The organism is Pseudomonas sp. NFACC39-1 (assembly GCF_900110355.1).
Classification (GTDB): Bacteria; Pseudomonadota; Gammaproteobacteria; order Pseudomonadales; family Pseudomonadaceae; genus Aquipseudomonas; species Aquipseudomonas tehranensis.
Window position 1 is genome coordinate 191524 of record NZ_FODL01000009.1, and the last position, 55318, is coordinate 246841.

At 60.8% G+C, this 55318-nt stretch carries 56 protein-coding genes (2 of these 56 running past the window's edge); 18 read left to right on the top strand and 38 right to left on the bottom strand.

Features of this window, described 5'->3' with window-relative positions; translation table 11 throughout:
* On the bottom strand, positions 1 to 750 hold the 5' portion of the coding sequence (locus BMY45_RS20085; RefSeq protein WP_092400581.1) for a carbon-nitrogen hydrolase family protein. 381 nt of this gene lie to the left of the window's left edge; only the first 750 of its 1131 coding nucleotides appear in the window; it begins with the start codon at positions 748 to 750; its stop codon lies off the left edge, out of view.
* A gap of 208 nt (positions 751 to 958) precedes the next feature.
* On the opposite strand from BMY45_RS20085, the gene BMY45_RS20090 reads away from it, so the two are divergent.
* Positions 959 to 2998 (top strand): oxidoreductase, encoded by a 2040-nt coding sequence (locus tag BMY45_RS20090; protein WP_092400583.1) that lies wholly within the window; start codon positions 959 to 961, stop codon positions 2996 to 2998.
* A 199-nt stretch (positions 2999 to 3197) separates the two neighbouring features.
* Positions 3198 to 4106 (top strand): 1-aminocyclopropane-1-carboxylate deaminase/D-cysteine desulfhydrase, encoded by a 909-nt coding sequence (locus BMY45_RS20095; protein WP_092400585.1) that lies wholly within the window; start codon positions 3198 to 3200, stop codon positions 4104 to 4106.
* 6 nt (positions 4107 to 4112) lie between these two features.
* On the opposite strand, the gene BMY45_RS20100 is transcribed toward BMY45_RS20095, so the two are convergent.
* Both BMY45_RS20100 and BMY45_RS20105 read right to left on the bottom strand, forming a co-directional pair.
* Positions 4113 to 4661 (bottom strand): cytochrome b, encoded by a 549-nt coding sequence (locus BMY45_RS20100; protein WP_092400587.1) that lies wholly within the window; start codon positions 4659 to 4661, stop codon positions 4113 to 4115.
* Positions 4662 to 4767: 106 nt separating this feature from the next.
* The gene (locus BMY45_RS20105; protein WP_092400589.1) at positions 4768 to 6174 is read right to left on the bottom strand and encodes a type VI secretion system Vgr family protein; all 1407 of its coding nucleotides are present in this window, start codon (positions 6172 to 6174) and stop codon (positions 4768 to 4770) included.
* Between the two features lie 220 nt (positions 6175 to 6394).
* Here BMY45_RS20105 and BMY45_RS20110 point away from each other — a divergent pair, with 220 nt between their 5' ends.
* Entirely contained in the window at positions 6395 to 7099 is a 705-nt protein-coding gene (locus BMY45_RS20110; protein ID WP_092400591.1) for a YebC/PmpR family DNA-binding transcriptional regulator, read from the top strand.
* A 99-nt stretch (positions 7100 to 7198) separates the two neighbouring features.
* Here the strand turns inward: BMY45_RS20110 and BMY45_RS20115 are convergent, their stop codons facing one another.
* The 8 genes from BMY45_RS20115 to BMY45_RS20150 form a co-directional block, all read right to left on the bottom strand.
* The gene (locus BMY45_RS20115; protein WP_092400593.1) at positions 7199 to 8551 is read right to left on the bottom strand and encodes a leucine-rich repeat-containing protein kinase family protein; all 1353 of its coding nucleotides are present in this window, start codon (positions 8549 to 8551) and stop codon (positions 7199 to 7201) included.
* Positions 8552 to 8744: 193 nt separating this feature from the next.
* On the bottom strand, positions 8745 to 9806 hold the full coding sequence (locus BMY45_RS20120; protein ID WP_092400595.1) for an ABC transporter substrate-binding protein: 1062 nt from the start codon (positions 9804 to 9806) through the stop codon (positions 8745 to 8747).
* Between the two features lie 18 nt (positions 9807 to 9824).
* Complete coding sequence (locus BMY45_RS20125; RefSeq protein ID WP_092400597.1) at positions 9825 to 10940, bottom strand: NAD(P)/FAD-dependent oxidoreductase; 1116 nt, start codon at positions 10938 to 10940, stop codon at positions 9825 to 9827.
* Entirely contained in the window at positions 10937 to 12292 is a 1356-nt protein-coding gene (locus tag BMY45_RS20130; RefSeq protein ID WP_092400599.1) for an FAD/NAD(P)-dependent oxidoreductase, read from the bottom strand. The genes BMY45_RS20125 and BMY45_RS20130 overlap by 4 nt, the downstream gene beginning before the upstream one ends.
* A gap of 154 nt (positions 12293 to 12446) precedes the next feature.
* Positions 12447 to 12737, bottom strand: coding sequence for a (2Fe-2S)-binding protein (locus BMY45_RS20135; RefSeq protein WP_092400601.1), 291 nt, complete (start codon positions 12735 to 12737; stop codon positions 12447 to 12449).
* Positions 12738 to 12744: 7 nt separating this feature from the next.
* A complete protein-coding gene (locus BMY45_RS20140; RefSeq protein WP_092400603.1) occupies positions 12745 to 13539 on the bottom strand; it encodes an ABC transporter permease in 795 nt (264 codons plus the stop codon).
* A 6-nt stretch (positions 13540 to 13545) separates the two neighbouring features.
* Positions 13546 to 14415 carry an ABC transporter permease gene (locus BMY45_RS20145; RefSeq protein WP_092400605.1) on the bottom strand — a complete coding sequence of 290 codons (870 nt, stop codon included), beginning with the start codon at positions 14413 to 14415 and terminating at the stop codon, positions 13546 to 13548.
* Entirely contained in the window at positions 14412 to 15437 is a 1026-nt protein-coding gene (locus BMY45_RS20150; protein ID WP_092400607.1) for an ABC transporter ATP-binding protein, read from the bottom strand. The genes BMY45_RS20145 and BMY45_RS20150 overlap by 4 nt, the downstream gene beginning before the upstream one ends.
* A 245-nt stretch (positions 15438 to 15682) precedes the next feature.
* Between BMY45_RS20150 and BMY45_RS20155 the strand changes: the two genes are divergently transcribed.
* Positions 15683 to 16519 (top strand): IclR family transcriptional regulator, encoded by an 837-nt coding sequence (locus BMY45_RS20155; protein WP_092400609.1) that lies wholly within the window; start codon positions 15683 to 15685, stop codon positions 16517 to 16519.
* 127 nt (positions 16520 to 16646) lie between these two features.
* Here BMY45_RS20155 and BMY45_RS20160 read toward each other — a convergent pair whose 3' ends face one another.
* Together BMY45_RS20160 and BMY45_RS20165 are read right to left on the bottom strand one after the other, a co-directional pair.
* Positions 16647 to 17399, bottom strand: coding sequence for an anti-sigma factor family protein (locus BMY45_RS20160; protein ID WP_092400611.1), 753 nt, complete (start codon positions 17397 to 17399; stop codon positions 16647 to 16649).
* Positions 17396 to 17902 carry a sigma-70 family RNA polymerase sigma factor gene (locus BMY45_RS20165; RefSeq protein WP_092400613.1) on the bottom strand — a complete coding sequence of 169 codons (507 nt, stop codon included), beginning with the start codon at positions 17900 to 17902 and terminating at the stop codon, positions 17396 to 17398. The genes BMY45_RS20160 and BMY45_RS20165 overlap by 4 nt, the downstream gene beginning before the upstream one ends.
* Before the next feature lie 163 nt (positions 17903 to 18065).
* On the opposite strand from BMY45_RS20165, the gene BMY45_RS20170 reads away from it, so the two are divergent.
* Together BMY45_RS20170 and BMY45_RS20175 are read left to right on the top strand one after the other, a co-directional pair.
* Positions 18066 to 19148 carry a catalase family peroxidase gene (locus BMY45_RS20170; protein WP_092400615.1) on the top strand — a complete coding sequence of 361 codons (1083 nt, stop codon included), beginning with the start codon at positions 18066 to 18068 and terminating at the stop codon, positions 19146 to 19148.
* Positions 19145 to 19681 (top strand): cytochrome b, encoded by a 537-nt coding sequence (locus BMY45_RS20175; RefSeq protein WP_092400617.1) that lies wholly within the window; start codon positions 19145 to 19147, stop codon positions 19679 to 19681. Before BMY45_RS20170 ends, BMY45_RS20175 begins: the two co-directional genes overlap by 4 nt.
* Before the next feature lie 66 nt (positions 19682 to 19747).
* Here BMY45_RS20175 and BMY45_RS20180 read toward each other — a convergent pair whose 3' ends face one another.
* On the bottom strand, positions 19748 to 20899 hold the full coding sequence (locus BMY45_RS20180; RefSeq protein WP_092400619.1) for a M14 family metallopeptidase: 1152 nt from the start codon (positions 20897 to 20899) through the stop codon (positions 19748 to 19750).
* A gap of 492 nt (positions 20900 to 21391) precedes the next feature.
* Positions 21392 to 21733 (bottom strand): DUF6124 family protein, encoded by a 342-nt coding sequence (locus BMY45_RS20185; protein ID WP_092400621.1) that lies wholly within the window; start codon positions 21731 to 21733, stop codon positions 21392 to 21394.
* Between the two features lie 129 nt (positions 21734 to 21862).
* Here BMY45_RS20185 and BMY45_RS20190 point away from each other — a divergent pair, with 129 nt between their 5' ends.
* Entirely contained in the window at positions 21863 to 22510 is a 648-nt protein-coding gene (locus BMY45_RS20190) for a LexA family protein (RefSeq protein WP_092400623.1), read from the top strand.
* A 30-nt stretch (positions 22511 to 22540) separates the two neighbouring features.
* On the opposite strand, the gene BMY45_RS20195 is transcribed toward BMY45_RS20190, so the two are convergent.
* The 4 genes from BMY45_RS20195 to BMY45_RS20210 are packed head-to-tail and all read right to left on the bottom strand — an operon-like array spanning position 22541 to position 28102.
* Positions 22541 to 24490, bottom strand: coding sequence for an acetyl/propionyl/methylcrotonyl-CoA carboxylase subunit alpha (locus tag BMY45_RS20195; protein ID WP_092400625.1), 1950 nt, complete (start codon positions 24488 to 24490; stop codon positions 22541 to 22543).
* Positions 24490 to 25305 (bottom strand): gamma-carboxygeranoyl-CoA hydratase, encoded by an 816-nt coding sequence (locus tag BMY45_RS20200; RefSeq protein ID WP_092400627.1) that lies wholly within the window; start codon positions 25303 to 25305, stop codon positions 24490 to 24492. Before BMY45_RS20200 ends, BMY45_RS20195 begins: the two co-directional genes overlap by 1 nt.
* 13 nt (positions 25306 to 25318) lie before the next feature.
* Positions 25319 to 26926, bottom strand: coding sequence for a carboxyl transferase domain-containing protein (locus BMY45_RS20205; protein WP_092400629.1), 1608 nt, complete (start codon positions 26924 to 26926; stop codon positions 25319 to 25321).
* A 12-nt stretch (positions 26927 to 26938) separates the two neighbouring features.
* Positions 26939 to 28102: an isovaleryl-CoA dehydrogenase gene (locus BMY45_RS20210; RefSeq protein WP_047228468.1), complete on the bottom strand. Its 1164-nt coding sequence runs from the start codon at positions 28100 to 28102 to the stop codon at positions 26939 to 26941.
* A gap of 188 nt (positions 28103 to 28290) precedes the next feature.
* Here BMY45_RS20210 and BMY45_RS20215 point away from each other — a divergent pair, with 188 nt between their 5' ends.
* Positions 28291 to 29988 (top strand): AMP-binding protein, encoded by a 1698-nt coding sequence (locus BMY45_RS20215; RefSeq protein WP_092400630.1) that lies wholly within the window; start codon positions 28291 to 28293, stop codon positions 29986 to 29988.
* Between the two features lie 652 nt (positions 29989 to 30640).
* Here BMY45_RS20215 and BMY45_RS20225 read toward each other — a convergent pair.
* From BMY45_RS20225 to BMY45_RS20235, 3 genes are all read right to left on the bottom strand, one after another.
* The gene (locus tag BMY45_RS20225; RefSeq protein ID WP_092400634.1) at positions 30641 to 31540 is read right to left on the bottom strand and encodes a hydroxymethylglutaryl-CoA lyase; all 900 of its coding nucleotides are present in this window, start codon (positions 31538 to 31540) and stop codon (positions 30641 to 30643) included.
* 138 nt (positions 31541 to 31678) lie between these two features.
* On the bottom strand, positions 31679 to 32080 hold the full coding sequence (locus tag BMY45_RS20230) for a MerR family transcriptional regulator (protein WP_092400636.1): 402 nt from the start codon (positions 32078 to 32080) through the stop codon (positions 31679 to 31681).
* Positions 32081 to 32287: 207 nt separating this feature from the next.
* Positions 32288 to 33220 carry a LysR family transcriptional regulator gene (locus BMY45_RS20235; RefSeq protein WP_092400638.1) on the bottom strand — a complete coding sequence of 311 codons (933 nt, stop codon included), beginning with the start codon at positions 33218 to 33220 and terminating at the stop codon, positions 32288 to 32290.
* 190 nt (positions 33221 to 33410) lie between these two features.
* Between BMY45_RS20235 and BMY45_RS20240 the strand changes: the two genes are divergently transcribed.
* Positions 33411 to 34640 (top strand): acyl-CoA dehydrogenase, encoded by a 1230-nt coding sequence (locus BMY45_RS20240; RefSeq protein WP_047228463.1) that lies wholly within the window; start codon positions 33411 to 33413, stop codon positions 34638 to 34640.
* Between the two features lie 232 nt (positions 34641 to 34872).
* On the opposite strand, the gene BMY45_RS20245 is transcribed toward BMY45_RS20240, so the two are convergent.
* The 11 genes from BMY45_RS20245 to BMY45_RS20295 form a co-directional block, all read right to left on the bottom strand.
* Positions 34873 to 35742, bottom strand: coding sequence for an isocitrate lyase/PEP mutase family protein (locus BMY45_RS20245; protein WP_047228462.1), 870 nt, complete (start codon positions 35740 to 35742; stop codon positions 34873 to 34875).
* Between the two features lie 181 nt (positions 35743 to 35923).
* Positions 35924 to 36106 (bottom strand): hypothetical protein, encoded by a 183-nt coding sequence (locus tag BMY45_RS20250; RefSeq protein WP_092400640.1) that lies wholly within the window; start codon positions 36104 to 36106, stop codon positions 35924 to 35926.
* 18 nt (positions 36107 to 36124) lie between these two features.
* The gene (locus BMY45_RS20255) at positions 36125 to 36784 is read right to left on the bottom strand and encodes a transposase (RefSeq protein WP_092400642.1); all 660 of its coding nucleotides are present in this window, start codon (positions 36782 to 36784) and stop codon (positions 36125 to 36127) included.
* Positions 36781 to 37554: a hypothetical protein gene (locus BMY45_RS20260; protein ID WP_256573674.1), complete on the bottom strand. Its 774-nt coding sequence runs from the start codon at positions 37552 to 37554 to the stop codon at positions 36781 to 36783. Before BMY45_RS20260 ends, BMY45_RS20255 begins: the two co-directional genes overlap by 4 nt.
* Positions 37555 to 37839: 285 nt before the next feature.
* Complete coding sequence (gene astA / locus BMY45_RS20265) at positions 37840 to 38874, bottom strand: arginine N-succinyltransferase (protein ID WP_092400644.1); 1035 nt, start codon at positions 38872 to 38874, stop codon at positions 37840 to 37842.
* 61 nt (positions 38875 to 38935) lie between these two features.
* Positions 38936 to 39952: an arginine N-succinyltransferase gene (locus BMY45_RS20270; protein ID WP_092400646.1), complete on the bottom strand. Its 1017-nt coding sequence runs from the start codon at positions 39950 to 39952 to the stop codon at positions 38936 to 38938.
* A 111-nt stretch (positions 39953 to 40063) separates the two neighbouring features.
* Complete coding sequence (locus BMY45_RS20275; RefSeq protein WP_092400648.1) at positions 40064 to 41413, bottom strand: APC family permease; 1350 nt, start codon at positions 41411 to 41413, stop codon at positions 40064 to 40066.
* Positions 41414 to 41489: 76 nt separating this feature from the next.
* Positions 41490 to 42242, bottom strand: coding sequence for an N-formylglutamate amidohydrolase (locus BMY45_RS20280; RefSeq protein WP_092400650.1), 753 nt, complete (start codon positions 42240 to 42242; stop codon positions 41490 to 41492).
* Positions 42226 to 43578, bottom strand: a complete 1353-nt coding sequence (locus tag BMY45_RS20285) for a type I glutamate--ammonia ligase (protein ID WP_092400652.1) — start codon at positions 43576 to 43578, stop codon at positions 42226 to 42228. The genes BMY45_RS20280 and BMY45_RS20285 overlap by 17 nt, the downstream gene beginning before the upstream one ends.
* Positions 43575 to 44219: a cysteine hydrolase family protein gene (locus tag BMY45_RS20290; protein WP_092400654.1), complete on the bottom strand. Its 645-nt coding sequence runs from the start codon at positions 44217 to 44219 to the stop codon at positions 43575 to 43577. Before BMY45_RS20290 ends, BMY45_RS20285 begins: the two co-directional genes overlap by 4 nt.
* A gap of 2 nt (positions 44220 to 44221) precedes the next feature.
* A complete protein-coding gene (locus BMY45_RS20295; RefSeq protein ID WP_047228455.1) occupies positions 44222 to 45076 on the bottom strand; it encodes a MurR/RpiR family transcriptional regulator in 855 nt (284 codons plus the stop codon).
* 299 nt (positions 45077 to 45375) lie between these two features.
* On the opposite strand from BMY45_RS20295, the gene BMY45_RS20300 reads away from it, so the two are divergent.
* The gene (locus tag BMY45_RS20300; protein ID WP_092400656.1) at positions 45376 to 45954 is read left to right on the top strand and encodes a histidine phosphatase family protein; all 579 of its coding nucleotides are present in this window, start codon (positions 45376 to 45378) and stop codon (positions 45952 to 45954) included.
* The gene (gene cobF / locus BMY45_RS20305; RefSeq protein ID WP_092400658.1) at positions 45951 to 46706 is read left to right on the top strand and encodes a precorrin-6A synthase (deacetylating); all 756 of its coding nucleotides are present in this window, start codon (positions 45951 to 45953) and stop codon (positions 46704 to 46706) included. Before BMY45_RS20300 ends, cobF begins: the two co-directional genes overlap by 4 nt.
* Positions 46707 to 46739: 33 nt before the next feature.
* On the opposite strand, the gene ftrA is transcribed toward cobF, so the two are convergent.
* Positions 46740 to 47714, bottom strand: coding sequence for a transcriptional regulator FtrA (ftrA, locus tag BMY45_RS20310; RefSeq protein ID WP_092400660.1), 975 nt, complete (start codon positions 47712 to 47714; stop codon positions 46740 to 46742).
* A gap of 103 nt (positions 47715 to 47817) precedes the next feature.
* On the opposite strand from ftrA, the gene BMY45_RS20315 reads away from it, so the two are divergent.
* The 4 genes from BMY45_RS20315 (at position 47818) to BMY45_RS20330 (ending at position 51217) form a co-directional block, all read left to right on the top strand.
* Positions 47818 to 48252 carry a rhodanese-like domain-containing protein gene (locus BMY45_RS20315; RefSeq protein ID WP_092400662.1) on the top strand — a complete coding sequence of 145 codons (435 nt, stop codon included), beginning with the start codon at positions 47818 to 47820 and terminating at the stop codon, positions 48250 to 48252.
* Positions 48253 to 48439: 187 nt separating this feature from the next.
* A complete protein-coding gene (locus tag BMY45_RS20320) occupies positions 48440 to 49219 on the top strand; it encodes an ABC transporter substrate-binding protein (RefSeq protein WP_092400664.1) in 780 nt (259 codons plus the stop codon).
* A gap of 104 nt (positions 49220 to 49323) precedes the next feature.
* On the top strand, positions 49324 to 50436 hold the full coding sequence (locus BMY45_RS20325; RefSeq protein WP_092400666.1) for a succinylglutamate desuccinylase/aspartoacylase family protein: 1113 nt from the start codon (positions 49324 to 49326) through the stop codon (positions 50434 to 50436).
* 64 nt (positions 50437 to 50500) lie between these two features.
* The gene (locus tag BMY45_RS20330; RefSeq protein WP_092400668.1) at positions 50501 to 51217 is read left to right on the top strand and encodes an alpha/beta hydrolase; all 717 of its coding nucleotides are present in this window, start codon (positions 50501 to 50503) and stop codon (positions 51215 to 51217) included.
* Between the two features lie 143 nt (positions 51218 to 51360).
* Here BMY45_RS20330 and BMY45_RS20335 read toward each other — a convergent pair whose 3' ends face one another.
* The 3 genes from BMY45_RS20335 to BMY45_RS20345 form a co-directional block, all read right to left on the bottom strand.
* Positions 51361 to 51948, bottom strand: coding sequence for a DcrB/PsbP domain-containing protein (locus BMY45_RS20335; RefSeq protein ID WP_092400670.1), 588 nt, complete (start codon positions 51946 to 51948; stop codon positions 51361 to 51363).
* A gap of 70 nt (positions 51949 to 52018) precedes the next feature.
* Entirely contained in the window at positions 52019 to 52804 is a 786-nt protein-coding gene (locus BMY45_RS20340; protein WP_092400672.1) for a hypothetical protein, read from the bottom strand.
* A gap of 53 nt (positions 52805 to 52857) precedes the next feature.
* Positions 52858 to 53790, bottom strand: a complete 933-nt coding sequence (locus BMY45_RS20345) for a LysR family transcriptional regulator (protein ID WP_092400674.1) — start codon at positions 53788 to 53790, stop codon at positions 52858 to 52860.
* A gap of 111 nt (positions 53791 to 53901) precedes the next feature.
* On the opposite strand from BMY45_RS20345, the gene BMY45_RS20350 reads away from it, so the two are divergent.
* Positions 53902 to 54396 carry a DMT family transporter gene (locus BMY45_RS20350; protein ID WP_047228444.1) on the top strand — a complete coding sequence of 165 codons (495 nt, stop codon included), beginning with the start codon at positions 53902 to 53904 and terminating at the stop codon, positions 54394 to 54396.
* A gap of 2 nt (positions 54397 to 54398) precedes the next feature.
* Positions 54399 to 54851 carry a DMT family transporter gene (locus BMY45_RS20355; protein ID WP_092400676.1) on the top strand — a complete coding sequence of 151 codons (453 nt, stop codon included), beginning with the start codon at positions 54399 to 54401 and terminating at the stop codon, positions 54849 to 54851.
* A 6-nt stretch (positions 54852 to 54857) separates the two neighbouring features.
* Here the strand turns inward: BMY45_RS20355 and BMY45_RS20360 are convergent, their stop codons facing one another.
* On the bottom strand, positions 54858 to 55142 hold the full coding sequence (locus tag BMY45_RS20360; RefSeq protein WP_092400678.1) for a hypothetical protein: 285 nt from the start codon (positions 55140 to 55142) through the stop codon (positions 54858 to 54860).
* Between the two features lie 139 nt (positions 55143 to 55281).
* Between BMY45_RS20360 and selD the strand changes: the two genes are divergently transcribed.
* A protein-coding gene (selD, locus tag BMY45_RS20365; protein WP_092400681.1) for a selenide, water dikinase SelD crosses the window boundary here: on the top strand, positions 55282 to 55318 show its 5' end (the start). The gene runs 998 nt beyond the window's last position; only the first 37 of its 1035 coding nucleotides appear in the window; it begins with the start codon at positions 55282 to 55284; the stop codon falls past the right edge of the window.

Below are 55318 nucleotides of genomic sequence, written 5' to 3' on the forward strand. Positions count from 1 at the left end.
GCGACCGGCCGGGGTGTCGACGACACCGACTGTGTCGGGATGGTCTGGCCCCAGCACGCCTTGTTGTTCGAACAAGGGATGCTGTTGGCGCTGTGGCTGGCCCAGCGGCCGACCGTCGCGGCCGAACACCACGCTACTGTTGTACAACGGGCCCCGGCCAACTTTCAGTTGGCCATCGCTGACGCTGGGCTCGGGCAGCACGATGGAGCCGGCCACCAGCGTCACGCCGAACTCCTTGGCGAGCCCTCCGAACAGTGCCTGGTAGTCACGGGCCATGGTGTCGGCTTTCATGCGCAGGTAAGCATCGTCCAGCCGGTTGTCACCTTTTGCGCCGACCAGCGCCCGGATGAACGCCAGCGGGTTGCTGACCGCCAGCCAGTTCATCGCTTCCTTCAACGTCGCGGCCTGATACAACTCGTCTTTTTCACCGACGATCATCAGCCAGGTGCCAATGTGCTCGGGCAACACCACCACGGTTTTGTCATTGAGCAAGCCTTGGTCACGAGCGGTTTGCAGATAGGCCGCCAGTTTGCGGTGCAGGCGTTTGGGGCTCTGGTAGTCGGTGGGGAACAGTTCGGGCTGGATGCCCAGCAAGTTGCCTTGATCGGCGGGTGTGCCCTGGTTCACCGCCAGGTTGATGCGAAGGTCTGACAGGTAATGACCCGCCGGACGATCCACCGTCCACAGTGCGTAGGTGATCAGGGCGGCAATCAAGGCCAGTGACAACAGCAGGTACAGAAGTTTGCGCATGGGGAACAGTCAGCGGCCGTGTGCGGATTCGCTGACTAGGGTAGGGCCCACGATGGGGTGTTGCCAAGGGGCGTTGCGCATTTGGATCATTAAGTTGTCAGTTACGGCCATTGAGCACGCAGCTTCCGGCTCTTAGGCTGTTTGGCATGACCGATGGAAGCCACAGAGCCTCCACATTTTTCCGTGATCGCCCGTTGTGGAGTTATCGATGACCGCCCCTCATTACCCGCACCTGCTGGCCCCGCTGGACTTGGGTTTTACCACGTTGCGAAACCGCACCCTGATGGGGTCAATGCACACGGGCCTTGAAGAAAAACCCGGTGGTTTCGAGCGCATGGCGGCGTATTTTGCCGAGCGCGCGCGTGGCGGCGTGGGGCTGATGGTCACCGGCGGAATCGGGCCGAACGACGAGGGCGGCGTGTACTCCGGCGCGGCCAAGCTGACCACCGAGGAAGAAGCCCTCAAGCACCAGATTGTTACTCGTGCCGTGCATGAGGCCGGTGGCAAGATCTGCATGCAGATTCTTCACGCCGGGCGCTATGCCTACAGCCCCAAGCAGGTAGCGCCGAGCGCGATCCAGGCACCGATCAACCCGTTCAAGCCCAAGGAGCTGGACGAGGAGGGGATCGAGAAACAGATCAGCGATTTCGTCACCTGTTCGGTGCTGGCCCAGAAAGCCGAGTATGACGGTGTCGAGATCATGGGCTCTGAAGGTTATTTCATTAACCAGTTCCTGGCGGCCCATACCAACCACCGCACCGATCGCTGGGGCGGCAGCTATGAAAACCGCATGCGCCTGCCGGTGGAAATCGTGCGTCGGGTGCGTGAGGCGGTCGGTCCCAATTTCATCATTATCTTTCGCTTGTCGATGCTCGACCTGGTGGAAGGTGGCAGCAGCTGGGATGAAATCGTTCAGTTGGCCAAAGCCATCGAGCAGGCCGGGGCGACGATCATCAACACCGGTATTGGCTGGCATGAGGCGCGGATTCCTACCATCGCCACCAAGGTTCCTCGGGCGGCGTTCAGCAAGGTCACAGCCAAACTGCGCGGCTCAGTGAGTATTCCGCTGATCACCACCAACCGCATCAACACCCCGGAAGTGGCCGAGCAGATCCTGGCCGAAGGCGACGCCGATATGGTGTCCATGGCGCGACCGTTCCTGGCCGATCCGGAGTTCGTCAACAAGGCTGCCGCCGGGCGCGCGGATGAAATCAACACCTGCATCGGCTGTAACCAGGCCTGTCTGGACCATACCTTTGGCGGCAAGCTCACCAGTTGCCTGGTGAACCCACGGGCGTGCCATGAAACCGAACTCAATTACTTGCCGGTCACCCAGGTGAAAAAAATCGCCGTGGTCGGCGCCGGTCCGGCCGGTTTGTCCGCTGCTACCGTGGCGGCCGAACGGGGGCATCAGGTGACGCTGTTCGATTCGGCCAGCGAAATTGGCGGCCAGTTCAACATCGCCAAGCGGGTGCCGGGCAAGGAGGAGTTCTTCGAAACCCTGCGTTATTTCAAACGCAAGTTGCAGACCAGCCATGTCGAGCTGTGTCTCAACACGCGGGTGGATGTGGCGCAATTGGTCGCGGGCGGTTTTGACGAGATCATCCTGGCCACCGGTATTGCGCCGCGGGTGCCGGCGATTCCTGGGGTGGAGCATGCCAAGGTCCTCAGCTACCTGGATGTGATTCTGGAGCGCAAGCCAGTGGGCCGCAGCGTCGCGGTGATCGGGGCCGGCGGTATCGGCTTCGACGTGTCGGAGTTCCTGGTCCACCAAGGGGTTGCCACCAGCCAGGACCGTGAAGCGTTCTGGAAAGAATGGGGGATCGATACCCTGCTCCAGGCGCGCGGCGGTGTGGCGGGTATCAAAGCCGAGCCCCATGCCCCGGCGCGACAAGTGTTCCTGTTGCAGCGCAAGAAGTCCAAGGTGGGCGACGGCCTGGGCAAGACCACTGGCTGGATTCACCGCACGGGCTTGAAGAACAAGCAGGTGCAGATGCTCAACAGCGTCGAATATCTGAAAATCGATGACCAAGGCTTGCACATTCGCATCGGTGAAACCGGCGAGCCGCAGGTGCTGGCCGTGGACAACATCGTGATCTGCGCCGGCCAGGATCCGTTGCGCGAGCTGCAGCAAGGTCTGGAGGATGCCGGGCAAACCGTCCACCTCATTGGCGGTGCCGACGTAGCGGCAGAGCTGGATGCCAAGCGGGCGATCAATCAGGGTTCGCGATTGGCGGCGCAGTTGTAAGGCACAAGATTGAAGCCACAATCCCCCTGTGGGAGCGGGCTTGCTCGCGATAGCGGTTAGTCAGTTGCATGAGCGTTTACTGACCCATCGCCATCGCGAGCAGGCTCGCTCCCACAAGGGGTTGCAATGAGCACAGACGCTGAGGTCATCCGCACCTTAGCTGTTAAGCTTGCGGCTCGTCCCGACTCGGCCTGCTGCAATGTTGCTTTCTTGCCTCGACTGGCGCCCCCAACCCCGCCTGGAACGCCTTCATCTGGGCTGGCTCGCCCGTGCCGGAGTTGAAGTGGCGGTGCTGCGTTTGGATCAGATTGACCCCCTGATCAGCGGCAACAAGTGGTTCAAGCTGGTTCACCATGTGCGCGCTGCCCATGAGACCGGTGCCCAGGGGATCATGAGCCTGGGCGGTGTCTATTCCAACCATCTGCATGCGCTGGCAGCGGCTGGCAAGCGCTTCGGGTTCCCAACGGTCGGGCTGCTGCGCGGCCATCCCCAGGACACGCCGACGGTCCTTGACCTCAAAGCGTTCGGCATGGATCTGCACTGGCTGGGTTATGGCGGATACCGAGGGCGGCACGCTGCGGATTTCTGGCAACCCTGGCACGCGCAATACCCGCACCTGCATCCGGTGCCCGAGGGCGGTTCAGGATTGTCCGGCGCGCAGGGTTGCATGGATTGGGTGGCCGGGGCCCGTGAACAATTGGCGGCGCTGCGTTGGGTGGATTATGACGGCTGGTGGTTGGCCTGCGGTACCGGGACCTCCCTGGCGGGGCTGGTGTTGGCTGAAGCGGGGGAGCGCCCGGTCTACGGCGTGTTGGCTGTGCCTCCGAATCACGGCGTGGCGCAACAGGTCGAAAGCATCGTGGGGCAAGCAGGTCTTTGCAACCCGCGTTATGAGTTGTTCGACGGCAGCCGTGGTGGCTTCGCCCGGATCGACGCCGAACTCGTCGCCTTCATCCACGCCACTGACGCTATCGAACTGGAGCCGCTGTATACCGGCAAGGCGTTGATGCTGCTCAAGGCCCGGGTCGAGGCCGGACAGTTTGCCCGCGGCACCCGCTTGATTTTCGTTCACACCGGCGGCTTGCAAGGCCGCCGAGGGTTTGAATAACCAGCGTCAACCGCGTTTGGGCATCATCCGCAGCAGGGTGTTATCGCGCACGATGTAGTGATGGTACAGCCCCGCCAGGGCATGCAGGCCAATCAGCCAGTAGCCAATGGTGCCCCCCAACTCATGCCAGCCCTCCAGTTGTTTGGCAAAGTCTTTGTCTTGATCGATCAGCAGCGGCAAGTCGAAACCATAGAACATCACCTGATGCCCTTCGGCACTGGTGATCAGCCACCCCAGCAATGGCATGGCGATCATGAACAGGTACAACGCCCAGTGCATCAGGTGGGCAATGAAGGTCTGCCAGGCAGGCGAGGCTGGAAAGATGGCTGGAGCCTTCCCCATGCTGCGGGCGAACAGGCGTAGCCAGACCAGCACAAACACGGTCAGGCCGAGCATGAAGTGAGCTTCTTTGATCAGCGTCCGGCCATCACTGCCCTTGGGGAATATCCCTCGCAGTTCGATGCAGGCATAAACCACGGCCAGTAGAATCAGCATCAGCCAATGCAGGGCCACCGTGACGGTACTGTAGCGGTTTTCCGAGCTTTTCCAGGGCATGCAGGTATCTCCAGTCATCAGGTAGAGCACCGTCTTGAGCGGCGTTGCGCGCTTACTGTAAGCCCGTTTTGTTGGCGTCGCTTGAGCCAGATCATTTTCGCCAGTATCAGGGTGTCAGGTCTGGGGGATTCAGGAGCCAGTCCAATAGCAGCCTGGTGTCTCGTTGGCCCTGCACCGGTTTCGCCTGCGTAGCCGGCTGCGCACCGCCAACATCGCCTACCCCCAGGCACAGCACCGGTCGGTCGGGGTCACCATCGAGAAAGCTCACCAGCACTACGCTGCCGGTCCTCAGGGCGGGGCCGGCGTTCGGCGTCAGGCGTGACACCGGCAACGTGATGCCTTCGTTATCCGGGGTCCACAGGCTGACAGTGACACGGCCGCGTTGATCGGGGCTTGTCGGCTGATCGCCAGGGTCGAGTACGTATGCCAGGTGATAGCCGGGGATGCAGGGTCTTGGATGCTTGAGGGCCGGCCTGAATACGGTGGACCATGGGATGGCCGAAAACCGGTTGCGGTAATCGCGGGTCGCCGGTGTGGGCGACAGGTTGGTTTCAAGGATGGAAAATTGCCGCCCGCGATGCTGGATATCGGTGATCAGCCACTGGTCGTTGAAGGTGGACTCCGGGTGTTCACTGATCTGCACGATATGGCCGCTGCGCAGGAAGGGTTGGTGGCTATGGCCTTGGATCTCCCGCTGTCGACAGCGCAGCCGCTCAAGTCTGCGGCGGCCGGCCTGGTAACGATGAGCCAACGTCGGATTGCTGCGTATCGTCTCGTGATTTTCACCTTCGAAGGCGTGATTGGCCGCGCTGTCCCCGGCTTGGCTTGTGTCGCGATCACTGAAGCCGACCGGCAGGCCATGGGTCATCGTACAGTGTCGCTGGTACACCTGCCTGATGGTTGGTTGCTGGCCGGGATCGGGGCGCAGGTTCAGTTCGACCGGACGGGCGGGAAAACTTTTCGGGTCTTCGGCGAACACCAGGACATGGCCATGAACGGTGTGTTCGAAGTGGTAATGAATGCCTTCTTCTTCACACAACCGGTGCAGCAACTCCAGGTCGCTCTCCTCGTACTGGATACAGAACGGGCGGCACGGGTACTGTCCATGGGGCAGTTCAAAGCGGTAGCTGTGGGCCGGCAGAGCATTGTCTTCCAGCAGTCGATGCAGGATCTGCACAGCGCTGAGTCGGTAGAAAACCCGTCGCCGTGGACCCTGTTCCAGGTGCTGGAGGTACGGCACCAGCGTCAAGCGATAGCCGATGCGGTGTGGGGCATGGCTCGTCACGCCGACGCTGTGCACAACGCCATGCACGCCGGATTCGCCATCGAGTCGCAGGAAGGCGGGCTGGTCCAGCAACGTGTCGGGATTGATCGGCGGCGACAGCCCGATCAATTCAAGGTCGAAACGGTAGGGCTGGTTGAGCGCTTCGCGACCGTTAAACCTCAGGACTTGCAGGCGCAAATCGCTTTGCGTGAGGGTCAGGCTGAAAGGACTTTCCGATTCGTTGCGCATCGCGGTTCTTACTGGCTGGGGAGATAAGTTCACGAGAGTACGAAACCGTAGGAGGAAAGGGGGGGCCAAATCGCCATTTCAGAAACTCCCTACAGCACGTCGGGGAAATGTTGATTCATCGGCGGTGATTTTTTGGTCGATCAGCCGGTTTAGGCCGTATAAACTTGCGCCACAGCGCCGGCCAGCAGATGTCTCGGCGCGACAGACAAGAGAGTGAGTAATGGGCGCACAGTGGAAGGTTAAACACAAAGAAGCGGCTGCCAACGCCAAGGGCAAGATCTTCGGCAAGCTGGTGAAGGAAATCACCATTGCCGCGCGCAACGGCGCTGACACTGCCACCAATGCGCATCTGCGACTGGTGGTCGAGCAGGCGAAAAAGGCCTCGATGCCCCGCGAGACCCTGGAGCGCGCGATCAAGAAAGGCTCCGGCCAGCTCGGCGAAACCGTGCAATACCATCGTGTGACCTACGAAGGCTTCGCACCGCATCAGGTGCCGCTGATCGTCGAATGCGTGACCGATAACATCAACCGCACCGTCGCCGAGATTCGCGTTGCGTTTCGCAAGGGCCAATTGGGTGCCTCGGGTTCGGTTGCGTGGGACTTCAACCATGTCGGTATGATCGAGGCCTCTCCGGACAGCCCGGACGCCGATCCGGAAATGGCCGCTATCGAAGCCGGTGCCCAGGATTTCGAACCGGGCGAAGACGGCGCGACGCTGTTCCTCACGGATCCCTCCGACCTCGATGCGGTGCAGAAGGCGCTGCCGGAGCAAGGTTTCACCGTACTGTCCGCCAAGCTCGGCTACCAGCCGAAAAACCCGGTCAGCGGCCTGACGGACGAGCAGATGGCCGAAGTCGAGGCGTTCCTTGAGGGCCTGGACAATCACGACGACGTGCAGGACATGTTTGTCGGGTTGGCCGGTTAAGCATCACAAGACCTTGTGGCGAGGGAGCTTGCTCCCGCTCGGCGGCGAAGCCGTCGTGAACCGGGCGATGCGGTTTTACTGATAGACCGTGGTGCCTGTTTAGGGCTGCTGTGCAGCCCAGCGGGAGCAAGCTCCCTCGCCACAGTCGCGCAGTAAGCCTTCAATCTCCTCAAACCCCGGCCGCCCCAGCACTTGCGGCTGACAGCAGCGCGCCTGCAGCTCCTGCAACGTTGCCAGTCCCTCAGCACTGAGCCCCGGTTCGATCCGCGCCAGCAACTCCCCCAATAGAATCCCGAACGCCCGCACTTCGATGCGTTGTAACGCACGGGTTTGCACCGTGTCGGCAGTGGCGTGGAAAGACGCCGCGCCAAAGTCGCCCAACAGGCAGTCGCCCTGGTCATTGCACAGAATATTGTGCCCGTACAAATCGCCGTGGGTGATGCCCTGGCGATGCAGGTGCGCCGCCACCGAGGCGATGCCCAGGGCGATGCGCAACGCCACGGGAGCGCTTAGATGCAGTGCGTCGGCATACACGTCGCGGGTGCAGGACGCCAGGCTCGGCAGCCCCGCCAGGTTGCGGTAGCTGGGCTCGATCAGCTCCATCACCAGCCCGGCCTGTTGCTCGGGGTGTCCGTTGATCTGGCCCAGCACGTCGATCAGGTTCGGATGACGACCTGCGGTAATGCAGGCGTGCATTTCATGCAAGGGTGAACCGTCGCTGGTCATCTGGCCTTTGTACAGCTTGAGCGCGACGTTCCGCGCTAGCTGGCCCGGGGGCTGCCACAGCGCCTGATGAATCACCCCCGAAGCGCCTTCGCCTAATTGTTGGTGCACGTAAAGTTGCGACCAGTCGATGGCCGTCGTCCCAGCCAGGATGTTGGCATTGGCCTGGGTTTCCAGCGGGTTGCCGGCATAGGCCAGCCAGCTCAGGCTTGGCAATTCCAGCAACCATTGCGGCAGTTCGGTCAATTGGTTGGCGGCGATGCGCAGCAGTTCAAGACGATGGCACTGCCCCAGGCTCGTGGGCAACTGCTGCAACCGGTTGCCGGCGAGCATGAGCTTTTGCAAGAACGGGCGTTGGCCGAGCTCTTGCGGTAGCTGACTGATGCGGTTGTCCGTTAGGATCAGCCAGCGCAATAGTGGCGGCAGGGCAGCGCCGGGCACACGTTCGATGCAGTTGGCCTTGAAACCGACCATGGTCAATGCCGCGCAGCGGCCCAGGCATTCGGGCAATTTAATGAAGTGGTTGTCCGAGCAGAACAACACCCGCAGGTGGGTCAGCCGATGCAGATCATCGGGCAGCGCAGTCAACTGGTTGCCGCTGAGATTGAGGACTTCGAGCGAGTCGGCCAGGTCGAAGATTTCCCGGGGGAACTGCGTCAGGCCGCAGGACAGATCCAGCCGTTTGATGCCCGATAGCTGGCCGGCGCGCAGTTGAGCGAGGGTGTGCATGAGAGGTTCGCTGCTGATCAAGGGGCGGGCGTAGCGCCCGAGGCCAGACAGTTAACCAATAATCAGCCCAACACAAAACCCTTTGGCGAGGGATTTATCTGTGGGAGCAAGGCTTGCCCGCGATGCAGGCACCTCGCTTTCTCGCAGACCGCGTTGCTTTCATCGCGGGCAAGCCTTGCTCCCACAAACGTGTCTAGCGTTCGACGCTGCGGTTCCAGCGCGCGTTCCAGGCCGGGCGTTGCTCGTTGACCTGGTCCCAATCCACCGCAATGGCCGTTTCCAGGTACTGCTTCATCGCCTCTACCTGGCCGCGGGTTTTGTCAGTGGTGGGTGTGGTGGGGTTGGACGGGATCTGGTCGCCTTCTTCCAGGGCAATGGCCTGGGCTTGGGGCGTGAGCAGGAAGGCGGCGAGCTTTTGCGCCAGTTCAGGCTGGGTGTTCTGGGCAATGGCGCACTCAGCGACGTTAAGCACCACCGCGCCTTCCTTGGGTTGCGCGTACTCGACCGGCATACCCTTGAGTTTGAGCGCGGTCACTTGGGTAGGCGTCAACGGGAATAGCGCGGCTTCGTCGGTTTGCAGCATTTCGGAGATCTTCGCGGAGCTCGGGATATATTCCAGCACGTTGCGTCCGACGGTGTTTGGCCAGGCCTTGAAGCCCGGTTCGACGTCGGCTTCGCTGCCGCCCTGGATCCGGTTGAACATCAGGAAACCGTGCAGGCCGAAGGTCGAGGAAGCCAGGGACTGGAATACCAGTTTGTCCTTGAAGCGCGGATCGGCCATGTCCATCCAGGAGGTGGGCGCGCTCCAGCCATTTTCCTTGAACAACCGTGTGTTGTAGGCCAGTCCCGTGACACCGAGGCTGACGGCCACGGCTTGATCCTTGATGCGGCCCTTGGTCGGAATCTGCGCCAGGGGCGGGCTGTCTTCGAGCTTGTCGCACAGCCCCATGGCGATGGCGCGGTACATGATGCCGTCATCGAGGAACATCACGTGCATTTGCGGGTTGCCTTTACTGGCCTGGACTTTCGCCAGGATGTCGGCGGAGGTGCCGGGCACGATCACCACTTTGACGTTGTTGGCTTTTTCGAAGGCCGGCAAGACTTTGTCGGCATAAAGCCGCTCCATGGTCCCACCGTTCATGCCCAGATAAAGCGTCGTCTCGGCCAGCGCCTGGCTGACCGGGAGCAGGGCGCCCAGGCAGGAGAAACCCAACGAGCAGAAACCGAACAATGCACTGCGTTTGACGTTATTCATTGGCGCGACCTTCCTCTATCAAGCAACGGAGATGGAGTGAAACCGGGTGATTGAAAACGCATCCAGCGACGTTTTTGACGCGCCGCAGCAGATGATTTCGGTGAGCGCCTGGCCCACCGCGGGACCGATCTGAAAACCTGCGCCGGCAAAGCCGAACGCATGCAACAGGCCGGGTTGGGTGCTGCTGTGGCCGATCACCGGTTGGCGATCGGGCAGGTAACCTTCGGTGCCGCTCCAGGTGCGAATCGCCTGGGCACCCTCCAAAAAAGGGTAGAGCTCGACGGCTTGGCGCAGGATGTCGATCACTGCGTTCTGGCCGGGTCGGGCGCGGGCATCGTCCAGGGCGAAACCCTGGCCGCCCCCCAGTACGCAATTGCCACGGGCGACCTGACGGGCGTAGATACCGCCGCCCTCCACGCCGGTGCTGGCATTCATCACCAAAGGTAAAGGCTCAGTGACCAGCATCGCTGGATGTCCGGCGTGCATGGGCACCGCTTCGCCGAATTGCCCGGCAAAATGACTCGCCCAGGCGCCCGCGCAGTTCAGCAGCCAGGGAGCCTGAAGCACCAGCCCCGTTTCGGTACGCACACCAAAGCGCTGGCCGTCATGTTCCACATGACTGACTGCGCATTGTTCCAAGACCTGTGCGCCATGCCTGCGGGCCGCTTGGGCAAATGCCGGGGACACCAGTCGCGGGTTGGCGTGGCCGTCGTCCGGGCAGAGGGATGCTCCGACTGCAACTGCACCGACCCATGGGAAGCGGGCGCGCAACTGGTCACGGTCCAGCAGTTGCAGATCAAGGCCGAAGCCCTGGCTGTTGGCGGCATAGTCGTGCAGGGCCCGCAAGTCGTCGGGGCTGCGGGCCAATTTCAAGTGACCGCTGCGCTGGTACTCCCCGTCGATGCCGATCAACTGCGGCAACTGGCTCCAGATTTCATGGGCCCGTTGCGACAGCGGCAGTTGTGACAACGGTCGACCCTGGCGCCGCACGCCGCCGTAGTTCACGCCGCTGGAGTGCGAACCGCAGAAGTCTCGCTCCAGCAATGCCACCCGGCGTCCGGCTTTGCTCAGGAACAGCGCGGCCGAGGCCCCGACGATACCGCCGCCAATGATCACGACGTCCACTTCGATCAAGGCTCGATCTCCAGGCCAAAGGGGAGGGGTTTGACCGGTGCCTGTGCCCGCATCCGGCCGATTTCGCCGACCGGACGCCCGCTCTCGCTGGCAATGATTTCCGCCGCTGCCGCGCCGCACATTCTGCCTTGGCAACGCCCCATGCCGACCCGGCAATGGGCCTTGACCCGGTTGATTTCCCAATGGCCTTCGCCCACTACCTGGCGGATCTCGCCGGCGCTGACCTCTTCGCAGCGGCAGATCATCAGGTCGTCAGCGGCGTGGGCGGCCCAATCCGTGGGAAAGACAAAGGCGCGCTCCAAGCCCTGTCGGAAACGGCCGATGCGCTCCAGGGATTGTTCCAGTTGGGCGCAACGCTGCGGGTCGACGAGGTAGCCGAGGTCTTCGAGCAAGGCCAGGGCTGCACGTTCGCCGGCTATCTCCGCAGCGTCGGCACCCTTGATTCCAGCGCCGTCGCCTGCCAGGTAGACCCCTGGCACGCTGCTGCGACCGGCAGGGTCGCGCTGTGGCAGCCAGCCACGGTTCAGGTGACTCCAGGAAAATTCGCAGCCCAGCAGGTCAGCCAGTTGGGTTTCGCTGCGCAAGCCATGGGCGAAGGCCACCGCGTCGCAATTGAGGGCTTGCTCGCCTTTGGCGTTGCGCCATTTCAGGGACTGGACGCGCCTTTCTCCGTCGATACGCGACAGGCTTGCACCTTGATGCACAGCAATGCCGTGGCTGGTCAGCCAGGCGCGATAGTAGAGCCCCTTGGCCAGTGTGACCGGTTGAGCCAGCAGGCCGGGCAGGGCGCGGGCCTGGGCGCTCAAGGGCGAGCTATCGAGTACCGCGAGCACCTTGGCGCCGGCTCTGGCGTATTGATAAGCCACCAGATAAAGCAACGGGCCGCTGCCGGCGAACACCACCCGTTCGCCGATGGCACAACCCTGGAACTTCAGGGCGATCTGCGCCGCGCCCAGGCTGTACACACCTGGCAGGGTCCATCCCGGAGCGGGAAGGATTCGGTCAGTGGCGCCCGTTGCGACGATCACGCTGGCGTACTCCACGCGCGCGACACGGCCCTCATGCAAAGTATCCAGCAGGCCGGCCTCGGCGTTCCACACCAGTGTATCGGGGCGGTAATCGAGCTGTTCGCGCAGGTCATCGAAGGTTTGGTGCAGGGCGCTGGCTTTGTGCGCCTCAAAGCCATACAGCTTGGCCGGCGAGCGTTTGAAATTGGCCGGTTGTCGCCGATAGATCTGTCCGCCACCGCGTGCGGCTTCGTCCAGAAGAATGGGGTATACGCCGTGGGCGACCAGAGTCTGGGCGGCGCGGATACCCGCCGGGCCGGCCCCGATGATGGCTACCGGTTTCATAGCCACCTCGCAGGCGATGCGGTGGGATTGATGGTGCTATCGCCGGCGTCATCGCGAGCAGGCTCGCTCCCACAGGGGCGCGATGGTGATGCTTGCTGCACATCCCTTGTGGGAGCGAGCCTGCTCGCGATGAGGCCATCCCAGCCGGCAATGTTCATAGCTGACGCCCCGGTTCACGGATGACTTGCTGGCCGGCTTCAAGTAGTGTCGAGCAGGCGCGCACGCGGCGGCCGTCGCCCAGGCGGACCCAGCAATCCTGGCAGGCGCCCATCAGGCAGAAACCGGCCCGGGGCTCGGCGCTGAAGTCGCTGCCGCGCAAATGGTCGCTGCAGGTCAGCACAGCGGTGAGCAGCGTATCGCCCAGCAGACCGATGGCCGGTTTGCCGTCGAGGGTAAAGTCCAGTGCCGGGCGGTCGCCCTCGGCCAGTCGTGTCAGCAGAGCCATGGCGCCCTCATTGTTTGCCCACCAGAACCCGATCCAGGCCATAGACCCGGTCGAGCAGAATCATGGTCAGCGCCGTAAGCGCGATGACCAGCGCCGAAACCGCCGCCATCATCGGGTCGATGGATTCGGTGGCGTAGACATACATGCGCACCGGCAGGGTTTGCGTGGCCGGTGACGTGACGAAGATCGACAAGGTGACCTCGTCGAAACTGTTGATGAACGCCAGCAACCAACCCCCGGCTACCCCGGGCAGAATCATCGGCAAGGTGATTTGCCGAAACAGTGTGAAGCGCCCGGCCCCTAGCGATTGCGCGGCCTGCTCGGCGCTGCGGTCCAGACCGATGGCCGAGGCCAGCACCAGACGCAGCACATACGGAGTAATCACCAGCACGTGGGCGAAGATCAGCCAGGTGAAGCTGCCGTTCACGCCCATCAGCGCAAACAGCCGCAGCAACGCCACACCCAGCACCAGGTGCGGAATGATGATCGGCGACAGGAACAGAGCATTGAAAAAATCCCGGCCAGGGAATTCGAGCCGAGTGATCGCCAGCGCTGCCGGCACCGCGATCAGCGTCGCCAACGACGCCGCGCTGAACGCCAGGATCAGGCTGTTGTAGAACGCATCGATAAAGTCGGCGCGTTCGAACACCGCACGGAACCAGCGCAGGGAAAACGCCGTGGTGGGCAGGCTCAGGGTGTTTTCCGGGGTGAAGGCAACCAGACACACCACCACCAGCGGCGCCATCATGAACACCACCACCAGGGCATGAAACAACAGGGCGAATGGACCGTTCCTGGACATGACGAGTTACCCCAATGACTTCTTGTAGCGGCCTTCGATCATCCGGTTCCACGACAGCATGATCAGCAGGTTGAGCAGCAGCAACGCGACGGCAATCGCCGCGCCCATCGGCCAGTTCAGCTCCGACAGGTACTGGTCGTAGATCAGCGTGGCGACCATTTTCAGGCGGCGCCCGCCGAGCAGGCCGGGAATGGCGAAGGAGCTGGCGGCGAGGCCGAACACGATGAGGGTGCCGGACAATACGCCGGGCATGATCTGCGGCAGCACGACCTTGCGCATCACTGTGAACTGGCTGGCGCCCAGGGACAGCGCGGCCTGTTCGGCGGCTGGGTCAAGTTTTTGCAGCGAGGTCCAGACCGGGATGATCATGAACGGCAGCATCACATGCACCAGGGCGATGACCACGGCAAACGGCGTATAGAGCAGCTTCATCGGTGAACCACCGAAGGCTTGCAACGTCTGGTTGACCAGCCCGTCGGCACCCAGCAGCAGACTCCAGCCGAAGGCCCGCACCACCACCGAAATCAGCAGCGGCGTGAGAATCAGAATGAGGAAAATCGAGCGCCAAGGCGCGCCCATGCGGCTGAGGATATAGGCCTCGGGCACACCGATCAGCACGCACAAAATAGTGGTGAGTGCGCTGATCCAGAATGTGCGCAAAAAGATCTCGTAATAGTACGGGTCGCTCAGCAGGCTCGCGTAGTGGTCGAGGGTGTAGGCGTGCGCGTCGATGCCGGTGCCGTAGTCGAAGACGTTGAACGACAGCACCAACGTCAGCCCCAAGGGAATGACCAGCAGGCCCAGGTACCAGGCCAGGGCGGGGGCTGACATCAGGTAGCCTTGCCTTCCCCGGCGCATTGCATCGATCAGTTTCATGCCGGCACCTCGTCCACGCTCAGCACCCGCAGCAGCGCCGGATCCCAGTCAAGACCCACCGCCGTGCCTTCGGTCAGCGGCGCGCAGCCGTCGTTGCGGCGCACCACGCTGAGTTCGCCCAGGTTGGTCGAAACACCGTACAGCCATTGGCTGCCGAGAAAGAAGCGGCTGACGATGACGCCTTGCAACCGACCCGAGCCGGCTTGGCACAGATCGATTTTCTCTGGACGCAGGCTCAAGACCAGTGGGCCGTGGCCCTGGCGGCAAGCTTGAACGTTGCCCTGGCTGTCGCGCTCGCCGGGCAGCAGGTTGGCTTTGCCGACGAAGCCCGAAATGAATTCGGTGCGCGGGTGTTCGTAGAGGGTGTACGGCGCGTCGATCTGAGTGATTCGCCCGGCCTGCATCACCACGACCCGGTCACTGATGGACAGTGCTTCGGATTGGTCGTGGGTCACCATCAATGTAGTGATGCCGACTTCTCGCTGAATGCGGCGGATTTCGTACTGCATCTCCTCGCGCAGGTTGGCGTCGAGATTGGACAGCGGTTCGTCGAGCAGCAGCACTGGCGGCTCGATCACCAGCGCCCGGGCCAGTGCCACACGCTGGCGCTGGCCGCCCGAGAGTTCCCGCGGGTAGCGCTCGGCGTGCTGGTCCAGACGCACCAGTTTGAGCACCCGATTCACCCGTTGTTGCAGCTCGGCGCCGGGCACTTTTCGCATGCGCAGGCCGAAAGCGACGTTGTCCTTGACGGTCATGTGGGGGAACAGCGCGTAGCTTTGGAACACGACGCCCAGGCCCCGACTGGCGGGCTTGGCGTGGGTGATATCGCGACCGTCAAGCAGGATGCGCCCACTGCTGACTTCGACGAAGCCGGCGATCATTTGCAAGGTGGTGGTTTTGCCGCAGCCTGAGGGGCCCAGCAGCGAGACGAATTCGCCTTTTTCCACCGAGAGATGGGTGTCCACCACGGCATCGATGTCGCCGTAGCGTTTGCCAAGTCCTTCAAGTTGCACAAAAGCCATGATTGCGCTCCACCTGAGATTGTTATGCGTCGCCACAAGGCGCGCTTTTTTGTATGGGCAGATACGAAAAGATGCTGCGGGGTGCGTTGGCGCTCGGCGTTAAGTCGGCTGCCGCTGTTGTTCGAATCGCCCCTGTATGGACGCAGAGTAGGACGAAGAATAGGATGGGCTCAATGGACTATTTCACTGAAGCGACGACTATTTTCAGTTTCCTTCGGTGAGTAAATTAGCTACCGAGAAATCTAATGTCAGATTCCATTGATCGGAATAACGAAAAAAATGAAGTTGGGGTCGGCGCGGTCTCCCGACTGTTTGCCGTGTTGCGCAGCCTGGGGGAAACCATCGAGGGCGGGGAGCGGGTTACGCAATTGGCTCAGCGCATCGGCCTGTCTCAACCCACCACGCACCGCATGCTGCGCAGTCTGATGGACGAAGGCATGGTCGAGCAGGACGCGCGCAGCAAACGCTATCGCCTGAGCCTGGACTTTTTTGCCTTGGCCGCGCGCGCCGGGAATACCGGCAACCTGCGTGAGCTGACGCGGCCCGCCATGCTACGGCTGTCGGCGTCCCTGGGCGATTCGTTATTTCTGCTGGCGCGCAGTGGTTTCGATGCGATCTGCCTGGACCGCAGCGAAGGTCCTTTCCCGATCCGCACATTCACCGGCGACATCGGCGGTCGCGTGGCGTTGGGCGTGGGGCAGGGCAGCCTGGCGATCCTGGCGTTCCTGCCGGAAGAAGAGCGCGACACGGTGATCCAGTACAACCTGCCACGGCTCAAGGATTTTCATTTGTACGATGAAGTCTTCCTGCGCACGGAAGTGGAGAGCGTACGCGCGCTGGGCTACGCCGGACGCAATACTGGCGTGTTGCAAGGCATGGCCGGGGTGGCCGTGCCGATCCTGGACCGGGAGGGCCGCGCCGTGGCGGCGTTGAGCGTGGCGACCGTGAGTGATCGACTGGGGCCCGACCGCCTGCCGACCGTGGTGGAGATGCTCAAGCGCGAGGCGGCGCTGATCGGACCGCGAATCAACCCGTTCGACCCGCTGCTGCGCAGACCTTCGCAGGTGTTTGGGCAGGGTTAAATTTCACGACATCTCCAGCCCCTGTGGGAGCGGGCTTGCTCGCGAAGGCGCTGGCACATTCAACATCAATGTCGTTTGACACACCGCCTTCGCGAGCAAGCCCGCTCCCACAGGGGATCTGCGGTGCTCAGAAATTCAGGGTCTGCTTGAGCTTTTGCGCCGCTGGCGTATCACTGGGTATGACCATCGCATAGTTGTATCCCGGCCCGGACCAATACTCGGCTTGCAACTCGCCGTCACGACGGCTGCCGCGCGGTAGCAGGAAGTTTTTCGGGCCCGGAGGACGCACATAGAAGCTGATCTTCTGGCCGCTCGGGTCCTGATAAACCACCATCGCCGCCGCCCCTTGCTCGGTGCTCAGCAATCGCCCGCTGACCGGCTTGAATCCTGCCCCTGACAGATCTGGCAGGCGGTCGGCCCGGGTGAAGTAACGGTCGAGCCAGCCTTGCATGGTGCTCTCGTCGCTGCCTTGATAATCGGCCGGCAGGATGCCTTGTTGGGCAAACAGTCGATACGCCTGCAAGGCGTCGGTCATCGGCAGCATAGCGCTGACGAGCGTCATCTCCCGGGCCTTCCAGCCGCTCAAACCGCCGACACTGACGGCCAGCAGCAACACTGCCGCGCTGGCCAGATGACGATGGAACCGATGTTTCAGGCGTTGGCGGATCGCTATTGGGTCGAGGTCCGGATTGGGCGCGTGTTGCAGGCCTGCGTTCAGGGCCGCGCGCAAGTGTTGTGCGTCCTGTTGCCAGGCCTGGACTCGGGCGGCGACTTCCGGGTGATGGGCCAGGTAGTTTTCCATCAGACGCTGGTCGGCTTCGCTCAGTTGATGATCGACGAAGGCGTGCAGGTCGTTGTCGCTGGGGGGCATGCTGATCATTTGAGTATCCGCAGGGCAGGGCGGGTGATTTCGCCGTCGCTGAGTTGGCGCAGGGCCTGGCGGGCGCGGGATATGCGTGACATTACGGTGCCGGTCGGTACGTCGAGGATGTCGGCCACTTGCTGGTAGCTCAAGCCTTCCACTGACACCCACAGCAATAGCGCGCGTTGTTCGGTCGACAGTTGATCGAACGCCTCGAGGGACGTTTGGGCGATCACGCTGCGCTCGGCCGAAGGGTGAGCGTCGTCGCGGCCGGTAAAAAATTCCAGCATGCGGGCATAGCGCCGGGAACGACGATGGCTATCGAGAAACTGTCGATAAAGAATCGAAAACAGCCAGGCCCGAAGATCGCCGTCGGCCCGCTTGTCGTTCCATTTTGACAATGCCCGCTCCAGGCATGCTTGCACCAGGTCGTCAGCGTTGCTGGGGTTGCGCGTCAACGACACGGCAAACCGCCGTAGTCGGGGAATGAGCGTGCGCAACTGTTCGTCGAGTTCGTTCATGGCTGTGCTTCTTTGGCAGTCACTGCGCCGGGAGTGGAAAGACGACTCGCGCACGAGATTATTCCAGCCTGGAAAAAATAAATACGAAGCGTGGGAATAAAACCCTCAGGCTTTCGTCTGACGGGTCCTTTGTAGAAATGGCCTTGGGCCTTGGAGCTTCGTCATGGTTGACCCTTCCTCTGAACCGAGCCGGCCGCCGTTAGGTGCCACCAGCCTGGCGCTGCGCCTGACCGGCATCGCCGTGATTGTCGCCGCGTTGGCCGGGACATTTGCCTACGTCAATGGAACCCTTGACCCACAACGCCTGACGCCGAATGCGTTGGTCAATGTGCTGGAAAAGAACAACGGCGTGCACCCCGGCTTTCGTCGTAATCACTCCAAAGGGGTTTGCGTTGCGGGCTATTTCCAAAGCAGCGGTGAAGCTCGCCCCTATTCCAGTGCCCAAGTCTTCATGGAGCCGCGCACGCCGGTCGTCGGGCGCTTTGCCTTGCCCAGCGGCAACCCCTACGCGCCGGACAACAGCGTGCCGATCCGCAGTCTGGCGCTGCGCTTCACCCAGGCCAACGGGCAGCAGTGGCGTACCGGCATGAACAGCATGCCGGTGTTTCCGGTGGGCACGCCCGAAGCGTTCTATCAGTTGCAACAGGCCCAATCGCCGGATCCGGCCACGGGTAAACCCAACCCTGCGGCCGTACCCGCCTTCTTTGCCGCGCACCCGGAAGCCAAACCGTTCCTGCAATGGATCAAGACCGCGAAGCCATCGGCCAGCTATGCCACCGAAACCTACAACGGCATCAATGCGTTCTATCTGGTCAATCCTGCGGGACAGCGCCAGGCGGTGCGGTGGGGCGTAGTGCCAGTGGCCGTGGATGGCACGCAAGTGACGCCACCCCAGGGCGCCGACTTTCTGGAACAGGATCTGGTGAAGCGCCTGGCTGCGGGGCCGTTGCGCTGGCAGCTGAATATCACTTTGGCCAATCCGGGCGATCCGGTGAATGACGCCAGCAAAGCCTGGCCCGAAGATCGAAAGGTGCTCAACGCCGGTACGCTGGTGCTGGAGCGCACTCAGTCGCAGGACGACGGCGAATGCCGCGACATCAACTATGACCCGCTGATTTTGCCCAACGGCATCGAAGGTTCAGAAGACCCGCTTTTGGCGGCGCGCTCTGCCGCGTATGCCAGCTCGTACTTGCGGCGCACCAGCGAAGTCAGTCAATTGCCCGCCAACCAGGAGTCCCGCCCATGAGCACCCCTCGACACTTCGCACCGCTGGCGCGACTGCTGCACTGGTTGATGGCATTGATGGTCATTGCCATGCTCTTTATCGGCGCGGGCATGGTGGCCTCGGTGTCCGAGCGCCATGAATGGCTGCTTCAGTTGCACAAGCCCTTGGGCATCGCGATTTTGCTGCTGGTGATCGTGCGCCTGGTGGTGCGCTTTACGACGCGCCAACCGCCCTTGCCGGCCGATCTGCCAGGCTGGCAGGCGTTGGCGGCCAAGGCCTCCCATGCTCTGCTGTATGCCTTGATGTTGATTTTGCCATTGTTGGGCTGGGGCATGATTTCAGCGGCGGGAGACCCGGTGATGCTCAGTAGCTCCCTGCAATTGCCTTCCATCGTACCGGCGGATGCCCAGACTTTCGCACTGTTGCGCAAGGCTCACGGCTACCTGGCTTATCTATTGTTCCTGACCGTGCTGGTGCATCTGGCGGCGGCACTGTTTCATGGTTGGGTGCGTCGGGATGAGGTGTTGGACAGTATGTTGCGTGGCAAAGGCTGATGATTGTGGGAGCAAAGCTCCCACCCAGGGTATCCACCTTGGACAAGGGTTGATCAGGTCGTTGGATTAACGCAATTCGTCAACCATGGTCTCAATGGTGCTCAATACATCTTTGCCCAGTTGCATCGAACGCTTGCCGGACCAGCCGGTGCGCGGATCCGGGTGGTCGTCATGATCCTTGAACGGCATCTCTAGGGTCAGGGACAGGCAATCGTATTTTTGGCCGACTGCGTTACAGGCCAGGGTCATGTTGGCCAGGCCCGGTGCGTCGCGGGTATAGCCGTGAGCGGTCTGAAAGTCTTTGGTCTGGTGCTTGAGATCGCTGCGAAAGCGCTCTTCAAGTTCGGCAATGCGTGGCGTGTAGCCGGGGTTGCCTTCGCAACCGGCGGTGAAGACGTGAGGGATTTCTTCGTCGCCGTGAACGTCCAGGAACAAATCTACGCCGTATTTTTCCATTTGCTGCTGGACGAAAAATACCTCAGGACTGATTTCCGGACTGGCGTTCTGCCACGCGCGGTTGAGATCCTGACCCATGGCATTGGTACGCAGATGGCCGTGGAAGGCACCGTCAGGATTCATGTTGGGCACCAGATACAGATCGGCCTTGGCGAGCAGTCGGTTCAAGCGCGTGTCGTCCTGATGTTGCAGGCGTTCGATCACGCCCTCCATGAACCACTCGGCCATGTGTTCGCCGGGATGCTGCTGGGCGATGATCCAGACCTTGCGTCGACCTTCGGCACCGCTGCCCTTGCGCAGTAGTTGAATGTCGCGGCCTTCCACGCTTTTGCCAATGGCCAGCAGTTCGGTCCCGGCCTTGTGCAGTGCCTGCTCGATCAACCAGTCGTGGCGACCGCGGCTGTAGGGTTCGAAGTAGGCAAACCAGGCATGAGACTGTTCGGCTTCCAAGTGAAAGCGCAGGGCGTCGCCTTCGAACTGTGTGGGAATACGGAACCAGTTGACGTGATCATAAGAGGCGACGGCCTGGTAACCCGTCCATGCCTTGTTGTAGGACGATTGACTGGCATTGAGCAAACGAAAGGAATATTCCTGGCCGACATGCAAGCCACTGGCCTTGAAGTGGAACCACTGGAAGTGGGCGCTACGGGTGTCGGGTCTGATCTTCAGCAGTGATTGCAAAGGATTGCTGATGTCGACGATCTCGATGTTGCCGCTGTCGAAATTGGCGCTGATATCAAAGGAAGATTTAGCCACGGTCACGGTTCCTGTGATGGATTTTATGACCGTTACTTTACACGCAAGGAGGAGGATGTCGGGGACGATTTGCGTGACAGAAAAGAGGGGGCGTCCTCCCTGGACGCTATTGGAGCTTAGTGAGTCCGCGATTGATTCTCAAGTGCTGCCTGTCGATAGTTTTCGTCGGTACGGCGTGGAGTGCTTGAAAAGGGATATTCATTTGCTATCATCGCCGCCATTGAATGAGCGACACCCAAAAGACTTCATTAGCCTGAAGCCATAAGCCGAAAAATCGGCAAAAAAAGACCCGGCAAAAAGCCGGGTCAAAAACCGTGATTAGCCTGATGAGGAGATATTCCAGAAGTCCGACCTAAGGTCTTCTGGCCTATCGACTGATCTCGCGACCAGCTGATGCAATAATAATCATTATCATTTGCAAGTCAAATGTTTTTATCCTGCCTATTGGAAAATATTTTCCTGGTCCCGCATTCGCGGTGCCATTCCCAAGTGTTACGCCTAACGAGTAGGGTAGCCATCCAGTGACCGGTCAAGCATCACCTTGACCAGATCAATCATATGCACCACTGAAAAAGCCAGGTCGCGGCTCGACCCTTGTAGTCGGCTGGCGGATTCCTGGGCGGTGGCGGCCGCACAGCGCAGCAGGTCGCAAGCATGGACCAAGGCCTCTTCTGCGCTGATGTTGCGGTTCACGTCGAAGAAGCGATGTTCTGCAGGCGCTTCTGACATACCCGGTTTCAAGTAGTAGTCCAGAGCGCGTTGGGCCGCCGGGCAGTCCTGCAGCGAGGTGAATGTACTGTCGAAAGGGCGAGTGGGCTCATCGTTGTTGAGTCTGTCCATGGTGTCTAGATTCTCCGTGTAGGGGCTGAAATCCTGAATCCAGAATAGTACCTATCGTAATTGTGACGATAATTTAAATACTACATTTTGTGTTTTGATGGTCGGAGCCAGCCAAGTATCGTGCCGCACATGGATAAATGGATAGAGTTGGTCAAGGCCAAGATGAAGGAGCTGCGCATCACGCAAGTGGTGCTCGCAGAACGTTTGGGGATGTCCCAGGGCGGCGTCGGCCATTGGCTGACCAAGCGCCGGCAACCCAGTGTCGACGACATGAACCGGGTCCTGCGGGAGCTGGGGCTGGAGTTTCTTGAAGTGGCAATGGTGATCCGCGAGCCGGACACCTCCACCGAGGAAGGCATGGCCCTGGCGCAGAAGTACAATCCGTACTTCCGCTACCCGGTAAGTGATTGGAGCGAGGTAGGCGAGATTCGCGAAGGCGATCTGCCGTCCTGCAGCCAGGCGCGCTATGAGCTGACGGACTATCACGCTCAGGGGGACGCATTCTGGCTGGTGGTGGTGGGAGATGCGATGACGTCACCCAGCGGGTTGAGCATTCCCGAGGGAATGTCGATCCTGGTGGACCCGGCCATTGACGCTGTGCCCGGCAAACTGGTGGTTGCCCAGTTGCCTGACAGCAGTGACGCCACCTTTCGCAAATTGATCGAAGAGAGCGGGCAGCGTTACCTGGTCCCGCTCAATCCCACCTACCCGAAAACCCTGTACACCGAGCAATGCCGCATCATCGGTGTGGTCGTGCAGGCCACCATCAGGTTCTGACTGGATCGGCCCGTGGGAGCGGGCCGATACTTATTCTTCGAACGCCACCAACGCGCAGCCCTCGCTGACCATTTCGCCTTCCTGGCAATACAGGGCCTTGATCACACCGGCCTGGGGCGCGCGAATGCTGTGCTCCATTTTCATCGCCTCCAATACCACCAGTTGCGCCCCGGCTTCCACCGTCTGGCCGGCACTCACCAGCACCCGAACAATACTGCCGTTCATGGGGGCGGTCAGGCCGCCTTGGTGGCTGTGGCTGGCTTCGGCGGCGGCCAGCGGGTCGTACACGTCGACTCGGTGCAGGTCACCTTCCCATTGCAGATACAGACTGTCGCCCTGGCGAATGGCGCGATGCTTGCGACGCAGGCCATCGTGCTCGATCACCAGTTGCTCACCCAGGAATTCTGTACGACCGGCCGTGACGTCCAGGGTCAACGCTCGATCCTGGCCCTCACAGCTAAGGTGCACAGTGGTCTGTCTTGGCAGCCCCAGACGCAGTCCTGCGGTGTTGGCCCAAGGTGAGTTGGCGTCATCGGGCCGTGCACGCGGCGTCAGGCTCAAGGCGAAGCCATGGGCCGCCGCGCGCCAGAAGTCGTCATCCAATTCGCCGGGCTCTGGCAATAGTTGCGTCTGGTAACGTGGGATAAATCCAGTGTCCAACTCCGCCGCCGCAAAGGCGGGGTGGGCCACGATGCGTCGTAGAAATCCGATGTTGGTTTTCAGCCCGCCGATGGCAAACTCGTCGAGCATGCTCAAAAGCCGCAACCGCGCCTGTTCACGATCCTCGCCCCAGGCAATCAGCTTGCCGAGCATCGGGTCGTAGAACGGTGAAATCTCATCGCCTTCCTCCACCCCGCTGTCGACCCGACGACCCGGTGCCGCACTCGATTCGCGATACAACGCCAGGCGCCCGGTAGCCGGCAGGAAGTCGTTGGCCGGGTCCTCGGCATACAGGCGCACTTCGATAGCGTGGCCCCGCAGTGGCACTTGCTCCTGGGTCATTGGAAGCCGCTCGCCACGTGCCACGCGAATCTGCCATGCCACCAGATCAAGGCCGGTTATGGCTTCGGTCACCGGGTGTTCGACTTGCAGGCGCGTGTTCATCTCCATGAAGAAGAACTCACCGCGCGCATCCAGCAGAAATTCCACGGTACCGGCACCGACATAGCCGATGGCTTGAGCCGAACGCACGGCGGCTTCGCCCATGGCCCGCCGCAGTTCCGGGCTCAGGCCCGGCGCGGGTGCTTCTTCGACGACCTTCTGATGCCGCCGCTGGATCGAGCAATCACGTTCATTGAGGTACAGACAGTTGCCGTGCTGATCGGCAAAAATCTGGATTTCCACGTGCCGTGGCTTGAGCAGGTATTTTTCCACCAGCATCCGCGAATCGCCAAACGACGATTGTGCTTCACGCTGGGCTGAAGCCAGGGCTTCGGCCAGTTGGCTGACGTCCTCGACCACTTTCATGCCCTTGCCACCGCCACCGGCAGTGGCCTTGAGCAGTACCGGATAGCCGATGCGTTCGCAGGCGTCGCGGAAGGTCTCCAGGTCCTGGGCTTCGCCGTGATAACCGGGCACCAGGGGTACGCCGGCGGTTTCCATCAGGGCTTTGGCGGCGGACTTGCTGCCCATGGCATCGATGGCCGAGGCGGGCGGGCCGAGGAAGATCAGGCCGGCGTTTTCGATGGCGCGGGCGAACCCGGCATTTTCCGAAAGAAAACCATACCCGGGATGGATAGCCTGGGCGCCGCTGGTCTTGGCCGCGTCGATCAGTTTGTCGATTTGCAAATAGCTGTCAGCGGCCTTGCTACCGCCCAGGTCTACACGGATATCGGCTTCACGGCTGTGACGGGCATCGCGATCGGTGGCGCTGTGGACGGCCACTGTGGTCAGCCCCATGGCCTTGGCGGTGCGCATCACGCGGCAAGCGATTTCACCACGGTTAGCCACCAGCAAGGTGGTGAGGATGGGGGCGCTCATCAACGCGGCTCCTTGTTGTTCGATTCGGCTTGCCAACTGGGCGAGCGCTTTTGCAGGAACGCTCGTAAACCTTCCTGGCCTTGCGCACTGACGCGGATGCGGGCGATGGCGTTTTCGGTGTAGCGCCGCAATGCCGGTGTCAGGGCGCCGTTGCCGACTTCACGCAACAATTCCTTGCTGGCGCGCATGGCCGCCGGACTGTTGAGCAACAGGTTGTCGACCCATTGTTCGACCTGCTGCTCCAGGGTTTCGGCCGGGTAACTTTCCGACAGCAACCCGATCTCTTTCGCCCGCTGTCCGTCGAAGCGTTCGGCGGTCAGGGCGTAACGCCGCGCGGCCCGCTCTCCGATGGCTTGCACCACGAAGGGGCTGATCACCGCCGGCGCCAGGCCGATGCGTACTTCCGACAGACAGAACTGCGCTTGATCGGCGCCAATGGCCATGTCGCAGGCGCTGATCAGCCCCAGCGCGCCGCCAAACGCCGCGCCCTGGACCACCGCCACGGTAGGAATTTTCAACTTGGCGAGGTTGTACATCAGCTCCGCCAGTTCCCGGGCGTCGTCCAGGTTGGTGTGGTAATCGAGTTCGGCTGACTGCTGCATCCAGGCCAGGTCGGCACCGGCGCTGAAGTGTTTACCGCGACCACGGATCAGCAGAAAACGCAGATTCGGATCACTGCTGACATGGTCCAGGGCAAGGATCAGCTCGCGGATCATTTCGGCGTTGAACGCGTTGTTTTTCTGTTCACGGCTGAGCCACAAGGTGGCAAAGCCGCGGGGGTCGCTGAGCAGTTCGAGGGTGTTGAAGTTATCCATGTGCATTCCCCGTTTACATCCGGAACACGCCGAAGCGGCTCGGTTCGATGGGCGCGTTCAACGACGCGGACAAGGCCAGGCCCAGTACATCGCGGGTCTGGGCGGGGTCGATGACGCCGTCGTCCCACAGCCTCGCGCTGGAATAGTAGGGGTGGCCCTGCTCTTCGTACTGATCGAGAATCGGTTGTTTGATTTCAGCTTCCTGGGCGGCGCTGAACGGATGGCCACTACGTTCGGCCTGTTCGCGCTTGACCTGCACCAATACGCCGGCGGCCTGTTCGGCACCCATCACGCCAATCCGCGCATTCGGCCACATCCACAGGAACCGTGGGTCGTAGGCGCGGCCGCACATGCCATAGTTGCCGGCCCCAAAGCTACCGCCGATGATGACCGTGAATTTCGGCACCTTGGCGCAGGCCACCGCCGTCACCAGCTTCGCGCCGTGCTTGGCGATGCCGCCGGCTTCGTATTTCTGCCCGACCATGAAACCCGTGATGTTTTGCAGGAACAGCAGCGGGATACCCCGCTGAGAGGCCAGCTCGATGAAGTGTGCGCCTTTCTGTGCGGCTTCGGCGAAGAGGATGCCGTTGTTGGCGAGAATCGCGATCGGGTAGCCGTGCAAGTGAGCAAAACCGCATACCAGCGTCGTCCCGAACAGCGCCTTGAACTCATCGAACACCGAACCGTCCACCAGCCGCGCAATCACTTCGCGCACGTCAAACGGCTGCTTGGCGTCCGCCGAAACCACGCCGTACAGCTCGTCGCTTGAATACAGCGGGGCGATGGGGGCGCGTTGCTGCACTTCGCCGAGCTTGCGCCAGTTGAGGTTGGCGACGCTGCGCCGAGCAATGGCCAGGGCGTGTTCATCGTTGTCGGCGTAGTGGTCGGCGACGCCCGAGATCTTGCAGTGCACATCGGCACCGCCCAGGTCTTCAGCACTGACCACCTCTCCGGTGGCAGCTTTTACCAACGGTGGTCCGGCGAGAAAGATCGTCGCCTGCTGGCGGACCATGATCGCTTCGTCGGCCATCGCCGGCACGTAGGCGCCACCGGCGGTGCAGGAACCCATGACCACGGCAATCTGTGGAATGCCCATGGCGCTCATGTTCGCCTGATTGAAGAAGATTCGCCCGAAGTGTTCACGGTCGGGAAACACTTCGTCCTGGCGCGGCAGGTTGGCACCGCCCGAATCCACCAGATAAATGCACGGCAGGCGATTTTGCTGGGCGATGGTCTGGGCTCGCAGATGTTTCTTCACCGTCAGCGGGTAGTAGGAACCGCCTTTTACCGTCGCGTCGTTGGCGACAATCATGCACTCGACGCCTTCCACCCGGCCGATCCCGGCAATCACGCCCGCGGCCGGCACGTCTTCGCCATACACCTCGTAAGCTGCCAGTTGGCTGATCTCGAGAAACGGCGAACCCGGATCGAGCAAGCGATTGATGCGCTCACGGGGCAGCAGTTTGCCCCGCGAGGTGTGGCGTTCCTGCGCCTTGGGGCCACCACCTTGTTGAACCTGAGCGAGCAGGGTGTGCAAAGCGTCGACCTGTTTGAGCATCGCCTCGCGGTTGGCAATAAATTCCGCTGAGCGCGGATTGAGCTGGGTATGCAGCGTGGCCATGGACAGCTCCGTTTAGCGGGTTTCGTTGAACAGTTCACGACCGATCAACATCCGACGAATCTCACTGGTGCCGGCACCGATTTCGTACAGCTTGGCGTCACGCAGCAGGCGACCGGCCGGGAATTCATTGATGTAGCCGTTACCCCCCAGAATCTGGATCGCGTCGAGGGCCATCTGCGTGGCGCGTTCGGCGCTGTAGAGGATGACCCCGGCGGCGTCCTTGCGGGTGGTTTCGCCGCGCTCGCAGGCTTGGGCCACGGCATAGAGATAGGCGCGGCTGGCGTTGAGTTGGGTGTACATGTCCGCGACTTTGCCCTGGATCAACTGGAATTCGCCGATGCTCTGGCCGAACTGCTTGCGGTCGTGGATGTACGGCACGATCAGGTCCATGCAGGCCTGCATGATCCCGGTAGGGCCGCCCGACAGCACGACACGCTCGTAATCGAGGCCGCTCATCAACACTTTCACGCCGCCGTTGAGCACCCCGAGGATGTTTTCTTCCGGGACTTCGACGTCATCGAAAAACAACTCGCAGGTGTTGGAGCCGCGCATGCCGAGCTTGTCGAATTTGTTGCTGCGACTGAAGCCCTTCCAGTCGCGCTCGACGATGAAGGCGGTAATGCCGTGGGGGCCTTTTTCCAGGTCGGTCTTGGCGTAGATCACGTAGGTGTTGGCGTCGGGACCGTTGGTGATCCAGGTCTTGCTGCCGTTGAGCACGTAGTGATCGCCGCGCTTGTCGGCCCGCAGCTTCATCGACACCACGTCAGAGCCGGCGTTGGGTTCGCTCATGGCCAGCGCGCCGATGTGTTCGCCGCTGATCAGCTTGGGCAGGTACTTGGTTTTCTGTTCGTGATTGCCGTTGCGGTTGATCTGGTTGACGCAGAGGTTGGAGTGGGCGCCGTAGGAGAGCGCGACCGAGGCCGAGCCGCGGCTGATTTCTTCCATTGTCACCACGTGGGCCAGATAGCCCAGACCCGCGCCGCCATATTCTTCCGGGACGGTGATGCCCAGCAGGCCCATGTCGCCGAATTTGCGCCACATGTCGGCAGGGAACAGGTTGTCGATGTCTATCTGGGCGGCCCGTGGCGCTAGCTCAGCTTTGACGAAGGCCTGCACCTGATCACGAAGCATGTCGATGGTTTCGCCGAGGGCAAAGTTCAGGGATGGGTAGCTCATGGGACACCTTTTGGCTTTTTTGTCGGGTGTGGAGAGGGGGGGATTGGTTCTCACCTTTACGTTAACGTAAGCCTGTGACGAATGACTGTCAATCACCCTTTACGTTAACGTCAACTTGCGCCACAGTAAGTGCGCTTGAGTCAGCAGGTTCACCGATACACCCACTAATAAAGACAAGAGGGGTCATCATGGATCAACCCGGTTCGCAATCGCAGCTCAGCTACACCCGCGGCTCTCAGGACAAGACTCTACTGGCGCACACCATCGGCGAGGCCTTCGATCAGACTGTGGCCCGGTATCCCGATGGCGAGGCGTTGGTGGTTCGCCACCAATCGTTGCGTTATACCTGGCGGCAACTGGCCGAAGCCGTCGACTTGCACGCCCGAGCCCTATTGGCGCTGGGCTTGAAAGCCGGCGACCGTCTTGGCGTGTGGGCCCCCAACTGTGCTCAGTGGTGCATCAGCCAGTTCGCCAGCGCGAAGATCGGTGTCATTCTGGTCAACATCAACCCGGCGTATCGCAGTTCCGAACTCGAATACGTGCTCAAGCAGTCGGGTTGCCAATGGCTGGTCTGCGCCGCAGCGTTCAAAACCTCGGATTATCACGCCATGGTGCAAGCGCTTGCGCCTGAGCTGGCGCAGCAGTCGATAGGTCAGTTACACAGCGCGGGTCTGCCGGAGCTACGCGGGGTCATCAGTCTGGATGCTCAACCCCCCTCAGGTTTTTTGCCCTGGTCGCAACTGGCAGCCCTTGGCGCTGCGGTTTCGCCTGAGCAACTGGTCGAGCGCCAAGCCAGCCTGCATCATGATGACCCGGTGAATATCCAGTACACCTCCGGCACCACTGGGTTTCCCAAGGGCGCAACCCTCAGCCATCACAACATCCTCAACAATGGGTACATGGTCGGCGAAAGCCTGGGACTGACGGCGAGCGACCGGCTGGTGATCCCGGTACCGCTCTACCATTGTTTTGGCATGGTCATGGGCAATCTGGGCTGCATGACCCACGGCAGCACCATGATCTACCCCAACGACGCCTTCGATCCGTTGCTGACCCTGCGTACCGTGGCCGAAGAAAAAGCCACGGCGCTGTATGGCGTGCCCACCATGTTCATCGCCATGCTGGACCAGCCGCAACGAGGCGATTTTGATTTGTCCAGCCTGCGCACCGGGATCATGGCCGGGGCCACTTGCCCCATTGAGGTGATGCGCCGGGTCATCAGCGAGATGCACATGGCCCAAGTGCAAATTGCCTACGGCATGACGGAAACCAGCCCGGTGTCGTTGCAGACCGGTCCTTCAGACGAGCTGGAGTTGCGCGTGACCACCGTTGGCCGTACCCAGCCGCAGTTGGAAAGCAAGATCGTCGACGAGGCCGGCAATATCGTTCCCCGTGGCACCATCGGCGAGTTGTGTACCCGTGGCTACAGCGTGATGCTCGGTTACTGGAACAACCCCAAGGGCACCGCCGACGCCATCGATCGGGACGGTTGGATGCACACCGGCGACCTGGCGAGCATGGACGAACAGGGTTACGTCTGCATCGTCGGGCGCAACAAGGACATGATCATCCGTGGTGGTGAGAACATTTACCCGCGTGAGCTGGAAGAATTCTTCTTCACTCACCCCGCTGTTGCTGATGTGCAAGTGATCGGCATTCCGTGCTCGCGCTACGGTGAAGAAATCGTCGCCTGGATCAAGTTCCATCCCGGCCACAGCGCCACCGAGCAAGCGTTGCAGGCCTGGTGCAAAGAGCGCATTGCTCACTTCAAGACGCCACGTCATTTCAAGTTCGTCGAGGAGTTCCCGATGACCGTGACCGGCAAGATCCAGAAGTTTCGCATGCGCGAAATCAGCATTGAAGAACTGCGTGATAAAGAAGGCTGAACAAGATCCCCTGTGGGAACGGGCTTGCTCGCGAAGACGGCGGCATAGTCAACATTTATGTCGCTTGGCACACCGCTTTCGCGAGCAAGCCCGTTCCCACAAGAAAATAGCAAACGCCAGACAGCACAAAGGGGAGCCGAAGCTCCCCTTTAATTTTGTCGTCACGTGCTCTTTTTTTATTATTGAGGGGCGGCCTGTTGTTGTTTTTAGTAGCCGTGACCCTTTACCGCTGTTTTGGTGATCCCCATCCGGGATCAAGAGCAAACGTATTTTTTTGAGCGCTGATCTGCTTTTTCGCTTTGCGATCCAACCGATTCGGGGGCTACCTGAAGGTAGTTTTATTGTTCTCTGCCCGGTTGCGGGTTGCTCCTGAAAGCACCCTGAAAAGCCCATCTTCTCCAAAAAAATCTGTTAGCTGCGCCTCTGTCGTGTTGTTTTTGTTATGTCAGAGTCGTTTCGTCTTGTTTTTATTGGGTTTGTCGCTTTTTTTATTCTTGTTATGCCAGAGATATAGCAGGTGCCGTGCCAACTTTTAAAAAATGAACAAAATCAATGAGTTATGAATTCTGGTAGAAAAAGCTGTCAGACCAAACCTGACAAATTGTTTCCGTGTTACTCGTTTCGTAGCTGTTACACAGGGAGCGGTAACACCTCACTGTGCGGCGCGCGCCTTGGCTACCCGCGAACCGGTAGGGCGACCCAGCACGTCACAGATCTGCCGGCCGGCACCCATCAGTGCGTCCAGGTCGACGCCGGTTTCAATGCCCAGGCCATTGAGCAGGTACAACACGTCTTCGGTGGCAACGTTACCGCTGGCGCCCTTGGCATACGGGCAACCGCCCAGGCCTGCGATAGAACTGTCGAACACGGCGATGCCTTCCAGCAGACTGGCGTAGACGTTGGCCATGGCTTGGCCGTAGGTATCGTGGAAGTGCCCGGCAAGCTTGTCCCTGGGCACTTGTGCCGAAACCACCTCGAACATCTTGCGTGTGGCGCCAGCGGTGCCGGTGCCGATGGTGTCTCCCAAGGACACCTCGTAGCAGCCCATTGCATACAGTTCGTGGGCGACCCACGCCACTTGTTCGGGCTTGACCGCGCCTTCGTACGGGCAGCCCAGCACGCAGGAGACGTAACCGCGCACGCTGACACCGTTCTGCCGGGCGGCTTCCATGATCGGCACGAAGCGCTCAAGGCTTTCCTTGATGGAACAGTTGATGTTGCGCTGGGAGAACGCTTCGGACGCGGCGGCGAACACGGCGACCTCTTTCACGCCGGCCGCCAGCGCGTCTTCAAACCCCCGCAGGTTCGGCGCCAGGGCGCCATAGGTGACGCCGGGTTTGCGCTGGATCTGCGCGAACACCTCGGCGGAACCGGCCATTTGCGGCACCCACTTGGGCGAGACAAAACTGCCGACTTCGATATAACCCAGGCCGGCGGCGCTCAGGGCATCGACCAGGCGCACTTTGTCGGCGACACTGATGGGTTGTGCTTCATTCTGCAGGCCGTCGCGGGGGCCAACTTCAATCAGGCGTACAAAGGAGGGAAGGGACATGGGGATTGACCTGTAGTTGAGTGCGCCGATCCAATGTGGGAGCGGGCTTGCTCGCGAAAGCAGTGTGACAGTCGCCAGATGAGCTGAATGTAAGTCTGCATTCGCGAGCAAGCCCGCTCCCACATGGGATTGGCGTCGTTATTGGATGAATTCCTGGCCTTTGATCGTCTGCTCCAGGGCCTGGATGCAGCGTTCTTCGGCGGTGTCGAGTTCCAGTTTCATCTGTTCGATGTCCAGCAGTTGCTGTTCGAGCTGCTCCCGGCGCTCGGTGATCTTCGCCAGCATGCTGTGCAGTTGTTTCTGATTGCCGCTGGTGGGGTCGTAGAGTTCGATCAGTTCACGGCACTCGGCCAGGGAAAAACCGATGCGTTTGCCTCGCAGGATCAGCTTCAGGCTGACCTTGTCCCGAGGTGAATAAATGCGTTCCTGGCCACGTCGCTCCGGGCTCAGCAGGCCTTGCTCTTCATAGAAGCGGATGGCCCGGGTGGTGATATCCAGTTCGCGGGCGAGGTCGGAGATGCTGTAGGTCTGGCTGCTCATGGAAGCGCTCGAAACGAAAGGGGCTGGCGCTAAGCTAATGGCAGGTTGACGTTCACGTCAAGCAGTCGTAGGTGCGTTGCCTGTACAGACCTATTCGCGAGCAAGCCCGCTCCCACAGGTTCTGCGTTGTACACAAATGTTGCGTGTACTGCAGGTCCAATGTGGGAGCGGGCTTGCTCGCGAAGAACGATGACGCGGTCCTCAGTTTTACACCACCTTATCAAGCTTCTTCTCATGCGCCGTCACCTGCTGGCACAGCTCGATCATTTGTTCGCGCATCCAGCGGTTGGCCGGGTCCTGGTCGGTGCTTTCATGCCAGTAGAGATGGGTTTCCACGGGGGGCACATCGTTGACCGGCAACACAAAGGCATGCAGATCGTGACGACGGGCAAAGCGCTCGGGAACGGTCATGACCATGTCGGTCTGTTGCAACACCTGGGACGCCATCAAGTAATGCTGGGAGCGCAGGGCGATCTTGCGCTGGATGCCCATCTTGCCCAGGGCCAGGTCGACATAACCCAGACCGTTACGGCGGCTGGAAATATGCACATGAGTTTGGGCCAGGTAATCATCGAGGCTGATTTTTTCCTTGCTCGCCAGTGGGTGCCCCTTGCGCATGGCGCACACGTACCGGTCTTCCATCAGCTTGACGTGGCGTACTTGCGGGTCGGTATTGAGTGGCGCGTCGACGGCGAAGTCGAGGCGACCGGCGGCCAGTTCCTTGGTGGTTTCACGGCGCTTGGACAGGAAACTCTCGATGGCCACGGTCGGCGCCAGACGTCGCAGGCGCTGGAACAGCAGTGGCAGGATCACGCCTTCGGTAAGGTCGGTCATGCTGATGCGGTAGGTCTTGACCGCTTGCAGCGGATTGAAGATCCGGCTTTCCTGCACCGACACCCGCAACAGTGACAAGGCATTGCGCACCGGGCCGATGATGTTCTGGGCCATGGGCGTGGGCACCATGCCCTGGGCCGTGCGCACGAACAGCGGGTCATTGAAGGTCTCGCGCAAACGCGCCAGGGCATTGGACACCGCCGGCTGAGTGATGCCGACGATCTGCCCGGCGCGGGTCAGGTTGGCTTCGGTGTAGATCGCATCAAAGACGATGAAAAGGTTGAGGTCGACCTTGCTCAGATTCATGGCGCTGCACTCTTGTTATTGGGCTTGTTCTTAAGCTTGTTGTGAGGTGCCGGGTGGCGATGCAAATCAGTGAACCATATATCGGTGATGAATGTTAATACACGCCGAGAATAGGTTAGGTAAATTTTCGTAGCTGAACTAGCATCGATTTCATGACCTAAAAACAACCTCTGCCAAGAAGGTGCTTCTCATGGATTTTGCGTATTCCCCCAAGGTTCAGGAACTGCGTGAACGTGTCACCGCGTTCATGGACGCCTACGTATACCCGGCTGAAGCAGTGTTCGAACGACAAGTGGCCGAAGGCGACCGCTGGCAGCCCACCGCCATCATGGAAGAGCTCAAGGCCAAGGCCAAAGCCGAGGGGCTGTGGAATCTGTTCCTGCCCGAGTCTGAGCTGGGCGCTGGCCTGACCAACCTCGAATACGCGCCATTGGCAGAGATCATGGGCCGTTCGTTGCTGGGGCCGGAGCCGTTCAACTGCTCGGCGCCGGACACGGGCAACATGGAAGTGCTGGTGCGTTACGCCAATGAAGAACAGAAACAACGCTGGCTGGAACCGCTGCTGCGCGGCGAGATCCGCTCGGCCTTCGCCATGACCGAGCCGGACGTTGCTTCTTCGGACGCCACCAACATGGCCGCCCGCGCCGAGCGCGATGGCGACGAGTGGGTGATCAACGGCAAGAAGTGGTGGACCTCTGGGGCCTGTGATCCGCGCTGCAAGATTCTGATCTTCATGGGCCTGAGCAACCCCGACGCGCCGCGTCATGCCCAGCACTCGATGATTCTGGTGCCGGTGGACACACCTGGGGTAAAAATCGTACGTCCGCTGCCGGTATTCGGCTACGACGATGCGCCCCACGGCCACGCCGAAGTGCTGTTCGACAATGTGCGGGTGCCGTACGAAAACGTCTTGCTGGGCGAAGGGCGCGGTTTTGAAATTGCCCAGGGTCGCCTCGGCCCAGGCCGGATCCACCACTGCATGCGTTCCATCGGCATGGCCGAGCGTGCATTGGAGTTGATGTGCAAACGTGCCGTCAGCCGCACCGCCTTCGGCCAGCCATTGGCGCGCCTGGGCGGCAACGTCGACAAGATCGCCGATTCACGGATGGAAATCGACATGGCGCGCCTGCTGACCTTGAAAGCGGCGTACATGATGGACACCGTCGGTAATAAGGTTGCCAAGAGTGAGATCGCCCAGATCAAGGTCGTTGCGCCGAACGTGGCCTTGAAGGTCATCGACCGGGCAATCCAGATCCATGGTGGCGCCGGGGTTTCCAACGATTTCCCGCTGGCCTACATGTACGCCATGCAACGCACCTTGCGCCTGGCCGACGGCCCGGATGAAGTGCACCGCGCCGCCATCGGCAAGTTCGAAATCGGCAAGTACGTGCCCAAGGAGATGTTGCGCAGCGGGCGTTGAAGGCTTCGTTTAGCGGCTTTCTATTGGATGAGCCAGTCAGAGCCCACCGCCATCCCCTGTGGGAGCGGGCTTGCTCGCGAATGCGGTTTGTCTGAACAGTTGATGTTGAATGTGCCTGCGTCTTCGCGAGCAAGCCCGCTCCCACAGTTGATTGCAGGCGTCCATTAATGGATGACCCTGTGGGAGCGAGCCTGCTCGCGATGCGTCCTGCAATGTGACGCGGGAAGTCAGCTCACTCCTTGACGCTCATGTATTCCTCAGCCCAACGGATGTAATCCTCGGGCTGGGTGTACGTGTGGGTCAGCTCGGTGGCGCTCAGGTCCGACGCCTGGGTGAAGATCTGCCGCTGTTCGCGCAGGCTGTCATAGGTGGCCTTGATCGCGGCGAAGTAAGCACCGTGACCATCAATGGTGACGCGCACGCCGAGCTCTGCCAGGCGTTTGTCGTCACGCAGCAACGGATTGCCATAGGTGACGAGCATCAACGGCACGCTCAGGTTTTCGCTGATCTGCGCCAGGTGGTCGAAGTCCTGCACACCCACCATGCAAATCCCGTCGGCGCCGGCACGTTCATATTGCTGGGTCCGACTGATGATTTCCTGGACCGGTAAGATCCCGGCGTTGGTGCGGGCAATGATCGCCATTTCCGGGTCGACCCGGGCTTCCAGCGCTGCGCGAATCTTGCCGACGCCTTCGGCAACGCCGATCAGGTCGGTGGATTTGCGGCCGAACTGGGCCGGCAGCAGCGTGTCTTCGATGGTCAGGGCCGCCACGCCGGCGCGTTCGAGTTCGATGATGGTGCGCATCACGTTCAGGGCGTTGCCATAACCGTGATCGGCGTCGGCAATTACCGGCAGTTGGGCTACGCGGCCAATGCGCGTGGCCTGCTCGGCGAATTCGCTGAGTGTGATGAGGGCAAAGTCCGGCGCCCCCAACACTTGCAGCGACGCGACCGAGCCTCCCAGTATCCCTACTTCAAAACCCAGGTCGGCGGCGATGCGCGCTGACATCGGATCAAACACCGAGGCGGTGTGGTAACAGGTTTCGCTCGCCAGCAGTTGGCGAAAGTTGCGACGCAAGTCTTGATGGGAAAGCCTGGGCATATGAGTTCCACCATTGGAATGGAAAGGCTTGAGCAAAAGTGTCAACGCCGAAAGATCCAAAGGCTATCACGGGCAAGGTTCAAAGATGATGACGAATGTGCATAGGGGATGCTTGCGCCGAATAGAGGGGCTGCAGACCTGACGGTTTGCAGCCTGGCAAATACCATCACCCGATGGGCAGTCAGTCCTTGATCGGTACGCTCCAGATCTGTTTGATTTCATGGATGTTGCCGACGTTGTAACGAGTCGGGAATCCAGGAATCGTGCAGTAGATTTCGTTCTCCAGCTGCGTTGAGGTATCGATCACATGGCTACCTGCCCGCAGTAAGGGCACTTCAGTCCAGTTTTTCATCAGGTTATTCATGGTTTTCTCCTTCTTTTGTTACCGGGCAGAGAAAGACTGCTCGGGGTTTAGTAATGACAGCGTGTCGTTAAACAGCGCTACTTCCTGTGTAGCGATGCCGGGGTAAAGCGGTGTGTAATTATGATCGAAGCACCAGGCCTCGTCAGTTTTGGTCGGGTGTTCGGGGTGAATAAGCAAACTCAGTGATGCGGACATGGTGTGCGGCGCGATTTGTTTATGGACTTCCCGAAGTGCAGGCATGTACAGAACTTCACCCGGAGCAAGTTTAAGTATTCGTGCTTTGCCCAGTCGAGGTGTTTTGCCCGTTTGCAGTGGAAAGCCATCGAGTATTTCACGTATGAGCGTTGTGTAGCCCTCGCCACTATAGCCGACTGCATACATTTCAAAGTCATGGTTGTGATTCAGGTTGTAGATGAAAGTTTCGCTCTCATCCTGGGTTTGCACTGGCGACCAGAACCCCAGTCGAAGGGTAAATAGATTATTGCTGAACAGTACAAATGCATAGGCATGGTAGAGACTGTTGCGTGGAACAAAACCGTGTTGCTGGATCGTGGCGTACAAATGGTTGCTCAATAAAGAACGGTTGGTTGCCAGCTGACGCAAATCCGCAATGATTTTGCTTTTGTCTCTTTGCATGTCATAAGTTTCCAGGCGCTCGACAAAGGTCTCCAGATTCATGCCGCTTTCTCCAGCGGAGCAAGTAAATTGTCCAGTCGTGTGTCCTGGCGTTTTTTCAGGAGCGGGACGTAATTCAATGCGATCTGTGGGTCAGCCTGATAAAGCATCTGGAAGGCTTTCCACGCCACGGCGGGGTGGTAGTGATAGACCAGTTCCTCGGCAACCCTTGTCCTCTCGGGGTCCTGGAGCGTTTCGAGTAACTCAAGACTCACCAGATACCGGGCAGCACTTTCGTCGTGAGGCAGCCAGGCAACTTTGCGCAATGAGACACGGTGAAACACGCTGATGTCTGCACTTCTGTCTGGCCAGTTGATCCTGCCCATCAATCCACCGGATTCAAAGTCCAATGGCAAGTAGTCAAATACTGTTCGGCTGCCATCAATGATCAGCGGACTGTTTTTGTCGATGATCACTGCATCGCTTTTTTCAAGTTGATGCGAATTCAGGGTATATCGCTGAACTTTGAAAGGGCGGTCGACCGCGAACACGATGCTTTGTCCGGGCACTGAGTATAGAGGCGATGAGGCTGTTTCGGCTGTAAGTGCCTTGATGCTTATATTGCCAATGCTTGTACGGTGTAATGTAATGGTGCCTGTGTGCAGGTTGGTAATGTTCATGATGGCCGCGCGTCGGGATTGCGCTGTGGCAAATGTAGATTGAGCACCCAGGTGAGTGATCAGTTGATTGATTTCTGCTGTCATGTCTAATGTTTTTATTTTATCCACTATGTGTTCTGGCGGAAGTTTTTTGGTAATTAGAGTGTTTAGCATGAATATAGTCGTGGCAGTGGGTCGGTGTTTGAAAGTATGAGTTTTGTGTGGGTGAGAGGCAATTATGGAATTGTCGGCAAGTATTACTGTCCAGCGCGCTTCTATTAATTAACTCTGCAGCGCAGGGCGTTAGCGCGGATAAATCACAGCATGGCCCTCACGTTGCGGGAGGGATTGAAGCGGAGCACGACAAGTTGTAAGCAATGATTGATTTGACCACGATGCCGGCAAAGGGGCGGAGGCTGATGCGTGTCCGTGGACGAAGTCTTTGTGCTCGAACCAGGCCTACGCCGCCACCGCCTGCCGCCCCTGTTTAAGCAACGCCACGGCGCGCACCGTGTCACCTGGTTGCATTTGCAGACGTTTGGCCGTGAGGCGGTCCACCAGCAGGCTGTGGCCGTGCAGGTGTGCTCGGGCACTGGTAACGCGGCAGCTCGCCAGCCGTCGGTTATGGATCAGCCAGAGCGGTGCCTGTTCGTCCGGCGTGCCGATGGCCAGGGTCAGCGACTGGCTGTCGCGTACGGTCCGGATTTTCGCCACTGGCGCTTCGATCACCGGGCCGCCATCGAAGATGTCGATGTAGCCTTTATGGGTAAAACCCTCGGCGCCGAGGATTTTCAGGGCCGGCTCGGTGTTCGGGTGGGCCCTGCCGATAGCCGCCTGGGCCTGTTCGGTGAGCAGACAGGTGTACAGCGGTTGGCGTGGCATCAGCTCGGCGATGAAGGATTTGTTGCCCATGCCGGACAATTGGTCGGCGTAGCTGAAGTCTTTCTGGAAGAAGTGTCGGCCCAGGCTGTCCCAGAACGGTGAGCAGCCGTGCTCGTCGGCGTGCCCTCGCAACTCGGCGATCAGTTTCTCACCGAACAACTGGGAAAACTCGGCCACGAACAGCAAGCGCGACAGGGACAGCAGGCGTCCGTTATGGCCGCGGCGTTGTTCGGGATGCAGGAACAAGGAGCAGATCTCCGATTGCCCGGTCATCTCATTGTTGAGGAACAGCGTGGGTATCTGCCGCTGGATGCCCAGTTCAGGCGCGGAGCTGACGGTGACCCCGACTCGATAGTTGTACCAGGGCTCACGTAGCCCGACCGCGCCGGTCAGGGCGCTGATACCGACTACTTGCCGATCATCGTCCTCGAGCACAAACAGGTAATCGGCGTCGGCGCGTTCGACTTGTCCGGCAAAGGTGCGCTGGGCCCAGCGCACTCGATGGGCCAGGCGTTCTTCGTTGGCCGGCAGGCTGGTGAACCCGGGACCCGCGCAATGGGCCAGGTCCAGCAAGGCGGGCAGATCCGTCAGAGCGACCGGGCGCACAATCATGATGCAGCTCCTTCATGGTGCCAGTCGGGGCGCTGATGCCGGGCGGGGAATCGCGTCAGATTCATAGCGCAACCACCCGGGCCCGCTCGCCGTCGGTGATACCCAGTGCTGCCAGCATCTGCGGTGTCAGGGACGCGGTGCCCTCGGCACTGACGTCAAGCTCGGCCACGATGGCCCGGTAATTCTTCAGGCCGTCGTTGCTCAGCAGAAAGCGCCCGCCCAGGTCAATGTTTGAGCATTGTCGGGCCGTGGCTATACGGCTTTGGGTGATGGAGCGGATGTTCGCCACACGAGCATGCAGTGTCGGCCCGCCGTCGAAGATATCCACGTAGCTGTTGGTTTCGAAACCCTCGCGCTCCAGGATGTCGAAGGCTTCCTGGCCGTCGGGATGCACCCGACCGATACAGGCTTGGGCCGCCTGAGACAGCATGGGTACATAAATCGGGTATTGCGGCATCAGTTCGGCGAGAAAGGTGCGGCTCTGCAGCCCGCACAAGCGTTCGGCTTCGGCGTAGGGCAGGTCGAAAAAATGCTGGCCAACGGCATCCCAGAACGGTGACTGACCGTCATCGCTGCTGAAGCCAACGATCTCGGTGATCACTGATTCGGCAAAACGTTGCGGATGGGCGGCGATGAACATCAGCCGCGCCCGGGACAGCAACTCCGATTCCGGCGTGCGTACCCGTTCGGCGTCGATATGAAAGCCGCGCAGCAGCGTCTGGCCATTGAGGTCCTGGCACAGCGACAGCGCGGGTACGCCGTGCTGGATGTTCAATTCCCGGGACTCGCTGGTAAACGGTCGATGACGCAGGCTGTAGAACGGCTCATTGCAGCCGGTGCTGGCGAGAATCTCGGAACAGCCGGTCAATTGCCCGGATGCCAGGTCCTCCAGGACGAAGAAATAATTCTCTGCACCAGGGCTCTGCACGTCGGTCTCGAACGAGGCACATGAATCGAGGATTTTGTCCCTCAGGCGTTCGGTATCGTCGGGAAGCGATGTGACGCCCACCAGACTGTCACGGGCCAGTTGCTGCAATTGCGGCAGGTCGCTTAATTGAACTGGACGTAAGGCCAGCATGGATTGCACTCCTTTTCCAAAGAGCCCGGTGACGTGCACCGGGCTTGACGATCACTGTCGATGTCCACGCATTGTGACGACGGCTGGTCGAACCCCTTCGACCGCCGATCCTCACTGTCCCGCAGGGTCAGGCAGGGCAGTATCGGTGCCGAACTTATTGAGCACGGCCAGATAGACCAGGCCTGCGGCAATCCATATCAAGCCGAGCTTCTGCGCATCCACGCCCATGTTGTACATGATGGCCGCGACAATGCCGAAGCCGATCAAAGGGCAGATCAGGTGACGAATCACCTGGCCGGACCGCTGGCGGCGCCAGTGATGGTTGATCACGGTGATATGCAACAACATGAAGCCGCTCAAGGCGCCGAAATTGACCAGGGAAGTCAGGGTGTCCACGGCATCGATGAACAGGTAGCAGATCAACAGCGACAGCACCGCTACCAGATAGATGCTCAAGTATGGGGTGTTATGTTTCGGATGGACCTTGGCCAACACCTTGGGCAACTTGCCGTCCCGGGCCATGCCGAACAACAGCCGCGATACCGCCGCTTGCGAGGTGATCGCCACAGCCACGCCCCAGGCCAGCGCCGTGGCGACGGCGGTCAAAGTGGCCAGCCAACTGCCGGCCGCCAATTCGGCGATTTCATAAAACGCGGTATCGGCCGATTTGAAGCCCATACCGGCCGCCAGGTCGGTGGCAATCCAGGTCTGCACGACGAAAATCACTCCCATCACCAGCAGCGTGATCAACGCTGCCTTGCCCACGCTGCGCCCCGGATCATTCTTGATTTCTTCGGCCAGGGTGGAAATGGCATCGAAGCCCAGGAACGACAACACGGCGATGGACACGGCCTGCATCAACAGCGCGAAATCAAAACGCTCCGGGCTGTACAGCGGCGCCAGGGTCAGTTGGCCGTTACCGGCGCCACCCTGCAAGGCATTCCAGGCGTAGAACAGGAAAATGGCCAGCACCATCAGTTGCGCCAGCAGGAAAATGATATTCATCCGTGCGGTGAAGGTGATGCCCCGCAGATTGACGAAGGTCGCGCTGACCAGGAATGCCAGAATGAAACCGACCTTGGGAACGTCCGGGTACAGATGGTTCAGTGCCATGGCGGCGTAGACATAGAGCAGGGGCGGGATCAGCAGATAGTCCAGCAGCATCAGCCAACCGGCGATGAAGCCCACGTGTGGGTTAAGGCCCCGTTGCGCGTAGGAATAGACGGAGCCGGCCACCGGAAAAGCCCTGGCCATGCTGCCGTAGCTCAAGGCCGTGAAGAGCATCGCCACCATGCCGATGATATACGCCAACGGCACCATCCCCGGCGCCTCGGCGTTGACGTAGCCATACACGCCGAACGGTGCGATGGGGATCATGAAAATCATCCCGTACACCACCAGGTCCGTCAGCGACAGGCTGCGCTTCAATTCCTGTTTATAGCCAAATGCCTCGATACTCATAAGCCGTTCTCCCTCTCAGCTGTGTGTGGGTGTGCTCTTGCTTGTCGCTTGCCGCTCAAACCTTGCCGCTGCTTTCCTACAACAACGGCGCCAAATAAGCACTCCAGGCCTGCACCGCTGTCGGGCTGCGGAGCAGGTCGTTGCGCACTTCGATCAACACCGAATCCAGGCCGCGTCCATCGCCATGTACCGGAACCGTCATATCGGTCGAAGGGTTGATCTTGTACGGCTGGTTGCCGGCGACCCGCAGCGAGTGCCGGCTTAGCCCGTCGACGATGCGTTGGGCATAGTCCTTGGCCTCGCCGAACAGCACGCCCGCTTCCAGGGCGCGCGGTTGGCCGTAGAACACCGGCGTAAAACTGTGGATGCCCACCACCCGCACCGTCCGGTTGTCGGCCAGACGCTGGTCGATCAACGCTCGCAGTCGATCATGGAAGGGATGGAACAGGCACCGCTGGCGATATTCACGGGTGGCCTCATCCAGGGACTGGTTGCCCGGAATCTGGTAGATCTCGCTCTGGTGCGGGATGCTGTCGGCGACGTGAAGGGGACGGTTCAGGTCGATCAGCAGCCGTGAATAGTTGGCCGCCAGCAAGGTCGCTCCCAGGGTTTCGGACAGTCGTTCGGCCAGCGCCAGGGCACCGATATCCCAGGCAATGTGCTCCTGGGCCGCCGTCTCATCCAGGCCAAGGTCGTTCAACGCGGCGGGAATAAAGCGGTCGGCGTGTTCACAGACCAGGATCAACGGGTGTTCGGCGTCTTCCCGGATCAGGCGATAAGCCGGCCCGGTATAAAGGCCCGATTCAGCACATTCAATAGATTCGCGCATAGTGCTCACACAGCTCGGCAGGTGACAGCGCCTGGGTCAAGGCCAGCTCCTGGGCCTTCAAGGCGAAATAGGTTTCGACCAGCGGGCCGGGCAGGGCTTCCAACAGCGCCCCGCTGTGGCGCAGGCAATCCAGGGCCTGGGCCAGGGTCGTCGGCAGGGCGATAATGCCACGGGCACGACGTTGTTCTTCGTTCAATTCATCGGGTATTTCATCGGTGACCGCCGTGAGCGCCAGCCGTTGCTCGATGCCCAGTCGCCCGGCGATCAACAGCGCCGCCAGCGCCAGGTGCGGCGAAGCGGTGGCGTCCATGGCGCGAAATTCCAGGTTGTACTGGGTCGCCACCGGTTTTCCGCTCACGCTCACCGTCGGGCAGATGCGCAACGCCGCTTCGCGGTTACGTTGCCCCAGGCAGGCGTAGGATGCGCTCCAGTGATGGGGTTGCAGCCGCTCATAGGACACCGGTGTCGGCGCGGTGATCGCGCACAGGGCGGGCAGATAGCGCAGCACCCCGGCGGCCCAGTGCTGGCCCAGGTCCGACAGGCCGTTGGCGCCGCCAGCATCATGCAGCACGGGGACGCCGTCCAGGTCTTGCAGACTCATGTGCAAATGCACGCCGTTGCACACGGCATGTTCCGAAGTCTTGGGGGCGAAACTCACCTCCAGGCCCATTTGCTGGGCGATCTCCCGGGTGATTTCCCGCACGTTCACTGCACGGTCGGCGGCGGCCACGCCCAGGGTCGGGCGGCAGGTGATTTCATATTGATGCTTGCCGTATTCCGGCAGGAACATTTCCGGTTCGACGCCGCCTGCCCGCAATGCGCTGAGCAACCATCCGGCGAACCCGGCCTGCTGGCGCTGGGCCTGGAGGCTGAAGGCCAGGCGATCCGGTTGGGGGTGAGGGGTATCGAGGTTGAATTCATGCTCGAACGCGGCGAACACCTGCAGGCCCAGCTCGGCGCGATAACGTTGCACTTCGTCATGCAGCAATGTGCGAGGGCAAGCGCCCCAGGCCCGACCATCGGTTTCCCGCACATCGCAATGAATGAAATCCAGGGCAGGCGCCTGGGCATCCGGGCCATTGTCGACAGTGACTCGGCTGGAGAGGTCCGGGATCAGTCGCAGGTCGCCATAAGCGCCCCACGGGTTGGCCGAGGCGATGATGTCCTGGGGCGTCAGCGCACTGTTGGCCGGCACCCAGCCACAACCGGCGTCGACGTAATGGGGCAGTTCATCACTGGGCAACGAGCGACCGCGGGTCACGCCGATCAGGTCGGTGCAGACCAGCGTGGACACGGGCAGCGGGGCCAGGGGCGTCGCGGGATCGAGACGGCTCACGGTTGCATCTCCTGCAACCGACCGAGCACGGTGTCGGTATCGGTGATCCAGCAATAACCTTTGATCGCATTCAGGCAGGCCAGATGACGTTGTTCGCTGTAAGTGGCGCAGGCATCTTCCACCAGTGTGACCAGATAGCCGCGGTCGGCGGCGTCGCGCACGGCCATGTCGACGCACTGGTCGGTGACGATGCCGGCGATGATCAGATGACGGGTCTGCAGGTTGCGCAGCACGTAATCGATGTTGGTGGAGTTGAAGACCCCCGAAGACGTCTTGGGCAGCACGATTTCATTTTCCCGCGGTGCCAACTCGGCGATGATCTGGGCTTGCGGGCTGTCTTTGGGCAGGTGCATGTCCGACAGCTTGTGGTCCAGCGAGCGATCGCGACCATCGGCAGTCAGGCTCTGGATGTGGGTGTGCAACACGTTTTGCTGCGCCGCCCGCACCGCTTCGAGCAGGCGCTGCTGATTGGGGATCACCTGCTGGCGGGCACGGCGGATGAAATAGTCGGCCTCGGGCGTGGCCAGGTGGGCATCGAATTGCGGTTCCAGCCAAGCGCGTTGCATGTCCACCAGCAGCAAGGCGGTATGGTCGCAGGCGAATGGCAAATCCCGAGGGGAGTGGTGAGGGAGCGAGAACATCCTTATTTTTCCTCCAACAGGTGCGTGTTGAACGCCGTGCGCAAGGTGTCGATACCTTCCAGGCGCTCGGCCAGATCAGGGCATTGCAAAGTCAGGCAGGCGATGAGGGCTTCGACCTGGGCCAGTGCCGGCACCAGGCTGTCGAAGGCCGAGATCGATTCCACCGGAGCGCTGATGATCAGGTCGGCCAGTTCCCGTAGCGGTGAGGTGTAGACGTCGCTGAACAGCACCACCCGCGCGTGGCGCTCCTTGGCCGCGCTGGCCACGCGTTGGGCCTGGGCCTGATAGCGACGATAATCGAAAATCAGCACCACATCCTGGCGCTGCACGTCGAACAACCGGTCGGGTAACTGGGCGTTGTCTTCCAGGGCAAAACAACCCGCACGCAGCAAGCGCAAGTGGTTGAGCAGGTATTGGGCAAGGAAGCTGCTGAAGCGCCCGCCAAAACAATGCACCTGATGCCGGCTGTCGAGCAGCCATTGCACGAGAATACGCACGTCTTCGGGTTGAGTCAGGGCCTGGGTGTCGGTGAGGATACGCTGGCTGGTGGCCAGGTACTGGCTCCAGGTGTCGCCTTGCTGCAATTTGGCCCGCGGTTGCAACAGGGTGCGAGGGGAGCGCAGGCGATGGTCCATGTCACTGAGCAGCGCATCCTGGAATTCGGCATAACCGCCAAATCCGAGTTTTTTCACCAGCCGCACGATAGTCGGATCACTGACCCCGGCATGATCGGCCAGGCGCGACATTGGCCCGAGGCCGTTGCGCGGGTAATGATCAAGCAGGGCCCGTACGACCTTGCGTTCTGACGGCGTCAAAACCAAGCCCGGATCGGTAATCAGGTCTCGAAGAGGCGGCATCCGTGCTCCTTGCCTGGATGGGTGTTGGATTTCTTTCATAACTCCTGAAAATAGTATTTATGTAGCGGGTACTACATGTCCAGTGGTTTTTACGTTCTGTTTAAAATGCACGAAAGTAGTGCGAAAGCCTTGTAGGACGGGGACTTGATCGCATAGATCCGATATGTCAGTTGATGCCTCTGTCGGTGTAAGACATAACGCCTTTTTGTCTCAGTTATTTGATTTCATATAAGGTGTTGTACAAGAAAAAGCCTGAGTATCACCTCCATTAAACCCGTTCGACTCTCTGAGTACCGTGCGTGCAAGCCACTCGCCTGACCCTGATCTGCCATGCCCGCACCGTCGCCCAGAAGCAGGCGCGTTTCGGCCTGGATGAACCGCTGGAGGCCGACTGGCTGGCCAAACGCCCGGAGCCGGGCCACGGCTACCGAAATGTCCGGCAGTTGCTCTGCGGGCCGGAGTTGCGCACCCGGCAGACTGCCGCCCTGTTTGGCGACGAGGTCCAGGTGGTCGCTGACCTGGCCGACTGCGATCTGGGTCGCTGGCGTGGCCTGTCCATCGACCAGTTGCTCAAGGTCGAGCCGCAACCCCTGCAAGCCTGGCTCGACGATCCCGATGCCGCTCCCCATGGCGGCGAATCCGTCACCCGCTTGTGCCATCGTGTCGGAGACTGGCTGGCCAGCCTGGAAGGCCGGCCGGGGCATGTGTTGGCCGTCACTCATCCGTTCGTGATCCGTGCGGCCCTGGTGACGGTATTGGGCTGTCCGGCAGCTGTCTTCAACCGTATCGACATCGAACCGCTGTCCACTGTCGAGTTGCGTTTCAACGGGGTGTGGCGGTTGCGCACCCAGGGTCCGGGCCAGGAGTCACTTGAATGAAAAAACTGTCAGTCATCGGTATCGGTGCCGGCGATCCGGATTACCTGACGATCCAGGCGGTGAAAGCCTTGAATCGGGTGGATGTGTTCTTTCTCATGGACAAGGGGCCTGCCAAGCAGACGTTATTGGATCTGCGGCGGGAAATCTGCCAACGCTACATCGTTGATCGTACGTACCGTTTCGTCGAAGCCTACAGCCCCGAGCGACAACGCGGCGACGTGGACTACGCCGCCAGTGTCGAAGAACTGAACCGGGCGAAGCAGGCCACCTTCGAGCGGTTGATCGATGATGAGTTGTCTGACGGGCAGTGCGGCGGTTTCCTGGTCTGGGGCGATCCGTCGTTGTACGACAGCACCGTGCGTATCTTGCAGTCGATTCTCGACGCGGGTCGCTGCGCCTTCGAATTCGAGGTGATTGCGGGCATCACCAGCGTCCAGGCCCTCGCGGCGCAACATAAGGTGCCATTGAACAGCATTGGCGGTTCGCTGGAGATCACCACGGGCCGCCGGCTGGCGGCAGGGCAGGTCGGTGACTCGCCAAGCGTGGTGGTGATGCTTGATGCTGAAGATGCGTATCGTCAGGTGAACGAGCCTGATACGCATATTTACTGGGGGGCCTATGTGGGGACCCCGGATGAAATCCTCGTCGCTGGTCGGCTGGGGGATGTGGCTGATGACATCGAACGTGCCCGCAAGGCTGCGCGGCAGGCCAATGGGTGGATCATGGATACTTATTTGTTGCGCAAACCATGATGGCTCAAATCCCAATGTTCGGCAGTTCCCGCGTCAGCTGGCCGCCTTCGCCCCACGCCCAAACCGCTCCCGGTACACTGAGGGCGCCAGCCCCACCACGCTGCGAAATGCCACGCGAAAGCTTTCCACCGAGCGGTAGCCGCACAACTGGGCGATGTTGTCGGTGTTGTCTTCGGTGCTTTCCAGCAACTCGCGAGCCCGGGCCAGGCGCTCATGTTGCAGCCAGGCCTTGGGCGACAGGCCGCAGGCCTGGGTGAAGTGCCGCAGGAAGGTTCGTTCGCTCATGGCCGCCTGGCTGGCCAGTTCGCGCACACCGAGCGGCTCATGCAGGCGTTCGCGGGCCCAGTGCATGACACCGGACAAATCGCTGCGGGGCGTGCGGCTGACCGGCGAAGGAATGAACTGCGCCTGGCCGCCCGTGCGTTGCGGTGACATCACCAGTCGCCGCGCCACCGCGTTGGCGACCTGAGTGCCGAAGTCCCGCGCCACCAAGTGCAGGCAGGCATCAATGCCTGCGGCGCTGCCGGCCGAGGTAATGACTTGCCCCGAGTCCACGTACAGCACATCCGGGTCTACCAGGATGGCGGGAAAATTTTTGGCCAGTTCGTCGGTGTAGCGCCAGTGAGTGGTAGCGCCCAGCCCATCGAGCAACCCGGCGGCGGCCAGCACGAATGCCCCGGAGCAGATCGACAGCAGGCGTGCGCCCCGGGCATGAGCGCTGCGCAGTGCCTCAAGCAGCGCCGGCGGCGGTGGTTCGTCGCGACTGTGCCAGCCGGGCACCACGATGGTTCGCGCCGTTTGCAGTAGTTCCATGCCGCCATCGGCCAGGATCTGGAAGCCGCCCATGGCGCGCATCGGGCCGTCATCGACGGCAACGATCCGATGTTTGTACCAAGGGAAATCGAACTCAGGTCGGGCAAGGCCGAATATCTCGATGGCAATGCCGAATTCGAAGGTGCACAGGCCGTCGTAGGCGAGGATGGCGACCAGACCGGGATTAGGCTGCATATGGCGGAAAATTCCCACAGAGTGTCTTGTGCGCCACTGTAGCGGTAAGTATCGGCGGGATAAAGTCTGCTCACCCCCTCATTTGTCTGTGGAGTACACCCTCATGACCAGCCTGGTTCGCCAAGTGCCTGCCGCCCCGTCCGACGTTGCTCTGCAACATTTCAGCCGGCGTCTGACGTTCGAAACCGATTGCTCCGACGTTCACGCCAGCCAACAGGCGGGAGAAGTCGATTTTGTACTGGTGGATGTGCGTGGGCCACTGGCTTTCGAGCGCGGGCATGTGCCCGGGGCGATCAATTTGCCAACCCGCTCGCTGACCGCCCAGGCGCTGGCGGCTTATCCCAAAACTGCGCTGTTTGTAGTTTATTGCGCGGGCCCGCATTGCAACGGTGCGAACAAGGCGGCAGTGCGTCTGGCGACCCTGGGCTATCCGGTCAAGGAAATGATTGGCGGCGTCATGGGCTGGCTGGACGAAGGCTTCCGTCTGACTGGCGCAGTGGAATGCGCGGCGGACCAGGCTGTCGGCTGCGATTGCTGATCCTTTCCAGGAAGCAGGGTGCAATCCCTGTGACCTGGTTGTTTCTATAAATATTTGTCGCCTCAACACAATTCGCCTCCTGAGTGCCCCTCTAGACTGCCGGCCACTTCGGTTTTTAATGACCGAACGCTGCCTAAGAATCTGCCGATAACCTGCTAATAAAAACCCTGCGCACTCAGGAGCAAAAATGAACAAGCTAACAATGTTTGGTGCCCTGGCACTGTCCGTGTTGTCCTTTTCGGCCGTGGCCGAAGACGCCAAGCCGATCCGCCTAGGAATCGAAGCCGGTTACCCACCTTTCTCGATGAAAACCCCCGACGGCAAGCTGACGGGTTTCGATGTTGATATCGGCGATGCGCTGTGTGAACAGATGAAGGTCAAGTGCACCTGGGTCGAGCAGGAGTTTGACGGCCTGATTCCGGCGCTGAAAGTGAAGAAAATCGACGCGATCCTGTCGTCCATGACCATCACCGATGACCGTAAGAAGAACGTCGACTTCACCATCAAGTACTACCACACCCCGGCGCGTTTCGTGATGAAGGAAGGCAGCGACGTCAAGGATCCGCTGACCGAACTCAAGGGCAAGAAAGTCGGTGTGCTGCGCGCCAGTACCCACGACCGTTTCGCCACCGAGGTGCTGGTGCCCGCCGGTATCAATCTGGTGCGCTACAGTTCCCAGCAGGAAGCCAACCTGGATATGGTCGCCGGTCGTCTCGACGCCATGCTCGCCGACTCGGTCAACCTCGACGACGGCTTCCTGAAAACGGATGCCGGCAAAGGTTTTGCCTTCGTGGGCCCGACCTATGAAGATGCCAAATACTTCGGTGGCGGTGCCGGCATTGCCGTGCGCAAGGGCGATAAGGCCCTGGCCGAGAAATTCAACGACGCCATCACGCAGATCCGCGCCAACGGCACGTACAAGAAAGTGCAAGACAAGTACTTCGCTTTTGATGTCTACGGGCATTAATCGCTGAAACCAAGGTGGCCCGCCGTTGACCCGGTCGGCCACCTTTTTCATGGGCGAGTGTTTTACCCCGGCGCCCGTCGAAATACCGTTATTGGGAGTTCCTCATGCAACGCATCGACCATACCCTGCCATGGAGCCACTTGGGCACCGAGCGCCGACTCAGTGTGTTTCGTTACGGCCACGGTCCACGCAAGGCGTATATCCAGGCCAGCCTGCACGCCGATGAATTGCCCGGCATGCGCACGGCATGGGAGCTGAAACAACGACTCAACGAGCTTGAGACCCAAGGCTTGCTCAACGGCGTGATCGAACTGGTGCCCGTGGCCAACCCCATCGGCCTGGACCAGCATGTGCAGAGCGCTCATCTGGGACGTTTCGAACTGGGCAGCGGCAAGAACTTCAATCGGTCTTTCGTGGAACTCAGCGCGCCGGTGGCACAACGCATCGGTGATCGCCTGGGCGACGACCCGGCTGCCAATATCACGCTGATCCGCCAGACCATGGTTCAGGTGCTGGATGATCTGCCGGCGTCGCCCTCACAACTCGAGGCCCTGCATCGCCTGCTGCTGCGCCATGCCTGCGACGCCGATGTCACCCTGGACCTGCATTGCGACTTCGAGGCGGCGATTCACTTGTACGCCTTGCCGCAACACTGGCCGCAGTGGCGCTCCCTGGCCGCGCGGTTGAAGGCGGGCGTGGCGTTGCTGTGCGAAGACTCTGGCGGCAGTTCGTTCGACGAGTCCTGTTCCTCGCCCTGGTTGCGTCTGGCCAAGACCTTCCCCGAGGCCGCGATCCCGCCGGCCAACCTGGCGACCACGCTGGAACTGGGCAGCATGGGCGACACCCGGGTGGCTCAGGCCCAAGCCAACTGCGAAGCCATTCTCGGGTTCCTGGCCGAGCAGGGGTTCATCGGGGGTGACTGGCCGCCCGTGCCAGCGCAATGTTGTGAAGGTTTTCCGTTCGAAGGCACTGAGTACCTGTTTGCGCCGCATCATGGGGTGGTGAGCTTCCTGCGCGAGGCCGGTGAGTGGGTGGAGCAGGACGATCCGTTGTTCGAAGTGGTCGATCCGTTGAACGATCGGGTCACCACTGTACGTGCCGGCACCAGCGGCGTGTTGTTTGCCCTGGACCGTGGGCGCTATACCCAGCCTGGCATCTGGCAGGCGAAAGTTGCCGGGCGAGAGCCGATTCGCGCGGGGAAATTGATCAACGACTGATAACTGCTGTCTACCTCAGCGCACGCTCGTTGCCGTGCGGCTTTCGAATGATGGAGGAAGACTGATGTTCAAAGCGCTCGCCCTGTTGCTGTTGGTCGTGTCTTGCGGTGTGCAGGCTCAGCCTGCGCTGCACACCGATTTACCCCTCAATTACCTGGCCCACGCCGATGAGCAGGCCAGGAACCGGCCGTTGGTGATTTTCCTGCATGGCTCCGGCGGCAGCGAACAAGATCTGTTCGACCTCAAGGATGAACTGCCCAGTGACTACAACTACCTATCGGTACGAGCGCCCAAGACCGTGGAACGGGGCCAGTATCAATGGTTTGCCAAGAAGGGCGAGGGCGCCTACGACGGTGATACGGCGGACCTGAGGGCCAGCGGCCAGATGCTGTTGGATTTCATCGAGAAGGCTCGGGTCAAGTACCCCACCGATGCGAGCAACGTCTACCTGGTCGGTTTCAGCCAGGGCGCGATGATGAGTTACGAGGTCGCCCTGCGCCATCCCGAGGCCGTCGGCGGCATTGCCGCGTTGGGCGGGCGGGTGCTGTCAGTGCTACGGGCCGAGCTGACCCCCGACGAGTCGCGCCGGACGCTGGCGGTGTTCATCGGTCATGGTACGGCGGATTCGGTGATCCCATACCATGACGGCACCGAGGCAGACAGCTTTCTCAAGACCCTGGCCCTGGAACCCGAATTCCATGCCTATCCGGGCGTTGGCCACAGCGTCAGTGCCATGCAGGTGCGGGATCTGCGCGCTTGGCTGGAGCGGCTTAATCCCTGATCAGTGACAGGGATCCTGAATGTGCCACCGCCATCGCGAGCAGGCTCGCTCCCACAGGACCGGTGGCAATCCAGCATTTGAGCACCGCTCGGAAAAATGTGGGAGCGAGCCTGCTCGCGATGAAAACCACCCGGTCCATCAAGTCACTGACCCGCGACGATCTGCTTCACCAGCGCCTCATGCCCGGCCTTGTCGCTGGCCCGGGAAATGATCTGTACCACTGCCATGCGCGTGCCGGAGGCGCCCAGCAAGGTGCTATCGAGGGTCGGCCCACCGCCTTGGGTCGCCTTGGTATCGAGTTGGCGCAGACCCAGGCCGGTGCCTTTTTGGGTCAGGCTTTTCTCGCTCAGGATCTTGGCGTCCGGCAGGGCCTTGGTTTTCTGAACGGCGAAGTCGGCCATGGTGGCGTCGAGGAATGTGCTGTCGTCGTCCTTCACATTCGTGCCATCGATGATGGTGTTTTCAGCCGTGATCACCACGGTTTTACTCGTGGCATTGCTATACATCGTCCCCTTCGCCCCAGCCGTGCCCTGGGCGGCGTCGCCGGCCGGAAGCGGCGTCGCAGTGAACCCCTTGGGTAGGGTGAAGTTGAACTTGCCTCCCAGCAGGGAAATCTTTTGTGCCGGGGCTGCGCCGCCGGTTTTGGGCTGGGCGGCATAAGCAGGCATCATCACCAGACTGGCGATGGCCGTCAGCACCAGGGCAGCGGCTTGTTTACTTACCAATGACATTGAAACGCTCCACAGGGGGGTATGCTTGAGCGCGATCATCCCATGGGCGTCCAACCGGCTCCAGCGCCGGTCACGAGTGCGCCACATCATTTGTGCGTGGAGCAGAGGCGCGCACCAGCAAGCGGCGGGTCACCAGCAGCATGACCACCGACACCGCGACACTCACGACAAAGGCCGGCATGCCGAGAAACGGCAGGGTGAGGGCCAGGGTCAGGCAGAACGCGGTGAAGCAATACATACCGGTGGCCGTGGCCCGCAGCAACGCGGCGGTGAAGGCCGCGCCCCGGGTTTGCTGGGAGAACACCGCCATGACGCTGCCCAGCACCGGGAACACCGCCAAGAGTCCGCTCCAGCGTTCACCCACGGTGCTGGCCAGCAGCGTCACCGCCAGGGTCAACAGCGCGCCGGCGACCATGCGTAGCAGCAGTTTGTCGGATTTGGGCGCCGGACCGGTCATCACCGGTCGAACCGCCGGGAACAGATAAGGCGCGGCCAGCAACGCAACAATGGCAATCACGCTCGACAGCGGAAGTGAGGCCGGCAACCAGGACAGCACCATCGCCACCAGCGCCCAGACGCCCAACGCGATACCCAGCGCCCACGGCCAGTCACGATGTTGGGCGACCCGGGCGTACACCACGCAAAATGCAATCATTGCGAACATGGCCGACAGCGCCGCTGTCGCCGACTGAGCGGCAAACGCCTCGCCCTGTTCCAGGGCCAGGAACAACAGAATTGGACCCACCACCACCGGCAACCCCGACAGCCAACCGGCCACGCTCGGCCCCCAGCGCCTGCCGGCCAGGGAAATCAGCAGCAGGAAAGCGGGAATCACCAATAATTTGAGCAGCAGCACGGGGTTGTCCTTGTCAGGCGTCGGGCCGACACGTTAGCACCGACCTTCCAGTTTCAGCGATCCCAGTAGGGCACGTCGCCAAAGCACTGCAGAAAAAAGTCGATCACGGTACGCACTTTTACCGACAGACGTCGGCTGCCCGGCCAGAGAATGGCGATCTGCTGGGGCTCAAGGCTGTTGGAGGCTTCGTAGTCGCGCAATACCGGCACCAGGGTGCCGTTGCGCACGGCTTCGCCGATCAGCCACGACGGAAACATCACCAGCCCCAGGCCTTGTTCGGCTGCCTGGGTCAGGGTGTCGGCGTGGTTGCCGGTGATCGGCCCTTTGACGCTGTAGGGCGTCCAGGCCTGACCCGGACGGCGGAAAAACCAGCGCTGCTGGCCGGCCACGCCCTTGTAAGCCAGACACTGATGGTTTGCCAGATCCTGAGGTTTGAGCGGCGTGCCGCAACGTGCCAGGTAAGCGGGGCTGGCGGCGATCTGAAAGCGGTGGGGGGCGACGATTCGCGCCTGCATGCCTGAATCGTGCAGTGGGCCGATGCGAAACAGCAGGTCAGCGCCTTCTTGCAGTGGGTCGACGTAGCTGTCGGTTTGCTGGATGTCCAGTTGCAGCTTCGGGTAGCGCTCACACAATGACCCCAGCCACGGCGTCAGATGGCGCTGGCCGAACACCACCGGGGCATTGATCCGCACCAGTCCGGCCGGCTCACTGTGTTGTTCCTGCAGCGCCTGTTCGGCTTCTTCCAGTTGCACCAGCAACAGGCGTGCATGATGGCCCAGCAGGCGGCCCGCCTCGGTGGGCGAAACGGCGCGGGTGTGTCGATACAGCAACTGCTGGTTGAGGGCCTGTTCCATCAACTGGATTTGCCGGGAAATCGACGACGGCGCCAAGCCTTCGCGCCGGGCCACCGCCGAGAAGCTGCCGTGGTCGAGCACAGCGACAAACAATCGCAGGGCCTTGAAGCCGAGTTCGTTGAGACCGTGCATGACCAGCTCCGCTGTGCGAGTTACGCAAAAGTGTTGTCGGGATGCTCCCATTTATCGCACAGCTGCGCCAGCCGATAATCCCGCTCATTGTTCTTCTCACAGGTTCTGATCATGCAAGCGTCTTCACTCAACGCCGCCGCCCCGGCTGCTGCCTCCAAACCACGAGCGCTTTTGCGCTGGCTGTTGCTGCCCCTGGTGATTCTGGCCGGCATGGGCTTGTCGGTCGAGGCCGGTCTACTGGGGCCTCTGGGGGTTCAAGTGGGGCATCTCTGGGCAACCCTGAGCATATTCGGCGTCGGTTCTGCGATTCTGTTTCTGCTGTTGCTGCTCAGTGGTCCGCAACAAGGCCCCGCCTTGAATGAGTTGCCGCGCTGGCAATTGATCGGCGGTTTCCTGGGGCCGATCTACGTGGTGGTGCTGACGCTTGCCACGCCCCACATAGGCATCGCCATGACCATGGTCGCAATCCTTTCCGGGCAAGTAGGCAAAAGCGTGCTGATCGACCATTTCGGCTGGTTCGGTGCAACCCGCAAACGGGTCAACGGCGAGCGCTGGCTCGCCTTGGCGCTGATCGTCGTAGCCCTTGTCCTGATTGCCCGAGGTTGAACATGAATCTGTTTTTGCTATTGCTGCTGGTCGTTGTTGCCGGTGCGGTGTTGAGCGTGCAGGCGGCCATCAACGGTCGCCTGGGCCAGACGGTTGGTGTGCTGCGCAGCAGTCTGCTGACCTTCGTGGTGGGCACGGTGGTCACCGGGTTACTGATCGTGTTTTTTGAACCCGCTCACTCCGTCAGCTTGCTGGACGTGCCGAAATGGCAACTTGGCGGTGCCTTGTTTGGCGTGGTGTACATGATGGTCATGGTCGGCGCTGTGCCAAGGGTCGGCACCGCCGTGGCGACCGTGGCGGTGATCCTCGGGCAGTTGGCCATGGGCATGCTGATCGACAATTTCGGCTGGTTGGGCAACCCCGCTATGGCGTTGTCCGAGAGCCGGGTGCTGGCAATGGCCTGCCTGGCGCTGGCGCTGGTGTTCATGTATCGCAGCAGTGCGCGGCAGGTCTGAGAACGGTCAGTTGGGCTCGACTTCCAGTCGCAGACTGCCATCGTCCAAGCGCTTGGCAAGCCGGACAATACCGCCAATGTGCCGGCCTTCGGTGCTGAAGACCACGACCTCGGCTTTTTCCAGATCATCCGGCAGTGGCGGCTGTACGTGCAGGGCGAACCACACCGGTTCACCGTCATCCAGGCGTTGGACTTCGTAGCGGCAATCGATGCTTTTGGTTTGGCGGCCAAACAGCGTGTCGAGGCCATATTTAAGGTCGGTGCTGTCGTCGGCAGTAGGGGCGAGGGACATCGGCGGTCTCCTGAGATGAGTGCTCGGCGGGTCTTCTAGTGATTCCTCTGCTGGGGGAAAATTCAATGGGTTCGCGTCGGCACAGAACCGGCGGCGTTGCTGCTAGAATCGCCCACCTTGACTTACGAGAGGTATGCCCATGAGCGAGCCGATTCGCCTGACCCAGTACAGCCACG

Bases quoted from the DNA above. Each gene is read 5' to 3' on its own strand.
- BMY45_RS20090 (WP_092400583.1), top strand. From the start codon at position 959: ATGACCGCCCCTCATTACCCGCACCTGCTGGCCCCGCTGGACTTGGGT.
- BMY45_RS20095 (WP_092400585.1), top strand. From the start codon at position 3,198: ATGTTGCTTTCTTGCCTCGACTGGCGCCCCCAACCCCGCCTGGAACGC.
- BMY45_RS20100 (WP_092400587.1), bottom strand. From the start codon at position 4,661: ATGCCCTGGAAAAGCTCGGAAAACCGCTACAGTACCGTCACGGTGGCC.
- BMY45_RS20105 (WP_092400589.1), bottom strand. From the start codon at position 6,174: ATGCGCAACGAATCGGAAAGTCCTTTCAGCCTGACCCTCACGCAAAGC.
- BMY45_RS20110 (WP_092400591.1), top strand. From the start codon at position 6,395: ATGGGCGCACAGTGGAAGGTTAAACACAAAGAAGCGGCTGCCAACGCC.
- BMY45_RS20115 (WP_092400593.1), bottom strand. From the start codon at position 8,551: ATGCACACCCTCGCTCAACTGCGCGCCGGCCAGCTATCGGGCATCAAA.
- BMY45_RS20120 (WP_092400595.1), bottom strand. From the start codon at position 9,806: ATGAATAACGTCAAACGCAGTGCATTGTTCGGTTTCTGCTCGTTGGGT.
- BMY45_RS20130 (WP_092400599.1), bottom strand. From the start codon at position 12,292: ATGAAACCGGTAGCCATCATCGGGGCCGGCCCGGCGGGTATCCGCGCC.
- BMY45_RS20135 (WP_092400601.1), bottom strand. From the start codon at position 12,737: ATGGCTCTGCTGACACGACTGGCCGAGGGCGACCGCCCGGCACTGGAC.
- BMY45_RS20140 (WP_092400603.1), bottom strand. From the start codon at position 13,539: ATGTCCAGGAACGGTCCATTCGCCCTGTTGTTTCATGCCCTGGTGGTG.
- BMY45_RS20145 (WP_092400605.1), bottom strand. From the start codon at position 14,415: ATGAAACTGATCGATGCAATGCGCCGGGGAAGGCAAGGCTACCTGATG.
- BMY45_RS20150 (WP_092400607.1), bottom strand. From the start codon at position 15,437: ATGGCTTTTGTGCAACTTGAAGGACTTGGCAAACGCTACGGCGACATC.
- BMY45_RS20155 (WP_092400609.1), top strand. From the start codon at position 15,683: ATGTCAGATTCCATTGATCGGAATAACGAAAAAAATGAAGTTGGGGTC.
- BMY45_RS20160 (WP_092400611.1), bottom strand. From the start codon at position 17,399: ATGATCAGCATGCCCCCCAGCGACAACGACCTGCACGCCTTCGTCGAT.
- BMY45_RS20165 (WP_092400613.1), bottom strand. From the start codon at position 17,902: ATGAACGAACTCGACGAACAGTTGCGCACGCTCATTCCCCGACTACGG.
- BMY45_RS20170 (WP_092400615.1), top strand. From the start codon at position 18,066: ATGGTTGACCCTTCCTCTGAACCGAGCCGGCCGCCGTTAGGTGCCACC.
- BMY45_RS20175 (WP_092400617.1), top strand. From the start codon at position 19,145: ATGAGCACCCCTCGACACTTCGCACCGCTGGCGCGACTGCTGCACTGG.
- BMY45_RS20185 (WP_092400621.1), bottom strand. From the start codon at position 21,733: ATGGACAGACTCAACAACGATGAGCCCACTCGCCCTTTCGACAGTACA.
- BMY45_RS20190 (WP_092400623.1), top strand. From the start codon at position 21,863: ATGGATAAATGGATAGAGTTGGTCAAGGCCAAGATGAAGGAGCTGCGC.
- BMY45_RS20195 (WP_092400625.1), bottom strand. From the start codon at position 24,490: ATGAGCGCCCCCATCCTCACCACCTTGCTGGTGGCTAACCGTGGTGAA.
- BMY45_RS20200 (WP_092400627.1), bottom strand. From the start codon at position 25,305: ATGGATAACTTCAACACCCTCGAACTGCTCAGCGACCCCCGCGGCTTT.
- BMY45_RS20205 (WP_092400629.1), bottom strand. From the start codon at position 26,926: ATGGCCACGCTGCATACCCAGCTCAATCCGCGCTCAGCGGAATTTATT.
- BMY45_RS20210 (WP_047228468.1), bottom strand. From the start codon at position 28,102: ATGAGCTACCCATCCCTGAACTTTGCCCTCGGCGAAACCATCGACATG.
- BMY45_RS20215 (WP_092400630.1), top strand. From the start codon at position 28,291: ATGGATCAACCCGGTTCGCAATCGCAGCTCAGCTACACCCGCGGCTCT.
- BMY45_RS20225 (WP_092400634.1), bottom strand. From the start codon at position 31,540: ATGTCCCTTCCCTCCTTTGTACGCCTGATTGAAGTTGGCCCCCGCGAC.
- BMY45_RS20230 (WP_092400636.1), bottom strand. From the start codon at position 32,080: ATGAGCAGCCAGACCTACAGCATCTCCGACCTCGCCCGCGAACTGGAT.
- BMY45_RS20235 (WP_092400638.1), bottom strand. From the start codon at position 33,220: ATGAATCTGAGCAAGGTCGACCTCAACCTTTTCATCGTCTTTGATGCG.
- BMY45_RS20240 (WP_047228463.1), top strand. From the start codon at position 33,411: ATGGATTTTGCGTATTCCCCCAAGGTTCAGGAACTGCGTGAACGTGTC.
- BMY45_RS20245 (WP_047228462.1), bottom strand. From the start codon at position 35,742: ATGCCCAGGCTTTCCCATCAAGACTTGCGTCGCAACTTTCGCCAACTG.
- BMY45_RS20250 (WP_092400640.1), bottom strand. From the start codon at position 36,106: ATGAATAACCTGATGAAAAACTGGACTGAAGTGCCCTTACTGCGGGCA.
- BMY45_RS20255 (WP_092400642.1), bottom strand. From the start codon at position 36,784: ATGAATCTGGAGACCTTTGTCGAGCGCCTGGAAACTTATGACATGCAA.
- BMY45_RS20260 (WP_256573674.1), bottom strand. From the start codon at position 37,554: ATGCTAAACACTCTAATTACCAAAAAACTTCCGCCAGAACACATAGTG.
- astA (WP_092400644.1), bottom strand. From the start codon at position 38,874: ATGATTGTGCGCCCGGTCGCTCTGACGGATCTGCCCGCCTTGCTGGAC.
- BMY45_RS20270 (WP_092400646.1), bottom strand. From the start codon at position 39,952: ATGCTGGCCTTACGTCCAGTTCAATTAAGCGACCTGCCGCAATTGCAG.
- BMY45_RS20275 (WP_092400648.1), bottom strand. From the start codon at position 41,413: ATGAGTATCGAGGCATTTGGCTATAAACAGGAATTGAAGCGCAGCCTG.
- BMY45_RS20280 (WP_092400650.1), bottom strand. From the start codon at position 42,242: ATGCGCGAATCTATTGAATGTGCTGAATCGGGCCTTTATACCGGGCCG.
- BMY45_RS20290 (WP_092400654.1), bottom strand. From the start codon at position 44,219: ATGTTCTCGCTCCCTCACCACTCCCCTCGGGATTTGCCATTCGCCTGC.
- BMY45_RS20295 (WP_047228455.1), bottom strand. From the start codon at position 45,076: ATGCCGCCTCTTCGAGACCTGATTACCGATCCGGGCTTGGTTTTGACG.
- cobF (WP_092400658.1), top strand. From the start codon at position 45,951: ATGAAAAAACTGTCAGTCATCGGTATCGGTGCCGGCGATCCGGATTAC.
- ftrA (WP_092400660.1), bottom strand. From the start codon at position 47,714: ATGCAGCCTAATCCCGGTCTGGTCGCCATCCTCGCCTACGACGGCCTG.
- BMY45_RS20315 (WP_092400662.1), top strand. From the start codon at position 47,818: ATGACCAGCCTGGTTCGCCAAGTGCCTGCCGCCCCGTCCGACGTTGCT.
- BMY45_RS20320 (WP_092400664.1), top strand. From the start codon at position 48,440: ATGAACAAGCTAACAATGTTTGGTGCCCTGGCACTGTCCGTGTTGTCC.
- BMY45_RS20325 (WP_092400666.1), top strand. From the start codon at position 49,324: ATGCAACGCATCGACCATACCCTGCCATGGAGCCACTTGGGCACCGAG.
- BMY45_RS20330 (WP_092400668.1), top strand. From the start codon at position 50,501: ATGTTCAAAGCGCTCGCCCTGTTGCTGTTGGTCGTGTCTTGCGGTGTG.
- BMY45_RS20335 (WP_092400670.1), bottom strand. From the start codon at position 51,948: ATGTCATTGGTAAGTAAACAAGCCGCTGCCCTGGTGCTGACGGCCATC.
- BMY45_RS20345 (WP_092400674.1), bottom strand. From the start codon at position 53,790: ATGCACGGTCTCAACGAACTCGGCTTCAAGGCCCTGCGATTGTTTGTC.
- BMY45_RS20350 (WP_047228444.1), top strand. From the start codon at position 53,902: ATGCAAGCGTCTTCACTCAACGCCGCCGCCCCGGCTGCTGCCTCCAAA.
- BMY45_RS20355 (WP_092400676.1), top strand. From the start codon at position 54,399: ATGAATCTGTTTTTGCTATTGCTGCTGGTCGTTGTTGCCGGTGCGGTG.
- BMY45_RS20360 (WP_092400678.1), bottom strand. From the start codon at position 55,142: ATGTCCCTCGCCCCTACTGCCGACGACAGCACCGACCTTAAATATGGC.